At 54.8% G+C, this 42,619-nt stretch carries 38 protein-coding genes, 1 rRNA gene and 1 pseudogene; 36 read left to right on the forward strand and 4 right to left on the reverse strand.

The features are described from left to right. Window positions 1–34: 34 nt before the first annotated feature. Window positions 35–150, forward strand: a 5S ribosomal RNA gene (rrf, locus tag G462_RS0116685). 505 nt (window positions 151–655) lie between these two features. Here rrf and G462_RS25145 read toward each other — a convergent pair. Next, window positions 656–1,111 (reverse strand): GNAT family N-acetyltransferase, encoded by a 456-nt coding sequence (locus G462_RS25145; protein WP_051326812.1) that lies wholly within the window; start codon window positions 1,109–1,111, stop codon window positions 656–658. 201 nt (window positions 1,112–1,312) lie between these two features. On the opposite strand from G462_RS25145, the gene G462_RS0116695 reads away from it, so the two are divergent. After that, entirely contained in the window at window positions 1,313–2,068 is a 756-nt protein-coding gene (locus G462_RS0116695) for a PilZ domain-containing protein (RefSeq protein ID WP_026960006.1), read from the forward strand. Window positions 2,069–2,070: 2 nt separating this feature from the next. Here the strand turns inward: G462_RS0116695 and G462_RS0116700 are convergent, their stop codons facing one another. After that, entirely contained in the window at window positions 2,071–2,919 is an 849-nt protein-coding gene (locus G462_RS0116700; RefSeq protein WP_169720181.1) for an AEC family transporter, read from the reverse strand. A gap of 309 nt (window positions 2,920–3,228) precedes the next feature. Between G462_RS0116700 and G462_RS0116705 the strand changes: the two genes are divergently transcribed. Next, on the forward strand, window positions 3,229–4,614 hold the full coding sequence (locus G462_RS0116705) for a PhoH family protein (RefSeq protein ID WP_026960008.1): 1,386 nt from the start codon (window positions 3,229–3,231) through the stop codon (window positions 4,612–4,614). A gap of 20 nt (window positions 4,615–4,634) precedes the next feature. Beyond that, entirely contained in the window at window positions 4,635–4,904 is a 270-nt protein-coding gene (locus G462_RS0116710; RefSeq protein ID WP_026960009.1) for a PilZ domain-containing protein, read from the forward strand. Here G462_RS0116710 and G462_RS0116715 read toward each other — a convergent pair. After that, the gene (locus G462_RS0116715) at window positions 4,901–5,872 is read right to left on the reverse strand and encodes a hypothetical protein (protein ID WP_026960010.1); all 972 of its coding nucleotides are present in this window, start codon (window positions 5,870–5,872) and stop codon (window positions 4,901–4,903) included. The genes G462_RS0116710 and G462_RS0116715 overlap by 4 nt on opposite strands. Continuing rightward, window positions 5,873–7,447, reverse strand: a complete 1,575-nt coding sequence (leuA, locus tag G462_RS0116720) for a 2-isopropylmalate synthase (RefSeq protein ID WP_026960011.1) — start codon at window positions 7,445–7,447, stop codon at window positions 5,873–5,875. It lies immediately after the preceding gene. A gap of 226 nt (window positions 7,448–7,673) precedes the next feature. Between leuA and G462_RS0116725 the strand changes: the two genes are divergently transcribed. From G462_RS0116725 to G462_RS0116880, 32 genes and pseudogenes are all read left to right on the forward strand, one after another. After that, window positions 7,674–8,162 (forward strand): phosphatase PAP2 family protein, encoded by a 489-nt coding sequence (locus G462_RS0116725; RefSeq protein WP_035478108.1) that lies wholly within the window; start codon window positions 7,674–7,676, stop codon window positions 8,160–8,162. Between the two features lie 17 nt (window positions 8,163–8,179). Further along, complete coding sequence (locus tag G462_RS0116730; protein WP_026960013.1) at window positions 8,180–9,286, forward strand: MJ1255/VC2487 family glycosyltransferase; 1,107 nt, start codon at window positions 8,180–8,182, stop codon at window positions 9,284–9,286. 24 nt (window positions 9,287–9,310) lie between these two features. Beyond that, complete coding sequence (locus G462_RS24690; protein ID WP_169720182.1) at window positions 9,311–9,457, forward strand: hypothetical protein; 147 nt, start codon at window positions 9,311–9,313, stop codon at window positions 9,455–9,457. A 241-nt stretch (window positions 9,458–9,698) separates the two neighbouring features. Further along, window positions 9,699–11,414: an acetolactate synthase 3 large subunit gene (locus G462_RS0116740; RefSeq protein WP_026960014.1), complete on the forward strand. Its 1,716-nt coding sequence runs from the start codon at window positions 9,699–9,701 to the stop codon at window positions 11,412–11,414. Next, window positions 11,414–11,908 (forward strand): acetolactate synthase small subunit, encoded by a 495-nt coding sequence (gene ilvN / locus G462_RS0116745; protein WP_026960015.1) that lies wholly within the window; start codon window positions 11,414–11,416, stop codon window positions 11,906–11,908. The genes G462_RS0116740 and ilvN overlap by 1 nt, the downstream gene beginning before the upstream one ends. A gap of 121 nt (window positions 11,909–12,029) precedes the next feature. After that, window positions 12,030–13,922: an EAL domain-containing protein gene (locus G462_RS0116750; RefSeq protein WP_026960016.1), complete on the forward strand. Its 1,893-nt coding sequence runs from the start codon at window positions 12,030–12,032 to the stop codon at window positions 13,920–13,922. Window positions 13,923–14,024: 102 nt separating this feature from the next. Beyond that, a complete protein-coding gene (locus tag G462_RS23140; protein ID WP_051326814.1) occupies window positions 14,025–14,912 on the forward strand; it encodes a hypothetical protein in 888 nt (295 codons plus the stop codon). After that, window positions 14,909–15,505 (forward strand): hypothetical protein, encoded by a 597-nt coding sequence (locus tag G462_RS0116760; RefSeq protein WP_026960017.1) that lies wholly within the window; start codon window positions 14,909–14,911, stop codon window positions 15,503–15,505. Before G462_RS23140 ends, G462_RS0116760 begins: the two co-directional genes overlap by 4 nt. After that, on the forward strand, window positions 15,502–16,146 hold the full coding sequence (gspM, locus tag G462_RS0116765; protein ID WP_026960018.1) for a type II secretion system protein GspM: 645 nt from the start codon (window positions 15,502–15,504) through the stop codon (window positions 16,144–16,146). The genes G462_RS0116760 and gspM overlap by 4 nt, the downstream gene beginning before the upstream one ends. Next, window positions 16,139–16,474, forward strand: coding sequence for a hypothetical protein (locus tag G462_RS23145; protein WP_157378656.1), 336 nt, complete (start codon window positions 16,139–16,141; stop codon window positions 16,472–16,474). The genes gspM and G462_RS23145 overlap by 8 nt, the downstream gene beginning before the upstream one ends. Next, window positions 16,471–18,150, forward strand: a complete 1,680-nt coding sequence (gene mshL / locus G462_RS0116775) for a pilus (MSHA type) biogenesis protein MshL (RefSeq protein WP_035478114.1) — start codon at window positions 16,471–16,473, stop codon at window positions 18,148–18,150. The genes G462_RS23145 and mshL overlap by 4 nt, the downstream gene beginning before the upstream one ends. Window positions 18,151–18,156: 6 nt before the next feature. After that, window positions 18,157–19,056 (forward strand): ExeA family protein, encoded by a 900-nt coding sequence (locus G462_RS0116780; protein ID WP_026960020.1) that lies wholly within the window; start codon window positions 18,157–18,159, stop codon window positions 19,054–19,056. Continuing rightward, window positions 19,053–20,294 carry a tetratricopeptide repeat protein gene (locus G462_RS0116785; protein ID WP_026960021.1) on the forward strand — a complete coding sequence of 414 codons (1,242 nt, stop codon included), beginning with the start codon at window positions 19,053–19,055 and terminating at the stop codon, window positions 20,292–20,294. The genes G462_RS0116780 and G462_RS0116785 overlap by 4 nt, the downstream gene beginning before the upstream one ends. Window positions 20,295–20,296: 2 nt before the next feature. Then, on the forward strand, window positions 20,297–22,042 hold the full coding sequence (locus G462_RS0116790; RefSeq protein WP_026960022.1) for a GspE/PulE family protein: 1,746 nt from the start codon (window positions 20,297–20,299) through the stop codon (window positions 22,040–22,042). After that, window positions 22,042–23,271: a type II secretion system F family protein gene (locus G462_RS0116795; RefSeq protein WP_026960023.1), complete on the forward strand. Its 1,230-nt coding sequence runs from the start codon at window positions 22,042–22,044 to the stop codon at window positions 23,269–23,271. Before G462_RS0116790 ends, G462_RS0116795 begins: the two co-directional genes overlap by 1 nt. Window positions 23,272–23,273: 2 nt before the next feature. Next, on the forward strand, window positions 23,274–23,753 hold the full coding sequence (locus G462_RS0116800) for a hypothetical protein (RefSeq protein WP_026960024.1): 480 nt from the start codon (window positions 23,274–23,276) through the stop codon (window positions 23,751–23,753). Between the two features lie 9 nt (window positions 23,754–23,762). Beyond that, window positions 23,763–24,365, forward strand: coding sequence for a type II secretion system protein (locus G462_RS0116805; protein ID WP_026960025.1), 603 nt, complete (start codon window positions 23,763–23,765; stop codon window positions 24,363–24,365). Window positions 24,366–24,394: 29 nt separating this feature from the next. Next, on the forward strand, window positions 24,395–24,874 hold the full coding sequence (locus tag G462_RS25080) for a type II secretion system protein (RefSeq protein WP_026960026.1): 480 nt from the start codon (window positions 24,395–24,397) through the stop codon (window positions 24,872–24,874). 30 nt (window positions 24,875–24,904) lie between these two features. Further along, window positions 24,905–25,366, forward strand: a complete 462-nt coding sequence (locus tag G462_RS24045) for a pilus assembly FimT family protein (RefSeq protein WP_084405101.1) — start codon at window positions 24,905–24,907, stop codon at window positions 25,364–25,366. Beyond that, window positions 25,353–25,868 carry a type IV pilus modification PilV family protein gene (locus G462_RS0116820; protein ID WP_026960028.1) on the forward strand — a complete coding sequence of 172 codons (516 nt, stop codon included), beginning with the start codon at window positions 25,353–25,355 and terminating at the stop codon, window positions 25,866–25,868. The genes G462_RS24045 and G462_RS0116820 overlap by 14 nt, the downstream gene beginning before the upstream one ends. Beyond that, the gene (locus G462_RS0116825) at window positions 25,856–26,695 is read left to right on the forward strand and encodes a PulJ/GspJ family protein (RefSeq protein ID WP_157378657.1); all 840 of its coding nucleotides are present in this window, start codon (window positions 25,856–25,858) and stop codon (window positions 26,693–26,695) included. Before G462_RS0116820 ends, G462_RS0116825 begins: the two co-directional genes overlap by 13 nt. After that, window positions 26,667–27,104, forward strand: a complete 438-nt coding sequence (locus tag G462_RS23155) for a pilus assembly PilX family protein (RefSeq protein WP_035478118.1) — start codon at window positions 26,667–26,669, stop codon at window positions 27,102–27,104. The genes G462_RS0116825 and G462_RS23155 overlap by 29 nt, the downstream gene beginning before the upstream one ends. A gap of 18 nt (window positions 27,105–27,122) precedes the next feature. Then, a complete protein-coding gene (locus G462_RS0116835; protein WP_026960030.1) occupies window positions 27,123–31,073 on the forward strand; it encodes a DUF6701 domain-containing protein in 3,951 nt (1,316 codons plus the stop codon). Between the two features lie 269 nt (window positions 31,074–31,342). Continuing rightward, window positions 31,343–32,386, forward strand: a complete 1,044-nt coding sequence (locus G462_RS0116840; protein WP_026960031.1) for a rod shape-determining protein — start codon at window positions 31,343–31,345, stop codon at window positions 32,384–32,386. A 51-nt stretch (window positions 32,387–32,437) separates the two neighbouring features. Then, complete coding sequence (mreC, locus tag G462_RS23160) at window positions 32,438–33,268, forward strand: rod shape-determining protein MreC (protein WP_084405102.1); 831 nt, start codon at window positions 32,438–32,440, stop codon at window positions 33,266–33,268. Further along, window positions 33,265–33,747 carry a rod shape-determining protein MreD gene (mreD, locus tag G462_RS0116850; protein WP_026960032.1) on the forward strand — a complete coding sequence of 161 codons (483 nt, stop codon included), beginning with the start codon at window positions 33,265–33,267 and terminating at the stop codon, window positions 33,745–33,747. Before mreC ends, mreD begins: the two co-directional genes overlap by 4 nt. After that, on the forward strand, window positions 33,744–34,325 hold the full coding sequence (locus G462_RS0116855; RefSeq protein WP_026960033.1) for a Maf family protein: 582 nt from the start codon (window positions 33,744–33,746) through the stop codon (window positions 34,323–34,325). Before mreD ends, G462_RS0116855 begins: the two co-directional genes overlap by 4 nt. A 7-nt stretch (window positions 34,326–34,332) precedes the next feature. Continuing rightward, window positions 34,333–35,802, forward strand: coding sequence for a ribonuclease G (gene rng, locus G462_RS0116860; protein ID WP_026960034.1), 1,470 nt, complete (start codon window positions 34,333–34,335; stop codon window positions 35,800–35,802). Window positions 35,803–35,805: 3 nt separating this feature from the next. Next, complete coding sequence (locus G462_RS0116865; RefSeq protein ID WP_026960035.1) at window positions 35,806–39,663, forward strand: YhdP family protein; 3,858 nt, start codon at window positions 35,806–35,808, stop codon at window positions 39,661–39,663. Further along, on the forward strand, window positions 39,663–40,484 hold the full coding sequence (locus G462_RS0116870; protein WP_026960036.1) for a carbon-nitrogen hydrolase family protein: 822 nt from the start codon (window positions 39,663–39,665) through the stop codon (window positions 40,482–40,484). The genes G462_RS0116865 and G462_RS0116870 overlap by 1 nt, the downstream gene beginning before the upstream one ends. Before the next feature lie 5 nt (window positions 40,485–40,489). After that, window positions 40,490–41,935 carry a metalloprotease TldD gene (tldD, locus tag G462_RS0116875; RefSeq protein ID WP_026960037.1) on the forward strand — a complete coding sequence of 482 codons (1,446 nt, stop codon included), beginning with the start codon at window positions 40,490–40,492 and terminating at the stop codon, window positions 41,933–41,935. Window positions 41,936–42,384: 449 nt separating this feature from the next. Continuing rightward, window positions 42,385–42,619, forward strand: a pseudogene (locus G462_RS0116880) (IS4 family transposase); the annotation flags it as partial.

The following is a 42,619-nucleotide window of genomic DNA, read 5'->3' on the forward strand; positions in this document are numbered from 1 at the left end:
ACTTATCCGAATTGCTTAAAGACACCGTTTTTTGCCTGGTGGCAATAGCGTTGTGGAACCACCTGACTCCATGCCGAACTCAGAAGTGAAACGCAACTGCGCCGATGATAGTGTGGGGCTTCCCCATGTGAAAGTAGGTCACTGCCAGGCACCCAATAAGAAGGCCCTGCTCTAACGAGCGGGGCCTTTTTGCATTCCTCGCACACTAAACTGACCGGCTTTGGCATGGGGAAGCAGGTAGAAAGCGCGCCTTTGGCGCAACAAACCCCATGTGTAAGTAGGTGAGGCGCAGCGCGCCGAACGCCAGGCTTCGATGCCGCCTCTGGTGTTGGCTCCTACTCACCACGCGCACTGATTTATCCTTAAACACAATTCTTAGTGACTGACCTCCTCACCAGCCCACTGGGTGGGGGTGAACATGACGTTTTTGGCAAACCAGCGGTTTGTGTCATGTGAACGCGGAGAGTTTACTCGTAGCTGATTGTCCAGCGAGCAGCACAGCTGCCCGCGCTCCGCAGGCTCGAAGCGTTGCTTCTCGAAACCCCTGCTCCACCCCCATGTGAAAGGCTTCGCGGCGACTAAAAATACTGATTCTTGAAGCGACAGTTACTAAATCCGTAAAACAGCTAAGAGCAGAACCCCCTAAGACTTCGTCTCAGTAAGCTTTCAATTTACAGCGAAACTCCAGCGCTACCAAATCACGCTTACTACGTCTGTATGCATTAAATCTGGATAGTACCGGGTTGGGGAGTTCATCTCGGATCTCACACCCAAGCTCAATGTACAGCGCTGCGAGCTGAGGGTGACAAAAGCAGTAACAAGCTCCTTCCTCAACATGTTGTAGCACGTGAGATATCAGCAGACTTGCAACTCCTTGTTGACGGAATGCTGGCGCTACCACTACCCCACTCAATAGCCAGTATTTGCCATCGATAGCTCTAAGCTTAGCGGCGGCGATGATGGCTCTATGATCGTTACGTGCAATGAACACGCGCTCATCGCGTCTAGGGACGGCGGATTTGTAGAATTGTTGGTAGAGCGGCTTTACCAAGGCGAGCTGCTCACGGCTGAGCTCTTCAAGGGCTGCACTCGGTGTTGGTAGTCGCGACATCAGTAACAGAAGAATTATCTAGGTCTTACAATTTTATAGCGGAGGGTTAGCAAAGGAAATGGAGTGCGATCTTTTGCTTGAACTGCTCACTAAGGGGAACCAGAGTTGGCTTTGCTGATAATGATGTTATTTTCATCTTCAACAGATACCAGTTGCAATACATCACCTGCTTAGATTAAATAATCAAAAAAATATCTAAGAATGGAAATCGTGTCCTCTCAATATCAGAAACGACAACAGCTTTTAAAAGAGCGTACCGAAACAAAAACTGGGTTAGCGGCTATCGAACATCTACACCATGGTATGGAAGTCACCATTGAGCTAGTCACTGCGATTGGCCAGCGGATGAAAACCACCACCGTGTTTATTGGCTCCAACGATCAACTCAATCAACTTTATTTCTCACTTCCTGAGGTGACCAAGAAAGACCTCGAAGAGTTCTTCTTACAGCAAGTCTGGGTGGTTGTTACCGCGACCTGCGGCCAAGGTGAAGGGATGATGGTGCGCTTCAAGAGCCGTATCAGCCATGTGCTTACCCAGCCTCTGGGTCTGTTTGTTTTGCCAATGCCACAGCAAGCACAGGTCTGCAGTTTACGCGATGAAGTGCGTTATAACTTTGAAGCCTTGGGTTACATAAAAGTGGCGGATCGCCAGGTGGAGGTGAGGGTTCAGGATCTCTCGGCTAACGGCTGTCGTATTAGCTATGGCGGTATTGCACCGGTACTAGCGATAGATGAGAACATCTCGCTGATGGTGAGCCACGCCTATACCCAGGTTCAGTACAAGCTAAGCGGTCTTATTAAGAACCAGCAGCGAGTACGTGGCCAACAACAATATGGCATTCAGCTGGACAGTGAAGGCGCGGCGCAAGCGAAACAACTGTTAGCCCAGTTGACCTTTAAAGGCACCAAGCTGAGCTTTATTCGCCGCGCTCAATCAGAAGCCGAGTCCGGCTAGCTCTAAAGCCCGAGTACATTTAAAGAGGCCAACACATACAGGCCGATGCTGGTTGTTATCGCACTAGCCAAGGTGGTCATCGCGACAATCTCACCAGCCATCGCCCCTTGGTCGGTCATTTGATCGGCCATTACATAGCTGGCTGCCGCGCTAGGTGAAGCCATCATCATGAACAATATCCCGATGTCTTGGCCTTCAAAATGCATCAGCAGGCCGATAATGACAGCGGAGGCCGGCAGAAGCACCAATTTGTAGGCGCTGGCCCAGGCGACTGGGACTAGATTGCTTTGGAAGCTACGCCATTGCAGGCCCGCACCAATACAGATTAGCGCTAGGGGTAGCGTGATATCACTTAGGTAGCTAAGGGTGGTGTGCATCACCTCTGGGACGGGTAGAGACAGCATCGACCAAATGCTGCCAGCAAAGATGGCTTTCACCAGTGGATTCTTAGCAAGGCTAACAACGAGCCCTCGACCTTGCCCCCCGCCGAGCACTACAATCGCGGCGACATTATACAGCAGGGTAAGCACGGCAAAGAACACTCCAACTTTTGGCAGCACGCTTTCGCCGTAGGCGTTAACCACCATCGCCACACCAATAATCCCAAGGTTTCCACGAAAAGCGCCTTGTACAAATACGCGCAGGCGGCCTTTACGCAACCAACGTCTCCCTACAAAGCTCAGCAGCGCGATAGAGCCCAAGGTTAGCGCAATACCAAAACCGATCAGCTGACGGTCAAAACTCTCGCTCAAGTGAGTGGATGCAGTGCTAAGAAACAGCATCGACGGCAAGCAGATGCGAAACACCAGATCATTACCCGACTTGATAAAGCTTTGATCGAGTCTGCCCAATTGCCGTAGCGCGATACCCAAAGACAGCATAAGAACAATAGGAGCGGTGATCGAAAGTGCGAATAACAGGTTTTGCACGGCGGTAGTAAGCAGGTAAGTGATAGAGGAATAGTACTGTTTTTTTGTGAGCTTACGCAAAGTTTCGCGGTTGTTTGCGAAGGAATAACCCAGTAAACGCTCATCGGGTAAAAAAGCAGCGCTTAGCTGTGGCTGTGAGCTGGCACCATTGTAAAGCCCTTGGTGATGAATTAGCCTGAAGTTGAAGGTTTACAAAAATGCTTGCACGGATTCCCGCTTTGGAGGGCCAATATGGAAGAAAAATCTGCCAGTAAACTGTTCATCCTCGATACCAACGTTCTGCTGCACGAACCCCTCGCCATCTACTCATTTCAAGAACACGACGTTGTTATCCCCATGACAGTGTTGGAAGAACTTGATCGGATCAAGGATCGGCAAAAGGATGTCAGTCGAGATGCACGCATCGCCATCAGGGCCCTCGAAGATGTATTTGCCACCGCATCACCGGAAGAGATTGTCAGTGGGGTTGAGCTGAAGAACGAAGCCGATAATCAGGCCAGCGGTAAGGTCTCGATCTTTCAAGACCATTCGCTCGACAAAAATGTTCAAAGTTTTACCGATGATGAGCCAGATAACCGCATCATCAATGCCGCGTTGTTCTTGCAAGATAGCAAGCAGCCCCGTGAAGTGGTGCTGGTTACCAAAGACATCAATATGCGCCTTAAAGCCAAAGGTGCCGGTTTAAACAAGGTTGAAGATTACCGAACCGATCAGTTGATTGACGATATCCGACTGCTAGCCAAAGGTTTTAACGAACTAGAAGGCAGCTTCTGGGGGCGAGTCAAAGACTGTGACAGTACCACCTCTGGGCGCGATACCTATCATAGCGTTGACGCCGACATCATTGGGCCAAGCTATGTAAATCAATACGTTATCGATGATACCGAAAGCTTTGCAGCGCGGGTGTCTAAGATTGAGAAAGATAAGGTTGAGTTACTCGATTTAGGCTACGAGCGACTGATGGCCAAGCATGCTTGGGGTGTGCACCCGAAGAACATCTATCAGGGAATGGCCTTTGATGCCTTGCTCGATCCCAACATCGATTTGGTGATCCTAACAGGCCCAGCAGGCTCCGGTAAAACCTTGCTGGCGATGGCCTGTGCGCTGGAACTAGTGGTTGAGAAGGGGATCTACGATAAAATCTTGGTAACGCGTAACACGCCAGATATTGCAGAGTCCATCGGCTTCCTACCCGGCACTGAAGAAGAGAAAATGGCGCCATGGTTGGCGGCGATCACCGACACCTTAGAGGTGCTGCACAAACACGACGAGTCGATGGCTGGCTCAATGAACTACATTATGGACAAAGCCAACATACAGTTTAAGTCGGTCAACTTTATGCGTGGACGCAGCATCCAGAACGCCTTTGTTTTTCTGGACGAGTGTCAAAATTTGACGGCTTCCCAGCTGAAAACAATCATTACCAGATGTGGTGAGGGAACCAAGCTGGTATGTTGTGGAAACTTGGCCCAGATCGACAGCAACTACCTGACCGCTGTGACCTCCGGGCTGACCTATATCGTTGAGCGATTCAAGGATTTTGAGGGTAGTGCGAACATCTACCTCAATGGTGTGGTTCGAAGCCGTTTGGCTTCGTTTGCTGAAGAACGACTATAGAAGGTAAATAGAAGGGCGATATGATTCGAGACATTGACAAGCGTACCTTCCAGCGGATGATGATCGATGCTGAGGTGCAAGTAACGAAGGGCAGCGAGCAGGCCTATGGCCTGTGTCGTGACTTAAGTGCGACGGGAATGGCGATTGCCTTGTCGACGCTCAAACTCGCCGAAGGCGATAAGGTTTCAGTGGCTTTGCGTGGTGAAGGCGTTCCTCCGCTGCGCGCCGATGCTACTGTGGTCCGAGTCGATGGCAATGAGTACGCTTTATCTTTTGAATCGGTGAGCTAAGGTTCGTCCTGCCTGATTACCGGCCAGTCCAGCAATACGGTTGTGTACTGGCCGGAACCTATCTTCTGCCTCGTGCCGCTTCCCACTCTGCCTATTGGAAGTTGGGCGGGCCCGGTTGGCTCGATGAGCACCATCGGCCTGCCGGACACATCGATAGTTTCATCGCCCGCCTTTGGGCCGATATCTACTGCTAGTAGCGCATGGTCGTTGAGATACACCATGGCCACCGCGATCCGTGGGTAAGCCTGGCGGATCACTGCTGCCAGCAGGGTGCTCTTGCTGTCACAATCCCCCTGATTGTTGCGAATCACCTGAATCGGGGTCTGGTATCCCTTTCCGCGCTTACCGTCGGCCGATTGCAACTGGTTGTAGGGGATGGCTTGAACGAAGCTCAACATCAAAGCGATATGCTGGCGCATCTCTAGTGCGTTTTCTCCTTCCCCCAAGGTGGCATCCGCCAGCGCTTGGAGGTGGGGCGAACTGAGTTCGGCGAGCTGCTGATGAGATGGGGTGATTCCGCTAATGCCGCCATGCAGCTGTAGCCATTGATAATGATACTGCTGGAAATAGGCTTGGCGTATGCTCGCTTGCTGCAGGCGTAGTTCGGCGAGCAACGCTTGCTTTGCCTCTGCATCCATAGCTGGCCCGCGCAGACTATAGCTTACCGACACATCACTGAGAGTAAACTGAAGCAGCTGCTCGGGTGCTTGCTGTGCCAGCCAGGCGCGCAGCGCATCCATTAGATACTGCTGCCAATGCTCATGCCGGTAGGCCTGATAGCGGGTGAGCTCCCTTGGGTAGTCTCCCAAACTAAAGCTCAAGCTTTGCAGGCTGCGCTGTCCATCGCGCCATTGGTAGCTGTACTGCTGCCCCTTACGTTCAAAACGTAGCTGCTCAGCATGGGGTGTTGATAGCAGCGAGGCCGCTATCAACAGTAAGCCTGTTTTTAACCGAGAGGTGCTAGCCATTTAGCCCTCGTTTTGCTGTTTTTGCTTGGCGACTTGCTCTGCCCGGTAGATATGGTTGAGCACATGTACAAAAGCTAAGGCCGAGGCCTGCACGATGTCGGTGGCCAGACCCATGCCGTGGTAGCGGCGTCCTTGATAGTTGGCCACGATATTGGCCTTGCCCAGCGCATCTTTAATATCGGCTTTTTTCGCCGCGTTGCTGCCGCCACCTGCTGCCTCGATGGTGTAATCATCGATCTTGATGTCGTAGCCGGTTAGTTTACGCAAGCAGCGGTATGCCGCATCGATAGGGCCGTTGCCGGTGCCAGCTTCCAGCATCACCTCCTCGCCCGCGCGCAGTTGTACGGTAGCGGTAGATACTACGTCTGAGCCGCTTTGCGCCGATAGATACTCGAGGGTGAAATGGTCGGGCTCGCTCTGCAGGTTGTTGAAGAACACCAGCGCCTCAAGGTCGTAATCAAATACCTGCCCTTTGCGATCCGCGAGCTTGAGAAACTCAGCGTACAGCTCATCGAGATCGTAGTCTTTGTCGTTATAGCCCAGCTCTTCCATGCGGTGCTTGATCACGTGGCGGCCCGAGCGAGAGGTCAGATTTAGCGTGTTTTTGTTAAGGCCAATACTCTCTGGCGTCATGATCTCGTAGGTGTTTTGGTTTTTCAGCATGCCATCTTGGTGGATCCCCGAGGAGTGGGAGAAGGCATTGCTACCGACAATCGCTTTGTTGGCTTGGATCGGCATGTTACACAGCTGACTGACCAACTGGCTGGTGCGAGAGATCTCTTTGGCGTTGATGTTGGTGCTGAGTTTGTTGAGATACTGGCTGCGGGTGTTGAGGATCATCGCCACCTCTTCCAGCGAACAGTTACCGGCGCGCTCGCCGATGCCGTTCACGGTACATTCGATCTGGCGCGCTCCTTGTTCAACCGCGGCAATCGAGTTGGCTACCGACAGTCCGAGGTCGTCGTGGCAGTGCACCGAGATCACTGCTTGGTCGATATTCGGTACTTGCTCAAACAAGGTACCGATGATCCCACCAAACTCGCTCGGCACCGTATAGCCCACGGTATCGGGAATATTAATGGTACTTGCACCTGCGCGAATCGCCGCTTCTACCATGCGACAGAGGTTGTCGATGGGGGTGCGGCCGGCATCTTCACAGGAAAACTCTACGTCATCGGTGTAGTTGCGCGCGTGCTTAACTGCGCCGACCGCCATCTCCAGTACGTCGTCGAAGGAGCGGCGTAGCTTGCTCTCCACATGTACCGTGGAGGTGGAGATAAAGGTATGAATACGAAACGCTTCGGCTACTTTAAGCGCCTCTGCGGCCACATCGATATCTTTCTTCAGGGCGCGCGACAGGGCACACACCCGCGAGTTTTTAATCTGCCGCGCAATGGCTTGCACCGACTCAAAGTCGCCTGGGGAGGAGATGGGAAAGCCCACTTCCATGATGTCGACACCGAGGCGCTCCAGCGCCAATGCGATTTGCAGTTTCTCTTTCACGGTTAGGCTGGCAGCCAGCGCTTGCTCACCATCGCGTAGGGTTGTGTCGAATATAAATACACGCTCAGACATATTAGATCCTTGTCCATTGAACCGCGCGGCTAGGTCGCGGGCAGCATTCAATGCTGAAATCGAAGTAGCTCATGCTACCTGCTTAGCGCCATTCAGCTCAAGTTCAGTCGATTGAACTGTTTCGCAGAACGTCTACTTTGTCATCAATTTGTCGCACTACTGTCATCTGCGGGCAACGCCCTTAAGTGAAATTTAGTCTGAAGAACAAAGATAAAGGAACGTGTCTATGTTGCAGTTGTTAACTCGCTGGGACTATGCCATTTCAACACATTGCTTGAGCCACCGCTTTAACCATCAGGTGGCAAAGGTCGCGCGGGTGGTGTCGCACTCGGGCGATGGCTACCTGTACGTGGTGCTGGCCGTATTGATTGGCTTTACCGAGCAAGCCCAAGCGTTCCTGTCGTTAGCGCTTCCTGCCTATGCCATTGAGCTGGCCAGCTACGTGTTGCTCAAGCAGGTGTTTCGCCGTAACCGCCCACAATCGCTGCCGGTGTTTATCCGTCCCAGCGATAAGTTCAGCTTCCCCTCCGGCCACAGTGCAGGCGCCTTTGTGATGGCGAGCTGCATTGCCCATGTCTTCCCGGCATGGAGCGCGTTGGCCTTTACTTGGGCGATCTTGATCGCCTGTTCTCGAGTGCTGCTCGGGGTCCACTTTATTAGCGATGTTGTGGCGGGCGCCAGCCTTGGCCTGATGGTCGTTTACTGTTTGCTTTAATCAAGGAATACCAAGGAATGCGAGTACTCTACGGTGTACAAGGAACCGGGAATGGGCACATCACCCGGGCGCGCCTAATGTGTAAGGCGTTGCGTAACGCTGGCATCAAGGTTGATGTGATCATGTCCGGACGGGTGGGCGAGCGCCCCGATGTACCGGAGTTTGGCGATTACAAACAGTACAAAGGGATCACCTTCTACCACAGCAACGGCAAGATTGACCGCCTGAAGACGGCTCGAGAGCTGTCACTAGGACAAGCTTGGCGCGATATGGGTAAGCTCAACCTCGACCGTTATGAAATGCTGATCAACGACTTTGAGCCACTCACCGCTTGGGCCGCTAAACGCCACGGCCTGCCGAGTGTCTCGGTGTCGCATCAAGCGGCGTTTACCCAAAATATTCCTACTCGTGACATGGGGACTTTCAACCGACTATTGGCCCATCACTATGCGCCTTGCCAACATGCCTTGGGAGTACATTGGTATCACTTCCAGCAAGAGATCTTGCCGCCGATCATCGAGCCGATGGAACAGGTGACCAGCGATGGTTCGATTCTGGTTTACCTGCCCTTTGAAGAGCTACAAGAAGTGATCTTCTTGTTGCAGCGTTTCAGTCGCTACCAGTTTAAGTGCTTCCACCCCGCTATTAAGAATAAGGAACAGTCAGACAACGTGATGCTGCACCCGATAGACCGCCGCGGGTTCTTGAAGGCGCTGGCTGGCTGCAGTGGGGTGTTCTGTAATGCCGGCTTCGAGCTGCCCTCGGAAGCGATGGCCGCCGGTAAGAAGCTATTGGTCAAGCCACTGCATGGCCAGTTTGAACAGGTGACCAATGCCTACACTTTGCAAAGCTTGGGCTTGGCCTCGGTACTGCAAAGCTTGGAGCCTTTCACGGTTGACGCCTGGCTGCAGCAAGACCAAGCAGAACCGGTGATCTTCCCGGATGTGTCGGCGTTCTTGGCCAATCGGATTAAAGATGGCACCTGGCAAGACACCGAGTTGCTGAGCCAGCAGCTATGGCAACAGGTCAGCTATCCATCGGCTACCCAGCTAGTGATTAACGATATTGAGAGCGGTGTTGAGGCAGAATCCACGGCATTGTCTAAAATTAGGCTGACTAGCTAAAACCACCTTGCATGGAGGATGCAAATGCGTTTTTACAATGAAGATGGCGAAGCCATGGATATCGCAGATAACCTGACATTGAAAGAACTCAATGACATGGGAATCAGCGTGTCGCTCAGCGAAGATGACGACCCAGAGCAGCAGATTTGGCTGTCTGACGAAGACGAATAAACGCTAACAGCCCAAAATCGACCCATTACTAACCGAGAGCAGCCACTGCTCTCGGTTTTTTATGTTCTAGGCTGGCTGTTTTTTAGACATGCTCAGCATAAAGCCCTGACCAAAGATAAAAGCATAGACGTTTGGGTAGTATAAAAGTTAAGCTGGGCGCAAGGGTCACAACCCTCAGGCCAAGCCCCCCTTGGTCTACAACACAACATGCAATAAATAATAAAGCCTGGAGGCTGAACACATGGAGAAGTTATCCGGCGCCGAAATGGTTGTCCGCAGCTTACAGGACCAGGGAGTAAAACATATCTTTGGTTACCCTGGCGGTTCTGTATTAGATATCTACGACGCGCTGTTCGACAGTAGCGATATTGAACACATCTTGGTCCGTCACGAGCAAGCTGCCGTCCACATGGCGGATGGTTATGCTCGCGCCACTGGTGAAGTCGGTACGGTCTTGGTCACCTCGGGACCAGGCGCTACCAACACCATTACTGGTATTGCCACCGCTTACATGGACTCGATCCCCCTCGTTGTCCTATCTGGCCAGGTCCCAACCTCGTTGATTGGCCAGGACGCGTTTCAGGAGACCGATATGATCGGTGTCTCTCGTCCGGTGGTTAAACACAGTTTCTTGGTCAAGAAGGCAGAAGACATTCCTGAGGCGATTAAGAAGGCCTATCACATAGCCGCGACCGGTCGTCCCGGCCCGGTGGTCATCGACCTGCCTAAAGATGTGCAAAACCCGCTGCTGAAATTTCCCTATGAATACCCGAAATCCGTCAGCATGCGCTCTTACAACCCTCGTCTGACTGGCCACAAAGGTCAGATCAAGCGTGCAGTGAAAGCGCTGGCTGAAGCGAAACGCCCGGTATTGTACATCGGTGGTGGTGCCATCATCGCCGACGCCGGCGAGCAGATCATGCAGCTGGCCAATCGCTTTAACCTGCCAGTGACCTCAACCCTGATGGGCTTGGGCGCGTATCCGTCTACCGATAAAAACTTCCTCGGTATGCTCGGGATGCACGGCACCTACGAAGCCAATATGAGTATGCATAACAGCGACCTTATCTTCGCTGTTGGTGCGCGCTTCGACGACCGGGTAACGAACAACGTTGCCAAGTTCTGTCCGAATGCCACCATCATGCATATCGATATCGACCCTACCTCTATCTCGAAGACGGTGGTTGCTGATATCCCCATCGTGGGCTCGGTAGAACTGGTTCTAAACCAAATGCATGAGTGCATTGAAGAGATTGGCGCGGGTAACGATGCCGACGCCATCGACGCCTGGTGGCAGAGCATCGCAGAGTGGCGTGGCCGCAACTGTTTGAGCTATCAAACCGGCGAGCAGATTAAGCCACAGCAGGTGATTGAGAGCCTGTACAAAGCGACTGATGGCGATGCCTATGTGGCATCGGATGTTGGCCAACACCAGATGTTCGCTGCGCTTTACTACCCCTTCGATAAACCGCGTCGCTGGATTAACTCCGGTGGTCTCGGCACCATGGGCTTTGGCTTCCCAGCGGCGATGGGCGTGAAACTGGCGCACCCTGATGCAACGGTCGTCTGCGTAACCGGTGATGGCTCTATTCAGATGAATATTCAAGAGCTGTCCACCTGTTTGCAATACGGTATCCCGGTGGTGATTGTGTCACTGAACAACCGCTCATTGGGCATGGTGAAGCAGTGGCAGAAGATGTTCTACGGTGGCCGACAGTCACACTCCTACATGGAGTCGGTGCCAGACTTTGTGAAGCTGGCAGAGGCCTATGGCCATGTTGGCATCAAGGTGGATCACCCGAGCGAGCTTGAAGAAGCGATGCAGCGGGCCATCAGCATCAAAGACAGAGTGGTGTTCATGGACATCATGGTGGATCCGGAAGAGCATGTGTACCCCATGCAGATTAAGACCGAATCGATGAAGGACATGTGGTTAAGCAAAACGGAGAGAACCTAATGAGGCGCATTATTTCAGTACTGTTAGAGAACGAAGCTGGCGCCTTGTCTCGGGTTACCGGCCTGTTTTCCCAACGCGGGTTTAACATCGAGTCGTTGACGGTAGCGACCACCGAGGATCCAACGCTGTCGCGGATGACCATCACCAGCTTTGGCGATGAGCGAATCACCGAGCAGATCACCAAGCAACTGAATAAGTTGGTGGACGTGCTCAAGGTGCAAGAGCTGACCGAGGCGGATTTCGTGGAACGCGAGATCATGCTGGTTAAGGTCCGCGCCAGCGGTAGTGCCCGTGAGGAAGTGATCCGCACCTGCGATATCTTCCGTGGCCAGATCGTTGATGTCACCCCAAGCCTTTACGTGATGCAGCTCAGCGGCGACAGCGCTAAGCTGGATGCCTGCATTAGCACGTTGTCACAATCCACCGAGATCGTGGAAGTGGTGCGCAGTGGTGTGTGTGGCATGGGGCGGGGTGAGCGCGCACTTCGTCAGTAGCGCAATTCATCATTAGATTGTGGTAAACTAAGCTAAAGGCCGGAGATTCCGGCCTTTTTCATTTATAGCGCTTTTGCTATCGTGGAAATAATAACCAGCAGCTACAACACAGGGAGCCCGCTTGACCTTCTCGAGACAGATCGTTTTGTTTACGGTTGCCTGTGTATTGGTTGCCTTGCTACTGACCATTAGTGGCGGGGTCATCACCTTTCGTCAGCTGGCGATTAACCAGCAAAAGCATCAGTTTGAATCCGTTGTCAGCCTGATCGATAACCAACTGGGGGTGCAGCCGGAAACCCCGGAGTTCGCCCAGTGGCTGCCAAGCTGGCTGCGCGCTCACAATATTCAGGTACTCGATGTCTCCAACCGTGGCGGCAGTATCTATACCTTTCGCGAGCTAAAGTTCACCGGTAACACCGAACAGCTTACCCACTACCAGTACCCTCTGCTGCAGCATCCGGAGTTTATGGTGCAGGTATGGGTGGAAAGCCCACTGAAGCGGCTCAGCTACGAGCCAAGCGCCATTATTGCGATGCTGGGCGGCTTAGTGGTGATCATTGGTGGCTTGCTGGGGGTGTTCTATTGGTCCAAGCGTCTATTGCGCGGGGCCGAACTGCTCGAGGCGCGTGGTAATCGGATTCTGCTAGGGCGCTTGGAACGCGGTCGCTCCAAAGAGTGGCCCGGCGCTGCCAGCAAGGCGCTCGATCAGATGATTAGCGATCTCAAAGAGGCCCGTCAGGAGCGCAGCCGCTTTGACCGGATGATCCGCCAAAATGCCTTTATCGATGAGCTGACCAAACTGAGTAATCGCACCCACTTCCTCAATCAGTTGGAAGCGGAGATTGGCGATGCCGATGCCCACACCGGTGCGGTACTGGTTGTGTATCTCAAGGGCATGGACGACATCAACTACCAATATGCCCGCAGTGAAGGCGATGCCTTGCTTAAACAGTGCGCTGAGCTGCTGCAAAAAGCTACCGCGCGCAATGGCGAGATCAGCTTGTCGCGCTACAGCGGCGATGAGTTTGCTTTGTTGCTGCCACTGTCGACTCAAAATGACGCCGAAGACTTGGCTCACGTTATCTTGCGTGACTTTGAGCGGATCACCTTGCCACCGCTGTGTGAAGCGGAGGACTTCTTCTACATCGGCATCGCAGGCTATCAATACGGTGATAATGCCCAGCTGGTGGTTGAGCAGGCCGAGGATGCGGTGCGGGTTGCCCAGATGCAGGGCAGCAATGGCTGGTATGTGGAAGAGCGGGAGCTTAACTCCGAGCTTACCGGCAAAGGCTCGGTGCGTTGGCGTACCACCTTGCAATACGCACTGGAGCATAAACAGCTGCACTATCAGGCGCAGCCTGTGTTCGATCAAGATGGCCAGATCCACCACCGCGAGCTACTGATCCGCATCCGCAATATGCAGGGGGCAGAGATCAACGCCGGGGTGTTTATGCCTTGGGCTAAGCGCAGTGGTCTGGTTGAGGCCTTCGATATAGAGACGCTCAAGTTTGCCCTTACAGCGGCGGCCAAGCACAAGCAGATACTGGCAATCAACCTAGGGGTTGAGCTGGTGCTGCAAACCCCGGTGATGAAGATGCTGGTTCAGTGGCTGTTTTCCGCGCCGGCCAAGCAGGTCGCGCGATTGGTGATCGAGTTCCGCGAAAACGAGTTGGCAGCTTTAGATGATGCGCAAATGCTGCGACTCAAGGCGCTCAATCGCAAAGGTTTACAGCTGGCGGTGGATAAAGCTGGCCAGCAGGTGCTGAGCACCCAGTACCTGAGTGAGCTATCGCTGGTCTACCTTAAACTCCATCCCAGCTTGGTCCGCGATATTCATCTGCGCCATGTCAATCGCCTGGCAGTCGGCTCGCTGATGGCCAGCTGCGCCGAGCGCACCGAAGTCATCGCTACCGGGGTTGAGCGCAACGAGGAGTGGCGGGTGCTGCAGCGCTTAGGTATCAAATCTGCGCAGGGCCATTGGTTCGGTCGGCCGGAAGCCTTTACTGAGGCGTGAGCTTGTTCTAAGAATACAATGATAATATCTAGCATTTCAGTGATTTATTGCCCGCAACCCGTTATAACTAAAGGTAATTGCGCATGGAGTTAGCGAACTAGAATGAAATTACCTTTCGGGAAGAGGAAAACCGGTACAACTCGTGCGAGTGTCTATATCCGTCCTCAGCTGGTACAGATCATTACCAGTCATAAACCTGATCGCCTGTTTGAGCAAGCCGTTAACTCCCAAGATGAGTGGGCTAGCGCCATCGAAGCGTTGGCCAAAGAGGTGCGTTTGGAGCGGCAATCAGAGATAGTCGTTATCCTCAGTAGCCAGCTCTATCAGCAACTACAGGTAGAAAAGCCGAGTGTGCCTGATGAGGAGCTAGCCAGCGCCGTGCCTTGGGCGATTAAGGACATGGTGGCTGAATCGGTGACTGACTTGGTAGTGGACTACTACGATGCGCCTACTCCGCCGATGGGTGGTGCCAAGCTGAACGTGGTCTGTGTGCGTCGACCATTAATTCAGCGTTTGGTGGATTGCTTCCAGCATAACGGTTGGGCACTAACCGGCATTACCACTGAATCGCTAGCAGTGGCCAGCGCCGAGGCCCCTTCTGAGCATTGTCTGATGCTGGTGTGGCAAGTGACAGGCTCTGAGCTTGAGCTGCTGGTACTGAAAGACGGACAGATCTTTTTCAGTCGTCACCTGCGGGCCTTCTCTCGCATTGCACAACTGCAGGAAATAGAGTTCAGCCAAGACTACTTTGACAGCTTAAGCCTTGAGCTGCAGCGCTCCATCGATTTTATTACCGCCTCGCTGAAACAGCCGGATGTTAGCCAGATCCACCTATCGCTGCCCACCCGTTTTGGCGATCACATTGTGGAGCTGTTGCAAGCCAACCTCAGTGCCAAGGTGTCGCTACTAGAGCACGCCCATATCAGCGAACCCGAGCAGTTCGATCATCTGCCGCTACTGGGCGCCTTGCAAAGCGAGGTGCTGCCATGAAGCTAAGAGTCAATCTCTATACGCCGGAGTTTCATCCTCAGCCGGAGCGTCTATCGCTCAAGCAGGTGCTAGCGATTTGGTTGCTATTGCTGGTGGCTATGGTTGGCTGGGGTTATCTGGAGATGCAAGAAGGCCGTCAGCTGGCGGCTGAAAGAGATGTGCAGCAGCAGCGGGTCGACTCTTCCCAGCAAAACATTAATCAGCTCAATCAGGCGATAAACAGTCGTACCCTGGACCCGCGCCTGCAACAGCTGGTAGAAGCCGGCCAAGAAGAGCTGCGGGTCAAGCGCCTACTCAGCCAGCGGCTGCAGGGGAACAACTACGCCAGTGGTGGCTTCTCCGAGGCGTTTCAAGCCTTGGCGACCATCTCCCAGCAACAGCTATGGCTCAGTCAAATCACTATCAACGATGGCCGCATGTCCTTACTGGGCTTTGCCCAAGACAGCGAGCTGGTGCCACGTTGGGTGAATCAGTTTGCTGACTATCCTGCACTGTCTCAGCAAGGTTTTGCCGCGATGCAGCTGTATCGCGAAGAGCCTTATCTGCGCTTTGAGTTGCACGGTACTTTGCCAACACCGCAGGGGGCGCAATGATCGAGCAGTTACAAGAGCGCTACTCCAGCCTCAGCATTCGCGAAAAGGTGCTGATTGCCATCGTCGGCTTGGTGCTGATTGCCTTGCCGATGTACACCTTCTGGATTGAAGTGGTGCAAAAGGACAACCAAGCGATTGAGCGGCAACTGGCTCAACTGCAGCAGCAGTACCAAACTAATGAGCAGGCGATGAGTGCCCTGCAACTGCGTTTGCGCGAGGACCCAAACCAGAAGCTCTCAGAGCAATTGATGGCCTTGCAAAGCGATATCAAGCTTATCGATGAGCAGTTGGCCGAGAAGCAATCAGGTCTGATCCCCGTGTCCAAGATGGCTGCAGTGCTGGAGCAGCTGTTAAAACAAAGCCCCGGGGTGAGCCTGCTCAGTATGCAGTCTTTGGCTCCTACGCCGCTGCTAAATGAGCTGGAGGCTAAACCGGGCGAGCCGAACTTTTATCGCCATGGGATACGCATTGAGCTGGAAAGCGACTACTTCTCCTTGCTGGGCTACCTGCGCAAGGTAGAAGACTTACAGCAAGGTTTTTTATGGATGCTGATCGACTATCAAGTAGAGCAGCATCCACAGGCGAAGGTGATGATTGAGATTTACACCTTAAGCACAGCGAGGAACTTCATTGGTGCGTAATTGCTGGTTATTTATCAGCTTGCTGATAACAGGGATGGTGAACGCCAATCCGCTAAACGATCCCACCCGGCCGCCAGGGGCCAGAACGGTGGCGGCTGCGAGTTCTGAGCAGCAAAGCCTGCCTAGCTTGCAGGCGGTGTTCGTCGGCGAGCAAGCGGGGGCGATCCTCAATCAGCAGTACCTCGCACTGGGCGAGACGCGCAATGGTTATCGACTCCAGCGGGTGGAAGCAGACGCCGTGGTGGTGCTGTTCAACAGCCAACAATACAGACTTCGATTGGATAGGGTGTCAGTTATCGAGACGGCGCCAAAGGGTAATGAGCAATGATAAGAAATTGGATGCTGCTAGTGATCTGCTGCACGGTGATGGCCGGATGTCAGTCGACCTCCCGGCCCGATCCGGTGTCGGCTAAGCAGGCGTTGGACGAAGCGCAGCAACAATCGACCGCCTCGATTGCACCGCCTCCGTTAAGCGCTGAGATTCAGGCGGAGCTGATGCCAGAGCTGGCGGTCGGCCAGGCTGACCTGCTGCAGGTGGAGCGACGCTTCGATGTGAATGCCCGCAATGTGGAAGCGAAGAGCTTTTTCACTGCGTTGGTGAAAGGCTCCAGCTTGAATATCGCGGTTCACCCCGGGGTAGAAGGGCGTATTACCCTAAAGCTTAAAGAAGTCACCCTAGAAGAAGCGCTAGACGTGGTGCGCGACATCTATGGCTACGATGTACAGCGCCGTGGCCGTATTTTGCATATCTATCCGGCTGGAATGCGCATCGAGACTATTCCGCTGAATTACCTGATGTTGGAGCGCAATGGCTTCACCCGCACCCGAGTAAACTCGGGTGGGATCACCGATAATACCAGCGACAGCAGTTACAGCAGCAGTTCTGATTCGTCTTCATCATCATCGTCATCCAGCACGAGCAGCAGTGATAGCTTTAATGGCTCAGAGATTGAGTCATCCACTAAGACGCATTACTGGGTCGAACTGGAAAATACACTACGGGGGATGATTGGGGCGAGTACCAGCCGTGACAGTAGCGCCTCTGCCCAGACCACAGAAGGGCGGATGGTTGTGGTCAGCCCGCAGGCAGGTTTGGTGACGGTGCGCGCTTACCCTGATGAAATCCGGATTATTCGTGATTTTCTGCAACGCTCAGAGCAGCAGTTGCAGCGTCAGGTCATCCTTGAAGCGAAGATCATTGAAGTGGTGCTAAGTGATGATTATCAACAAGGTGTGAGTTGGAGTGTTGGTGATTTAGTTAACTCTGAGAGTGGCAGGGGTGAGTCCGGCAGCGTACTTGGCACAACACCGGTTGTGGGCAATGAGATTTCCCAGATCGTTGGTGGGGGCGGAGCCCTTACCATTTCGCGGGGGGATTTCACCGCAGTTGTGAGCTTGCTGGAAACCCAAGGGGACGTGAATGTTCTGTCTAGCCCGCGAATTACTGCTTCCAACAACCAAAAAGCGGTCATTAAGGTGGGCACGGATGAGTACTTTGTGACTGATGTGTCAACCACCACCGTATCGGGTACCAGTACCACGACCACGCCAAGCGTGCAGCTGACTCCGTTCTTCTCTGGGATTGCGCTGGATGTTACCCCACAGATTGATGCCAACGATTCGGTGCTACTGCATGTTCATCCGTCGGTCACCGATGTTTCCGAGCAACGCAAGACCATCAGCTTTGGCACCGATGGCGATGATCTTGACCTGCCACTGGCACAGAGTGATATCCGCGAATCAGATACTGTTATTCGCGCCGACTCAGGTGACGTGGTGGTGATTGGCGGCTTAATGCGAAATAGCCAACAAGAGCTGATATCTCGGGTACCCTTTATCGGCTCTTTGCCGGTGATTGGCGAGCTGTTTACCAGTAAGGCCATTACCAGCGAGAAGACCGAACTGATTATTTTGCTCAAGCCTACCGTGGTCAAGCAAGACACTTGGCAGCAAGAGCTGGAACGCTCGCGTGACCTGCTAAACACTTGGTATCCGGAGCCGTAAGTGGCGATGTATCTCGACTATTTTGGCTTGCAGCACCCGCCCTTTGGTTTAACACCCAACACTGGGTTTTATCAGGGCTTGCAGCCGCATCAGGAAGCTAACGATGTGCTGCAGGTTGCCCTGTCAGAAGGTGAAGGCTTTATCAAGGTTAGTGGCGAGGTGGGCACTGGAAAAACCCTTCTCTGCCGCAAGTTGCTGGTGGATCTGGAACAGAGCTATCGCTTCGCTTACCTGCCTAATCCTACCCTCTCACCCTTGCAGCTTTATCACGCGATTGCCATGGAGCTGGGGCTAGAGTTGGCCGCCGAAGACAACCCTCATACCTTGCTCGACCAACTGCATCGGCGTCTGATCGCGCTAGTCAGTGAAGGCCGCCCGGTGGTGTTGCTGATTGATGAGGCCCAAGCCTTAAGCGATGAGAGCCTCGAGGCAATTCGCCTGCTGGGCAATCTGGAAACCGAGCAACGTAAGCTTATCCAAATCGTATTATTCGGTCAGCCGGAGCTTGACCAGCGGCTGGCCAAAGAGCAGCTGCGCCAACTGCGCCAGCGGATCACCTTTTCCTACAGCCTGCGCCCGCTTAATCGTGACGAGGTGGTTAGCTACTTGCAGCACCGCCTGCATGTGGCGGGGTATCGCGGCGGGGCGATCTTTACCGCCCGATCTTTAGCGGTGCTGACCAAAGCCAGCCGTGGGATCCCGCGCTTGATCAATGTGTTGGCGCATAAGGCATTGATGCTTTGCTTTGGCGAAGGGCAGAAGGTTATCTCGGTAAAAATGATTAAGCAGGCGATCTCTGACACCGAAGACGCCACGCTGCCGCCGCGCAGCGTACTGCTCCCGCTAAGCTTACTTTGCGGCGCTGCCGCAGTGGCATCGGCGCTGGCCATGGGAGTGCTGCGATGAGCGTGATCAACAAAATGCTCAACGATTTAGAGCAGCGCCAGCAAAGCGAGAATCAAGCCATGTCACCGCTAGTGCAAACCGCCAAGCGGCCGCCATGGGTCATGGGCTTGGTGGTGTTGGTTATGCTGATATCGTTGGTGGCAGCTGGTTGGCTGCTTTGGCCAGTGTTCAAGCAGGTGGATATGCCATATAGCGCTGTGGATGTGACTGAGCCAGCACCCGTCACTAACCAGGCACAACCCCTTCAGGCTGACGCTGCTAAAACCGAGGTGCCTGCACAGGCCAGCAACTCGGCCGAGTCCGAGATAGAGCCCGAAACTACGCCCCAGCTCGTTGAAACAGAGGCTACGCCAGCGGATGAAGCCGCGCTGCCTGAGCCTTCCGCTGAAGTGAAAACCACCGCGCTACCAGAGGCTGAGCCGCTATCCGAGCCCTCGCCAGAACCAGCCCCAGAGCCGCAATTTGAGCCGCAAGCAGAGCAAGCGATTGTCGAGCAGCAAGTCGAGCAGCAAGTCGAGCCAGCCATCAAGAGCGTCCCCGAGGCCGAGCCAGAACCAAGCGCTGAGCTTGCCGAATCTGGCCAAGACCCCGCGGAACCAAAGGCTACTGCGCTTGAAGCCCACACCGGCGAGTCGCATATGGAGGTTATCCCTCTAGAGCTGAGCCGTGAGCAGCGGGTCGAGCTGCACCTTAAGCGGGCCTTTAAGGCGATGGAGAAAAACGATACCGAGCAAGCCCGCGAGGAGTTCTCCACGGTATTGCGCCTCGACCCGTCCCAGCACAGCGCCCGTGAGCAGCTGGCAGCGCTGGAGTATGGTCGCCGCCGTGAAGCGCAAGCGATTAGCCTGTTAGAGCAGGGCCTCGAGTTGGATTCCCAACATGTGCCGTTCCGCCTGTTGTTGGCGCGGATTTTTATTCAGCAGCAAAACACCCAGCAGGCGTGGTTCTACCTCAACGGCCATGAGCCAATGGTGCCCGGCAATGTCGACTTCTTTGCCACCAAAGCAGCGCTGGCCCAGCAGCTGGGCTACCAGCAAGATGCGCTGAGCAGTTATCGTCAGCTGGTGCAGTATGAGCCAGATCGCGCGCGCTGGTGGTTTGGTTATGCGCTGGCCAACGACCATCTCGGTCAGTACCTCGAAGCCCACCGAGCCTATCAGCAAGCCAGCTTGCTAGGGCAACTGTCGGAGAACTCGCGACAGTTTGTAGAACAACGAATTCGACAGTTGGAGCAATAGCCATGGTGCAACCCAAACTTCGCATGCGCCTGGGGGACCTGCTGGTTAGCGAGGGCGTGATATCGGAAGAGCAGCTGATGAGTGCGCTCTCCCGCCAGAAGCAAACCGGCCGTAAGCTCGGTGCCACCTTGATTGATACCGGTGTGATCACCGAAGTGCAACTACTCGAGTTTTTGGCGCGCCAGCTAAACATCGCCTTTGTCGACCTCAATCAGTTAAATATCGACGCCAATGTCGCCACCAAGCTTAACGAGGTGCATGCTCGCCGCCTGCGCGCCTTGGTGATTCACCAAGATGGCGATGTGTATACCGTGGCGGTCTCCGACCCGGCCGACCTTACTGGCTTGGATACCCTGTCGGGGCTTCTGTCGCCGTTTGAGATCAAATACGTGGTGGCGCGTGAGTCGCAGTTGGTGGAAGCCTTCGACCGCTACTACCGGCGTACCCGAGAGATTGAGGGCTTCGCCCAAGAGCTAGAAGAAGAGTACGGCGGGGAAGACGATTTTAGTATCGGCCTGGCCGCCGGCGACGATCAAAGCAGCGAAACCACGGTGGTTAAACTGCTGCAATCGCTGTTTGAAGATGCGGTACAGGTCGGTGCGTCGGATATCCATATCGAGCCCGACGAGAAAGTACTGCGCATCCGCCAGCGGGTGGATGGGGTGCTGCAAGAGAGCGTGCTCAACGAGGTGTCGATTGCCGCGGCCATGGTACTGCGTCTAAAGCTGATGTCGGGGTTGGATATCTCAGAGAAACGCCTGCCCCAAGACGGCCGCTTTAACATGAAAGTGCGTGGCCATTCGGTGGATGTGCGTCTCTCCACCATGCCAATCCAAAACGGCGAGTCGGTGGTGATGCGTCTGCTCGACCAAAGCGCTGGGGTGTTGGCGCTGGAGCAAACCGGTATGCCCAGCGATATTATGGAGCGCTTCCGCCGCCAGCTTAAACGCCCCCATGGCATGATCGTGGTGACTGGCCCCACCGGTAGCGGTAAGACCACCACCTTGTATGGCTCGCTCACCGAGCTTAACCAGCCGGGTAATAAGATCATTACCGTGGAAGATCCGGTGGAATACCGGCTGCCACGGATTAATCAGGTGCAAGTGAACAGCAAGATCGGCCTGGATTTCTCCACGGTGCTGCGTACCACCTTGCGTCAAGACCCGGACATCTTGCTGGTGGGGGAGATGCGTGACCAAGAAACCGTTGAGATCGGCCTGCGTGGCGCCTTAACCGGTCACTTGGTGCTGACCACTTTGCACACCAATGATGCCATCACCAGTGCCCTGCGTCTGATTGATATGGGTGCTGCCGGTTATTTGGTTGCCAGCTCGCTACGTGCGGTGCTGGCCCAGCGTCTGGTACGCAAAGTCTGTGACAACTGTAAAACCCCGCGTGCCCTGCAAGCCGATGAAAAGGTATGGCTAGAACACTTGAGCGAGCAAAATCTGTCTCAGGAGAGCTTCGTTCATGGCAAGGGCTGTCAGAGCTGTAACTTCACCGGTTATCGTGGCCGAATCGGCGTATTCGAGCTTCTGGAGCTGGATGAGCCCATGATGGAGGCGCTGCGCAAAGGCGACCCCGATGCCTTCTCTAAGGCCTCCCACGGCTCACCCGGTTACCGACCACTGGCGATGGCCGCTCTGGATTATGCCAAGCAAGGGGTTACCTCGGTCAGTGAGGTACTGCGATTGGTGGAAGAGGTCGATATCTACAGCAAGCTGAACGACGCCGGGGTTGAGCACTAATGCCGGTGTTCGCCTATCAAAGTCGCGACCGCAGCGGTAAAGCGGTCAATGGCACACTGGATGCGGCCAACTCCGCGGCGGTGGCCGATAACCTGCTGCGCCGGGGTCTCACCCCCATCAAGATCGAAGAGTCCAAAGGTGGCGGAGCGGGCTTTGATTTTAGCCGCTTAGCAAGCCTGCTCGAGCGGCAGATTAAGTTAGAAGAGCTGGTAGTGTTTACCCGCCAGATGTATTCGCTCACCAAGGCCGGTATCCCGATTATGCGGGCGATTAATGGCCTGGCGGACACTGCCCACAGTAAGCAGCTTAAGCATGCGCTGGCCGGCGTCGCTGAAGGGCTTGGCAGTGGCCGGGCGCTGTCTACCGCCATGGCAGAGTACCCCAAGGTGTTCTCCCAGTTGTATGTGAGCATTGTGCATGTGGGTGAGAACACCGGTCGCCTCGAAGAAGCCTTCTTGCAGCTGGCGCAATATCTGGAGCTGGAGATGGATACCCGCAAGCGGATTAAGACCGCGATGCGTTATCCGACCTTTGTGATTATCGCCATCACCATTGCGATGGTGGTGTTGAATATTATGGTGATCCCGAAGTTCGCGGAGATCTTCGGCCGCTTTAATGTCGAGCTACCGCTGATGACGCGGATCCTGATCGGCACCTCCAACTTCTTCGTGAACTACTGGCCGCTATTGCTGATTGGCGTGGTGCTGGCGATAGCAGGTTTTCGTTGGTATGTCGGCACCGAAGATGGAGGTTACCGCTGGGATCGCTTTAGGATCAAGATGCCGATTGTCGGCTCGGTGGTTGAGCGTTCATTACTGTCGCGTTTTTCTCGCAGTTTCTCGATGATGTTAAGCGCCGGTGTGGCGCTTAACCAAGCCTTGAGTCTGGTTGCCTCAGCGGTGGACAATGCCTATATGGCCAGCCGGATCCGTGAGATGCGCGCCGGGATTGAGCGCGGTGAGAGCCTGCTGCGAACCGCCAATGCCAGTGAGTTATTTACTCCCTTGGTGCTGCAGATGATCAGTGTGGGGGAGGAAACCGGCCAGGTGGACGAGCTGCTCAAAGAGGCGGCGGAGTTCTATGAGCGCGAGGTGGATTACGATCTTAAAACCCTCACTGCGCGGATTGAGCCGATCTTGATTGGCTTTGTCGCTTTGATGGTACTGGTACTGGCTTTGGGCATCTTTACCCCAATGTGGGACATGATGAACGCGGTGCGCGGAGGCTAGCGGTGTCGGTTAGCGAGTGGTATGAGCAGATCTTGCGGCGCCGTTTTTCTTGGCTGATAGCCTCGGTGGTCGCGTTGGTGCTGGTCACCCGCCTGCTCGGTGGGCTGTTACACGCTGGCCGCGAGACCGAGCTGCAGGCACTGCAGGAGTACCAGCGAGCATGGATGAGCCAGATGAGCTTGCTAAGGGTGCAAGCATTGGCAGCAGAGCCGGGTAGCGAGTTATTGCTCGCTCAACTGGCGGTCAGTGAAGAGGGCGAGCTAAGTAAAAGTGGGCAACATTTGGTTCGCCTTAATCAGCTTGCCTGGCCCAAGGTGGAAAATGTCAGTGACTGCTATCGGCTCTGGCAGTTGTTTTTTGGGCAAGAGCTTGAAAAAAAAGTGGAATTTGACGCAGAAACCTGTGCCTATCAGGTTTTTCGTAGTGGCGCTTTGCACTATGATTCCACTAATGGCCAGTTTCGCATTAATCGATATGAGTAAGGAGCTGCAGTGAGCACGTTTCGACAAAACAATGTACAAGGTGGATTCTCGTTAATCGAGCTGGTGATTGTGATTGTGATCCTGGGGATTTTGGCTGCGACTGCGTTGCCACGTTTCCTCGATGTCACCGATGAGGCCAAGGTTGCCAGTATGGAAGGCGTTGCGGGTGGCTTTGCAACCGGCGTCTCTCTGGTACGGGCCCAATGGGAGTCGGAAGCGCGCCCGCAAGATGCGGTGGGCAATGTGGTGATCTACGACACCGTTCAGCTCTATCTGACTACCGGCGATACTGCCAATGGCATCGCGGCAGGCTACCCCTTAGCCACCTCGGCTAACGTTGGGCTGCCGATTGATGCCACCCGCTGTCTGGAGGTGTGGGAGGCGATCTTCCAAAACCCCAGCCCGGCCAGCACCAATATAGGTGGCGTTCAGGATAACGGCTACTACGTGGCTACGGCGGCTGATCCCAATGGGATACAAGCCTGCGCCTACTATCAGGTCAACTCATTGGTGAAAAGTGGCGGCGGCTATACCGCACCAAGCGGCACCGATGTGGGCAATAATTTTACCTACCAGCCCCAAACTGGGCAGGTACTCACTAACGTTAACTAGCTAATCTAGGCTGTAATAAGGAAAGTAAAATGAAAAAACAACAGGGTTTTACCCTTATCGAATTGGTCATTGTGATCGTGATTCTGGGTATTCTGGCGGTTACCGCTGCGCCTAGATTTTTGAATTTGAGTGGCGATGCGCGTGCTTCTACTCTTGCTGGGCTGCGGGCCTCCATCGAAGGTGGTGCTAACCTCGTTTACAGCAAAGCCGCAATTCAGGGCTTGGAAGGGCTTGCAGGGCAGTCTGTGGATGTTGATGGTACCAATACCGTTACTTCTCAGTATGGCTACCCGTCGGTAAGCGCATTTTCTACAGGTGGTGCTGGTGAGCTTCAATACTGGCTCGATATTGATCAAGCTGCCTGGACTATCACTCCAGGAACCAGTGGTTCTAGCGACACAACGATACAACCTGCTACTGGAGGAAGTGCAACTTGCCAGCTGACCTATAAAGAAGCGACTGGTACTAACACGAGCCCGGATGTATCCATTGACGACTCGGGTTGTTAATTTTTCAGAAGTTGTTTTTGGGAGCGCCCTCTGAAACCGCGACGACTTAAGTCATCTGGTTTTACCCTGGTTGAGTTGGTTATCACCATTATCATTATCGGGGTGCTCTCGCTTACCGCCTTGCCACGCTTTTTCCGCAGTGGCTTTGGCGAGGCAAGTCTACGCGATCAGTTAATTGCCGCGATGCAATTGGTGCAGAATCAGAATATGCACCACCGCTCGCGGCATTTTTGTTTGCAGCTGCAAAGCGATAACTACTTCAAAGGCGAATGGTTTAGCGACAGTGTTACTTGTGTGCGAAGCGGCGAGTCGTTTGATTATCCCAATGGCACGCGCGTATCAACTACAGGCGCGATTCTGTTCACTCGCTTAGGCGAGGTACATAGCGACAGCACTTTCTGCTTGCCAGCAGGCTGTGAGATCACTGTGTCGGGCAGCGGCAGTGCTGCGCTTGCCATCAGCTCGGTAGGGCTTGTCTATGCGGTCGATTAAGTCCCAAGGTTTTACCCTGATCGAGCTGGTGATTGGTATTGTGGTACTGGCGATCGCTATGACCGTTAGTATCTCGTTTCTCTCACCACTGGCGAAGCGCTCCTTCGACCCGATTTATCAGATCCGCGCTGCTGAGTTGGGCTCCAGCCTGATGAACGAGATCCTCACCAAGTCCTTTGATCAAAACTCCGATCACACCGGCGGCGGCCAGTGGCGCTGTAGTGAACCCAATTCCTTAGGTGTCGCTACCACCTGTTCGGCAACGCTCGGGCCGGACGCGGGTGAGGCTCGCGATACCTTCAATGATGTGGATGACTATATCACCGGACAAACAGCTATCAGCGATAGCCAGGGCAGCGATTTAAGTGGCCTATATCGCGGCTACAGTTATCGAGTGGATGTGTCGGTAGTCACTGCCAACCTTACCAAGCGCATCGACCTTGTCGTGATCGCGCCCAATGGCAGCGAGTATGCCTTTTCGGCTGAGAGGTGGAACTACTGATGGGCGGGCGGCTAAGGCAAGCGGGTTTTACTCTGGTCGAACTGGTTATTACCATCGTTCTGTTGGCGATACTGGCTATCGCGACCAGTGATTTTATCCGCTCCGGCGCGCTGATTTTCAGCCAAGGTGCCGATCGGCAAGCACTGTTGGGGGAAGCCCGCTTTGCCATTCAACGCATCAATCAAGAGTTGCGTAACGCGCTCCCCAATAGCGCCAGTGTAACCCAAGGCGGGGCTTGTCTGAGCTTTGTGCCTATCGCCTCCAGCGGCACCTTTGTTGACTTGCCTAGCTTTCCTGCAAGCGGTAATCAAGTGACCTTGGTGCCGACGCTCGATCAGAGCGCATTGGCCGGCGTGTACCCCATCGCCAGCTACATCCTTAGCGCAGCTGAAATCCTCAATGGCAATGCCCTAATCAATGCTAACTGCAGCACTCAAACGCTAAAGCAGCATTGCGTGAACATCCCCACAGTTGCTGCAGGGGCGACGACCTACACCGCCAGCTTGGTTGACAACGCCGGCGCCGCCCAAGCGGTGAGCTTTGCCGCCACCTCACCAAGTCAGCGCTATTACTTGCTTAACCAACCGGTGGCATTTTGCATCAAAGACAATGAGCTACATCGCTTTTCGCCGCCTCCAACTAATTTGAGCCAAGAGAATGGCGGCTTGCTGGCGCGGCACTTAAGCACCGCCGCTGGCGATAATGGCTTTACCACCGTGCCCCCAAGTCTAAGCCGTAATGGTTTGATTAACCTGCGCTTTCGCTTTGTAGACGGGCAAGAATATCTGGATTTTAATTATGATATTACCGTTCCCAATCAGCCCTAAGCACCAGCAGGGCAGCGCGCTGACCATCGCCATCTTTGTGATTGTGGTGATGGCGCTATTAGCGGTGGGCTTGCTGCAGATGATTGATGATGGCTCGCGCAATGCCTCTTGGGAGGTGCTCGGCACCCGTGCCGATTTAGCGGCCAACTCGGCACTGGAGCGCTCGCTGGCGGAGCTGTTCCCGTTAAATGTTGGGACTGATGATTGCGCTGCTGTCACCACTGATATCAGTTACGCTGGGGCTGGCCTCGAGGGGTGCTCGGCAATCGTTGAGTGCTCGCCACTGGGGGAAGGTGATGGCGAAGTGGCAGAGTTAGGGCAAAGGGTGTTTGATTTGCTCGCTACTGGAATTTGCGGCAGCGGCGAAGTGCAGGTTGAGCGGAAAATCGCTATCCAGGCCCGTGGTTAAATAAGTAAGGAGCTACTGATGAAGACGCGTTGTGCTGCCATACTGACAATAGCCCTGTTAAGCGTGTTTACAACGTTTGCTCAGGCGGTCGACTGTAGTGATGTGTTCCCAACTCCAGCCTCATCTTCCCACCCTAATGGGGTGCTTGATATCAATTGGTTAGCCAAGATCTACGGCTCAAGCGCGGGCCAGATGGCAGTTAACCGGATTAACCAGATTAATAACGATGGTGACAGTTGCCCTGATGCTGGCATGGAGTGTGTCAGCATCGGTCCTAGCCAGGCTGGCAACCGTGTCACCATTCAAACCGGCAACGGCGGCAATAACATCCAACCGGCCTATCAGGAGGTATTGGTGTTGGGCGATAGCTCAAGCAACCCTGCCTACAACACCAATACCTTTGCAGACATCAACGCCAGTAATACTCGCGTGAGTTTAACTTTTGCTGCCAATCCCGGCGGCAGTGCAGACACCGAGTACTTTATCCGCAGCATTAATCTTGGCTTTCAAGGGGTGCTGCGTATGGCACCGGGTACCTACTGGGTGGAAAACGATGTCATTTTGCAAAATGAAACCCAGCTGGTGGTGCAGGGCAGTGGCACGGTTCGGCTGTTTATCGGCGGGCAGTTGAGGGCTCAATACCGCGCTAATCTCAACCAAGACTCAACCTTTGGGGGCGGCGACCCTGAGCAATTGCTGGTGTATACCGCTGCCAACATCACCTTGGATAACGAGGTTGAGGCAAGTATGTTTGGCTATGCCAATGGGCAGGCGCAGCTGCAGTTTCTCGCCGAGGTAAGTGGTGCGCTGCACGCTGCCAATCGTAAGGTAATCATGGACAATGAGTCGGTGATCCGTGGCAGCGGTGACGCTTCGATGCTTGATTTTGCGCCCTTATGTGACGGTAGTGAGCCGGCTGATCTTAACTTGCAATATGGTCGTTCACGGGTTTCTTCACCGAGCAGCAATGGCGCCACGGTTAGCTTTGATCAAAGCTACGACTCCCCCCCGCTGGTATTTTTGATGACGCCCATCGACAGCAATGACCCCGATAACGACGGGCCGGTTGTGGCGATCCTCACCAGTGTGAACGCAAGCGGTTTTACCTGGGCACGGCAGGAGCCGCCGAATAACAGCACCCCTTCGCAGAATATCCAAAGCGTTGATTGGATTGCGATTAATCAGGGTGAATTTACCTTAAGCGATGGTCGGCGTTTACTCGCGGGAAGTGTACCGATAGATAACCCGCAAGGTATGGATGGCAGTGGCTATGAGCTGGTCAGCGGCGACACCAGCTATGATGTGTGGTTGACTCAAATGCAGACCCGCAACAACAACTGTTGGCTCACAAGCTTGGCTCGGGAGCGCAACGGTATTCGCGTTGCCCTGGATGTTAGCGGGGCCACCGATGGCACGCAGTGTTATCCCGGCGGGCTTACCCAAGGTCAGCTACAACAAGAAACCGTAGGCTATCTATTGGCAGAACAGGGTTTTGGTACCGCCACCATCAATGGGCAATCGGTTCAGTACCAGTTTGGCTTGGCAGCGAATACCGACAGGCGTGCGGGGCAAGACCCATCCAGACAATGCGCCTACATCAACAGCTATCAAAGCAGCTTATTTTCTTCCGAGCCGGTCATGGTGGGTGGCAAAGGCTCGCGTAAGGGTACCGAAGGTGGTTGGCTGCGCCGCTGCTTACATGATGCCCAGCAATTCACCTTTGTGGTGGACGAAGACCAGTATCAAACCGCCGACCGCAAGCACCAAAACGAAGACCTGAGCTATATGGCGTTTAGCTTTGGCGAGGATGTGGGTGTTCCGGGCTTGGAAATTAGTGCTGCAAGCCTCGGGCTGACCTGCGATATCCATGAGATCACCCTGCGCGCCACCCTAGATGGGCAAACCGACCAAAGCTTTGTGGGTAGCGTGGCACTTAGCACCAGTACCAACCGAGGCATCTGGAGCACTATCGATGGCAAGGCTGATGGCAGTCTGACCCCAGACCCGCAAACTGATAACGGCAGCGCCAGCTATCAGTTTGTGTCCAGCGACCAAGGTGAAGTGACCTTAGGGCTGTTCCATGCCTTGGAAGGTGATGTGGAGATCACCGTGGCGGATGGCGCGTTAAACGCGAGCACCACCGTTAGCCTGTCTGCCTATGGATTACGCGGGGAGCTAACCAGCACACGGGGTTGGGGGGCCAACCCGCATATCGCCAATGAGCCGTTTAGCCTCACCCTAACCGCGGTGGGCAAGGACGAGTCGGGCGCTGACTGTAGCCCTCTCACTGATTATGCCGGCAGTAAAAACATCGCGTTTTGGAGTGACTATGTGCAGCCGAGTAGCGGCACTCGCCAGCTTAGTGTGGAAGGTAATGCAGTGGGTGCCAGTGAAGCGGCGCGCACCACGCTGGCGGTGAGTTTTAGCGACGGAGAAAGCGACCCCATCGCCCTGAATTATAACGATGCCGGAAGGCTTGCCATCAACTATTGGGATGAGGCCGGCAGTATTGTTGATGATGCCACGGTTACTCTTCGCGGCAGCAATGGTGCCGATGTTTTGCCCGCCGCTTTGGTTTGGACAAACGTTGAAGATGGTTCCGGCGGGGCAAACCCTCAGGGCACAGCAACAGACGGTAGTGGGTTCGTTGCTGCTGGTGCAGAGTTTTCTGCTCGTTTACAGGCTCTGGTGGCTGATTGCACAGACGCCTCTAATATCAACTGCCAGGCACGCAATTTTGTTCCAGATAACTCTGCCGTTATCTCTCATAAGTTGGAGACCCCGGCTGAGTCTTTAGGGGGAGCTACAGGCAGCTTTGTGGGTAATGAGGAGCAGAGCTGGTCGCTAGGGGGCAATAATTTTGGCATGTTTTCGTGGAGTGAAGTTGGCTCCATCGTCCTAAGCGGAGAGGTTGAGCAATACCTCGGTTGGGATGTTAGCGCCGCCAACTCGGATAATCTGGGAGTGCGATTGTGGGCGGAGCAAAGCGTAGGGCGCTTCTATCCGGCTTACTACGAACTGTTGGCTCATGCTACTACCTCGCTGGCTCCGATAAACCCTGGCTGTGGTATTGGAGGTTTTACTTACACTGGTGCCACTGACGGCGATGCTCAACACCTTGCCTGGAAAATTGAAGCGCGCAATGCTTCGGGCGCTCTCGTTTCCAACTACGAGCGAAACTTGTATAACGTTGGCAGCGTGGGGCAGAGCTGGCGAGCTACCCCGACGAACGTTGATAATCGTTTGTGGGTAGCCACGCCCGAAGCTGCCGATGCGAGCGCTTGGGCTGATGGCGTGATTAACTATCCACCACAAGACAGCACTACCAATATCGGCTTAGCCAGTGGCATCACCAAATCGCTTACGGCAGAAGTCCCCACTGATGGTGCGACCATGCAGATCTACTATCAAGGACTGGATGGCAGCATCTTGCGCTCCCAAGCAAATGTAGATAACAGCTCTCAAGGTTTTGTTTGCGATGGTACCGGCTGGTGTGAGTTGGGCACTATGCCGCAACTACGCCATGGGCGGATATTCTCACCGAACTCCTTCGGCAGTGAGCTAGAGAGCATTCGGGTGCAGCCTCAGTTGCAGTACGTAGATGCGAACGGTCAGTTTGTGCTAAATAGCGACGACAATGGCTGCACCGTGCCACTGGCCAACTACTGGCAAAGTGATAACTGCACAGCAGGGCAGGCTGCGCCGTTTGCCATGACCCAAGAGTTTGGCGCCTCGCAAAATGGCTTGCTACAACAGCGCTTTGACCCCGGCAACCAGATGGAAACTGGCCAAGTTTGCTATTGGTACGATCACGATTTTGATCCCACCGTGCCCAGCTTGCTGTGGCTGCGCGATGACTGGAATGGCGATGGCGCTCATAGCGGCGACGATGACCGGGCAGGCCATGGCGAGGTCAGCTTTGGCTGGTTCCGGCAAAACGATAGGGTGATTTTCCGCCGTTCGCTCTAATGGGCGAAACAGTTGGGTAAGTAAGTGGCTACTGCCAGTAAAAGCGCCGCACTGCTAAGGATATTGCGCAATGCACGCTAAGTGCGCTAACCAAAACATAAAATAAACATTTTGGCATATCAGGAAACATTCCGACCCGGCATGGGGATTAGCTCACGCTATTCAGTGCTTGAGGCCAGTTGTGGCTTGCTCTGGCCGTGTCCGGTTGGTAAAGTGAGGCCAAATTTTATCGTTTCTCAAAAGCATACTTTTCAGGATAACGCCCAGCTATGTTAAAAAAGCTAAGAGGCCTGTTTTCTAACGATTTATCTATCGACCTAGGGACAGCTAACACCCTCATCTACGTGAAAGATCAAGGCATCGTACTTAATGAACCCTCTGTAGTCGCCATCCGTCAGGAGCGCTCAGGCAGCCCGAAAAGCGTTGCCGCGGTGGGTCATGCAGCAAAGCAGATGCTTGGCCGTACCCCAGGTAATATCCTGGCGATCCGCCCGATGAAAGACGGTGTTATCGCCGACTTCTACGTCACCGAAAAGATGCTGCAGCACTTTATCAAGCAAGTGCATGACAACAACTTCCTTCGCCCAAGCCCACGTGTGTTGGTCTGTGTACCTTGTGGTTCTACCCAAGTTGAGCGCCGTGCTATCCGTGAATCTGCCTTGGGTGCTGGCGCCCGTGAGGTGTACCTGATCGACGAGCCAATGGCTGCTGCCATCGGTGCTGGCCTGCCTGTATCCGAAGCGACCGGTTCGATGGTGGTCGATATCGGTGGTGGTACTACCGAGGTTGCAATCATCTCGCTGAACGGCGTGGTGTACTCGTCTTCAGTACGTATTGGTGGTGACAAGTTCGATGAAGCGATCATCAACTACGTGCGCCGCAACTACGGCAGCTTGATCGGTGAAGCGACCGCCGAGCGTATCAAGCACGTGATCGGCTCTGCCTACCCCGGCGATGAAGTGAAAGAGATCGAAGTACGCGGCCGTAACCTGGCAGAAGGTGTACCAAGAAGCTTCACCCTGAACAGCAACGAGATCCTTGAAGCGCTGCAAGAGCCGCTATCTGGCATCGTTAGCGCAGTTATGGTTGCCCTTGAGCAAAGCCCACCAGAGCTGGCCTCAGATATCTCTGAGCGCGGCATGGTGCTAACCGGTGGTGGCGGCTTGCTTAAAGACCTGGATCGCCTGTTGATGGAAGAGACCGGTATTCCGGTTGTGGTGGCCGACGACCCACTTACCTGTGTGGCCCGTGGCGGCGGTAAAGCCATCGAAATGATCGATATGCACGGCGGCGACCTGTTCCAAGAAGAATAATCCGCTGTTAACAGCGACAAAGGGCCGCAAGGCCCTTTATAGTATTAAGCAATGAAACCGATATTTGGTCCCGGCCCATCGCTGCAACTGCGTTTGTTGTTGGCTGTGGTGGTCTCAATCTGTCTTATCTTAACCGATGCGAACGTTGGCGCCTTTGCCAAGGTACGCTTGTATCTCCATTCCGCGGTAAGCCCCCTGCAGTACCTGGCCAACATGCCCCGTCAGATGATGGACAGCATGTCTGATCAGGTGATGACCCGCGCGCAACTGCAGCAGCAAGTGGCTGCGCTGCGCCAGCGAGAGCTGCTAAGTCGCGCTGAGCAGCTCACCATGGAGAGCCTGACCAAAGAGAATGAACGGCTACGTGCCTTGCTCGGCTCGCCGTTGCGTCGCGACAACCGCAAGATGGTTGCCGAGATCATGGCGGTCGATTCAGACCCCTTTAGCCATCAAGTGGTTATCGATAAGGGTTCGCTGGATGGGGTGTATGAAGGCCAGCCGGTGATTAATGACCTCGGTGTGGTCGGTCAGGTGCATTCGGTGGGCAGTACCACCAGTCGCGTGCTGCTGATCAGTGATGCCAGCCATGGCGTGCCAGTTCGCGTGTTGAGAAACGATATTCGCGCGATCGCCCATGGCAGCGGTGAACTGAACCGCCTCGACATTCCTCATCTGCCGCGCAGCACCGATATTCAAGAGGGCGACTTACTGGTCACCTCTGGCCTAGGCGGGCGCTTCCCGGAAGGGTATCCGGTGGCGACCATCACCTTCTATGAATACCAAGAAGGTAAGCCCTACGCCGATGTACAGGCTCAGCCGGTAGTGGCGCTGGAGCGCTTGCGCTACCTGCTGCTGGTTTGGCCGGAGAGTTCCCGACAATGAAGATAGCCAACTCGCGTAGCGTTGTCTCGGCATCGCTGTTTATCGCGCTACTGTTGACCATTATCCCCCTGCCATTGGGGGTGGATGCCTATCGCCCTGATTGGCTGCTGCTGTGTCTGGTCTATTGGACCATTGCGCTGCCGCACCGGGTCAACGTGGGTGTTGCTTTCACGGTAGGCCTTATTCTTGATTTGCTGCTCGGCTCCACGCTTGGCGTGCGCGCCTTGGCGATGTCGATCGTGGTCTATCTGGCGGCGTCTAACTTTACCCGTTTACGTAACTTCTCGGTGTGGCAACAAGCTATGGTTATCGGGTTGCTGGCCGCGGTATCCAAGCTGGTAGTGTTCTGGGCCGAGTATCTGGTGAATGTGGTGCATATGCCGGAGAACTACTTCCACTCGATCATCACCTCGGTGGTGGTGTGGCCTTGGGTATTCTTGTTGCTGCGCAAACTGCGGCGCCAATGGAAGGTCACATGAGCGACTGCACGGCTCCACAATTGGTACTGGCATCGGCTTCACCTCGCAGGGTGGAGCTTTTGCGTCAATTGGGCTGGGAATTTGTCCAGCAAAGCGCCGATATCGACGAATCCATGCTACCCGGTGAAGCGCCTGCGGCGCTGGTGGAGCGCTTAGCTCGCGAAAAAGCCGCGGCGGTTGCCCACGACTGGCCCATTGATACCGGGGTGTTGGGCTCCGATACCATTGTCGAGATAGATGGAAAGGTGTTAGGTAAGCCACAGCATCAACAGCAGGCAGTTGCTATGCTGGAGCTGCTCTCTGGCCGTATTCATCGCGTAATGACCGCGATTGCTCTTTGTTACCGCGGCCACTGTTATGCAAAGGTGGTCACCACCGAGGTGCAGTTCACTACACTGACACCGACCATGATTGCTGATTACTGGCACAGTGGTGAGCCCCAAGACAAGGCCGGCAGCTACGGCATTCAAGGGCTCGGTGGTAACTTTGTGGAACGTATCGTGGGTAGTTACAGTGCTGTCGTTGGCTTGCCCCTGGTAGAAACCCAGCAGTTACTAAGCTCCACGCTTAAGTCTTAAGGTTGCTATGTCTACAGAACTGTTAATCAATATGACGCCGGCTGAAACCCGGGTCGCTCTCATCGAAAATGGCATTCTTCAGGAAGTTCACGTAGAACGCGACGCCCGCCGTGGCATCGTGGGCAATATTTACAAAGGTCGCGTCAGCCGGGTATTGCCGGGGATGCAGGCGGCATTTGTGGATATCGGCTTGGAAAAAGCCGCCTTTCTGCATGCCTCCGACATCGTGCCGCACACCGAGTGTGTTGATGTCACCGAACAAGAACACTTCCAGGCCGGCAATATCGCCGAGCTGGTGCGCCAAGGCCAAGACATTATGGTGCAGGTTGTGAAAGACCCTCTTGGCACTAAAGGTGCGCGCCTCACCACCGACATCACCCTGCCGTCCCGGTATCTGGTGTTTATGCCGGGCAGCGCCCATGTTGGGGTCAGCCAGCGCATCGATAGCGAAGAAGAACGCGAGCGTCTAAAGGGCATCAGCGGTGACTATGTCGACGAGCTAGGCGGCTTTATTATTCGCACCGCTGCCGAAGGGGTGGGTGACCAAGAGCTATCGCAGGATGCGGCGTTTTTGAAGCGGGTGTGGCGCAAGGTGCTGCAACGCAAAGAGACCCAGCCGAGCCGTACTTGTTTGTACTCGGAGCTTAGCCTGTCGCTGCGGGTGATCCGCGATTTTGTGGGCACCCGTTTGGACCGTATTCGTGTCGATTCGCGAATTACCTACGAAGAGCTGGTGAACTTTTCGTCAGAATTTGTGCCAGAGTTTACTGAGATCCTCGATTATTACTCTGGAGAGCAACCCATCTTTGACCTGTTTGACGTGGAGAACGAGATCCAACGTGCGCTCAGTCGGCGGGTGGAGCTCAAATCAGGCGGCTATCTGATCATCGACCAGACCGAAGCGATGACCACCATCGATATCAACACCGGTGCCTTTGTTGGCCACCGTAATCTGGAAGAGACCATCTTCAACACCAATATTGAGGCGACCCAGGCGATCGCCCGCCAACTGCGTCTGCGCAACCTTGGCGGCATTATCATCATCGACTTTATCGATATGAACGATCAAGAGCACCAACGCCGGGTACTGCACAGCCTTGAGGCTGCACTGGAAAAAGATCGCGCCAAGACCAACGTCAGCGGCTTCTCCCAGCTTGGGCTGGTGGAGATGACCCGCAAGCGTACCCGCGAGAGCATCGAGCACATCTTGTGTGGTGAGTGCCCAAGCTGTAAGGGCCGTGGCACTGTTAAAACCGTGGAAACCGTCTGCTTTGAGGTGCTGCGTGAAGTGCTCAGAGTCAACCGTGCCTACGACGCCGATAAGTTTATCGTCTACGCCTCAACCCACGTGGCGGAGATGCTGAACGACGATGAATCGCATAGCCTTGCCGAGCTGGAAGTGTTTATGGGCAAGCAGGTACAGGTGCAGGCTGAGCCCATGTACAGCCAGGAAAAATTCGATGTGGTGCTGATGTAGTTTATGGGAAGGCACTTCGCAATTTGGGGCCGCCGCTGCTGGCTGCTGATCGTCGCCATGCTGGTGGTGGTCGCGTTGCTGCTCAGCGGCGTACGTGGGGCGTTCTACCTCGCCAGCAATTATAAGCAAGGCTTGGTTGACTGGCTCACCAAAGATATCAACGTTCAGCTGAATGTTGGCCAGCTTAATGGTCGTATTAGCCAGTTCCGGCCGACGCTGGTGCTGGAGAATGTGTCGATTGAGTTGGGCGAGCAGCAAGATTACCGCTTTGATGTGGCAGAGGTTCTGCTGCAGATCGACCTGTTCGAGACCATTGAACACCGTGAGCTGGTCCTTAGCCAAGTAATCCTCAACGGCAGCGACGTGCGCCTGCCGATAGGCCGGTTCTCTGGTAGTGGCGGGGGTGCTCCGGCCAATACCCAGCGCCTGTTTTCAGATATCTTCCTCAACCGCATGGCGCACTTTAAGCTGACCAACAGTATCGTCAATTTGCAGCTGCCCAATGATCAGCATACCCTCTACGTTGACTACCTGAGCTGGCGCAACGATGACGACCTGCATCAAGGCGATGGTCGTTTATTGGTGCCCGGGGATGAGCAAAACGGCGACCTTGGCTTTCGTATCGACCTAAATGGTAACCACCGCGACTGGTCTTCGATGCAAGGGCAAATCTATCTGGATGCCGATGAGCTGAACCTTAATTTCTTTCAACAATGGTTGCCGCAACTTGCGAAGAAGCGCCTAAGCAGCGACCTCAGTTTTGAAGCTTGGGCTAGCTTTGGACCAGAGCAGGTGCCGCAGGTGACCTGGCAGTGGCGACCTAGCGCCATTCGCTGGGAAGACCCTGAGCAACAAGGCTTGGAGATCGAACAGGGCCTGCTAGTGGCGCGCTATCAACAGGGTTACTGGCAACTTGATAAGCTGCCGTGGACCGTGCGCGCGCAGGGCCGGGCGATCAACGACTTTAACCTAAATGCCACCATGAGCGGCCGCCATGGTGAGATCTCGGCCAGCTTGAGTGATTTGTCCCTGCCCGATTGGGCGCCGCTCGCCGGGCTCTTTAGCTCCTATATGCCGCCGCTTGCCTGGCAAAACATTGTCACGGCCGGTACCTTGTCGCAACTCGAGGTTGACTGGCGGGCGCACAGCGGTGAGCTCAGCTACCAGCTGGTTGCCGATGGAGTTCGCACCCAAGGCATCGGCGCCATCCCCACCGTTCAGGGATTAGATGCCCAGTTACACGGCGATCAGTATCGGGCCAAGTTGGCCTTGCATCAGCAAGGCGGTGAGATCCATGTTCCGATTCAGTTCCAAGATGCTTGGCCAGTGGAGCAGCTCGATGCCCTCATCGATCTCGATTTCTCCCATGGTCCGCTCAAAGTCAGTAGCCGCGACACCTTGCTGCACACCCAAGATGCACAGGTGAAAGCCAAGTGGCTGTTGGATTGGCAAGGCCAGCAAAGCTTGCCGTTACTATCGCTGTCGGCGGAAGTCGACGTGTTGGATGCGGGCAGAGCCCATCACTACTACCCGGATGTGATGCCCGATGGGGTGTATAGCTATCTTGCGCGCGCCCTGCAGGCGGGCCAAGCCGATAAAGCCCAGGTACTGTGGTTCGGTAAGCTGCAAGCCTTCCCCTATGATGCCAACGACGGCATGTTCCAAGCCTTCGTTCCACTTACTAAAGCGCGTTTTGAGTTTGGGGAAGATTGGCCTGCGCTGGAAGACTTACAGCTCGATCTGTTGTTCCAAAACGATGGCCTGTTTATGGAGAGCCGTCAGACTCAGCTTGGCGATGTGAGTGCCAAGCGTTTGGTGGCCAGCATTCCGCGCTTTCAAGACCAGATGCTGCAGATCAACAGCCAGCTGGAGGGGCGCGCCGATGCGGTGACCGCCTATCTGCTGACCACCCCGGTTAAGGCGCTTCGCGAGAGCATGCAGCAGCTACCGGTGACGGGTAATAAGGTGAGTGGCGCGCTGAGCTTAAGTATTCCGCTGAACGGCGATCCGGTCACCGCAGCCGGGCACGTCGATTTTGTTAACAACCGCCTTGAAGTTAAGCCGGTGGGGATGCAGGTCGAAGGGCTATCAGGGCGGCTCTATTTTAATAACGACCAACTCTCCAGCAGTGGGCTTAGAATGCGCTGGCGCCAATTGCCGCTAGCCCTGGAGCTGAACTCGGGCATTGATGAGGAAGGCGTGTACCAACTAGAGCTAGGGCTAAATGGTCGCTGGCCGCTATCGCTCACCGAACGAGCTTTCAACCTGCCGTTGGCGCCCGTTACCCAAGGTCAGCTAGGCTGGCGTGGCGACCTACAGCTAAGCCTTCTCGAGGAAGGGTTTAGTTACCAAGCCAATCTCAGCAGCGACCTGCGCGGGGTGAGTTTGGCGATGCCGGAACCCTTGAGCAAAGCGGGCGAGCAAGCATGGCCTACGGTGATTTCGCTCAGTGGCGATCAGGACGGCGGAGCGCTGGATTTAGAGATCTCCGAGCGACTCACCGGACGTAGCCGCTTCAGTAGTGCCGACCAAGACTTAGTGCTTGAGCAAATCGTGCTGCATGCCGGTGCTGGCAGTGCCCGCAACTGGCAGGGCGAGGGCTTGGGGCTTAGTTTTGCCTATCCAGAGCTGGATCTATCGTCGTGGATCAGTTGGTTGAAGCAACGGCCGCAGCCTAAACCCACAGAGCCTGCCCAGTATCAGAATGTGCAGCTGGGGATACCTAAGCTGCAGTTTGTCCACGGTGAGGTGGACCGAGCCCAGCTCTATGGGCAGCAACTCACCCAGCTTAACTTTGGTTATTTGCCGCGCAGTTTGACCCAGTGGCGGGTAGAGGCCGATGAGTTAGTGGCCAGCATCGCCATCCCTGAAGCTGACGCGTACGACCAGCGGGTGCGGGTATTGATCGAAGAGGCGAATCTACCAGACTTGAGCTTTAGCCCACTGACCGGACAGGGAAGCACCGAGCCGGCAGAGCAAGTGGTTAAGAGCAAGCGCGACGACTGGCGCCTGCCACCCTTGTCGCTCACCTGCAACAAGTGTCAGGTGAGCCACTTTTATCTAGGGGATATGAGCCTCGATCTGCCGATTGAGGGCGATCGCTTAGATAACGGCAAGCTACGTATCAACTGGGGGCATACCCAACTGTCTGCCGACGTAAACTGGTTTGCTGAGAACGGCGCTCAGCGCAGCGAATTAGTCGGTATCGTCAACTCCGGCTCCAGCGAGCAGATGCTACGCGACTTAGGCTATGCCAGCCCGATTATGGATACGCCTTCGCGCACTGGCTTTACCCTTAACTGGCAGGGGCCGCTGTATAGCCCTGATGTGGCTAGCCTTAATGGCCAAGTTGAGTATGTGGGCGGCGAAGGGGTGCTCACTGAGGTCAGCGATAAGGGCGCACGTTTGTTCTCGCTGGCCAGCCTCGATACGGTGCAGCGTCGCCTTAAGCTCGACTTCCGCGATGTCTTCGATAAGGGCATGCACTACGATTCGATAAGCGCCACCATGCAGTTCGACGATGGCCTGATGAGCAACGATGACTTCTTCCTCGACGGTGTAGCCGGGGCCATGCGTGGTCGCGGCACGGTTGACCTGCCCTCAGGCTCGCTCGACTACCGAATTAGCTTTGCGCCTAAGTTTACTTCCAGCCTTCCGGTGCTCACCGCCTTCTTGGTGACACCGGCGACCGGCGTGGCGGTACTGGCTCTGCAGAAGCTGTTTGAGCCGATGGTGGAAGTGGTGACCCAGATTGACTTTGCACTTACCGGCAATATCAGCGAACCTGAACTAATCGAACTAGAGCGGGTACAGCGGGAGATTGAAGTGCCAACCGAGTTTCGCCAAGGGCCGGAGCAATAATGCGCTTACACGCGATCCAGATGGTATCAACGGATGATGTCGCAGCAAACTTGGCGCAAGCTAGTGCGCTGGTTGCCGAGGCCGCGCCTCAAGCGGGCGATCTGGTGCTACTACCGGAAAACTTCGCCCTGATGGCCAAGCAATCGGCCTATTGGCAGTTGGCTGAAACCTTAGGCGATGGCCCGGTGCAAGACTGGCTCGCAGCGCTGGCCCTCCAGCATGGCATCTACCTTGTTGCAGGCAGTTTTCCGATCCGCTGCGATGGCGAGCAGCGCTGCTATACCAGCTGCTTGGCCTACTCACCCAGCGGTGAACAACTGGCCCACTACCACAAGCTGCACCTGTTCGATGTGGATATTGCCGATAACCAACGCAGCTACCGCGAGTCAGACAGTTTTATCCCCGGCGAGCGGATTGTTAGCTTTCAAGCAGGCGAGCATCGGGTTGGGCTGAGTATCTGTTTCGATCTGCGCTTCCCCCGCCTTTATCAGCTGCTCGCCGAGCAGGGCTGTGATATGGTTGTTGTTCCGGCTGCGTTTACCGCACACACCGGCGCTGCGCATTGGCACAGCCTGCTCAGCGCCCGGGCCATCGAGAATCAGTGTTATCTGCTGGCTGCCAATCAAGGCGGCGTTCATATCGGTGGCCGCCAAACCTGGGGACATTCCATGATTATCGACCCATGGGGTCGAAGCCTAGCGATTCAGGAGCAAGGCCCGGGTGTCGCCAGCAGCGAATTTAATCCTGAACTAATTACAGACGTTCGTCAGAGTATGCCGCTTAAACAGCACGCTCTGCTCAAACCGCTACGGAGAGATTAAGTACTATGTCATTCGATCGCGTCAGTCAGTCGCTATTGGCTCCTGGAGATATTGGAGAGGCTGAGCTGGCCAAGGCTCTGGGAGAGGTGGCAAAGCACCATGTGGACTATGCAGACCTGTTTTTCCAGCATAGCCGCCACGAATCCTGGGTGCTTGAGGATGGCATTGTCAAAGAAGGCAGCTACAACATCGAGCAAGGTGTTGGGGTGCGCGCCATCAGCGGTGAGCAAACCGGCTTTGCCTACTCCGACGACATTAATCAACAAGCCTTGCTGCAAACCTGCCGCGCCGCGCGTGGCATCGCTATGCCCGGTGTTGGCGCTACCCCACAAGCGCTAAAGCGCCAGGCAATCAACAACTGCTACCGCGCCGATGACCCGCTGGTCAGCCTCGAAAACCAACAAAAGATCGCCCTACTGGAGCGTGCCGACGCCTACGCGCGCAGCCTCGACCCAGCAATTACTCAAGTGATTGTGAGCATCAGCGGAGTGTACGAAGAAGTGCTGGTCGCCGCCAGCGATGGCACCCTGAACGCCGATATCCGCCCCTTGGTGCGCTTCAACTGTAGTGTGCTCGCCGAGCGTAATGGCCGCCGTGAACGCGGTTCAGCCGGTGGTGGTGGGCGTACCGATTACAGCTACTTCTTCGAAGAGATCGACGGCCAAGAACGCGCCATGAACTTTGTGAAAGAAGCGGTGCGTCAGGCCTTAGTCAACCTCGAAGCCATCGACGCACCAGCTGGCCTAATGCCAGTGGTTCTCGGTGCTGGTTGGCCGGGCGTATTGCTGCACGAAGCGGTGGGCCATGGCCTGGAAGGCGACTTTAACCGCAAGGGCTCGTCGGCCTTTAGCGGCAAGATGGGCCAACAAGTGGCCTCGCCACTGTGCACCATTGTCGATGACGGCACCTTAGCTAATCGCCGTGGCTCGGTGAGCATGGATGATGAGGGCACCCCCGGTCAGTACAATGTGCTAATCGAAAATGGTGTGCTCAAAGGCTATATGCAAGATAAGCACAATGCCCGCCTGATGGGCACTCAATCCACCGGTAATGGTCGCCGCGAATCATACGCCCACCTGCCGTTGCCGCGTATGACCAACACCTATATGTTGGCTGGTGAGAGCGAGCCAGAAGAGCTGATCGCCTCGGTGAAACGCGGTATCTACGCGCCGAACTTTGGCGGCGGTCAGGTGGATATCACCTCCGGTAAGTTTGTGTTCTCAGCCTCCGAGGCCTACCTGATTGAAGACGGTAAGCTGGGCGCTCCTTTGAAAGGAGCTACCTTGATCGGCAACGGGCCAGAGGCCATGCAACAGGTGTCGATGGTGGGTAACGACCTGCGCCTAGACCACGGTGTTGGGGTATGTGGTAAGGATGGGCAAAGCGTACCTGTAGGGGTGGGGCAGCCTAGTCTTAAGCTTGAGGAGATTACAGTGGGGGGGACGGCTTAGTTCGTTTTCTTTTGACTGTTTAAAAACGGCCTATATGGGCCGTTTTTTGTGCCTGTTGCTTAGGGTAGCTTATTTATTTGGCTGTATTTTTTGCTGCTCGGGTGTGTTTCGCCCTGACGGCGACTTACTTTCTCTTTGCTTTGCCAAAGAGAAAGTAAGCAAAGAGAAAGGCAACCTCGGGGCTGCTTGCTCACTGCGTTGCTCGGTGCCTGCGGGCGCGAAATAACTCGCTTCGCTCAAACAAGATTTCGCACTGATCCGCATTCACCTTGCGCTACTCGTCGCAGCCCAGAGGGACCGGGTGATCGTTGTTGGCTTCTAACTCAGTTTTGCCCTGACGAATCCCCACATAATTAGCCGATAAATCAGAGTGTTGCGCTTGGAGTGCAACCCGCGAAGTGATCTAATGGTATGTGCAACCAAACCAGCAGATACAAGGACTTCACGGGATGCACGAGTTGCGAATTGTATATCAAGCGCTTTATCAGAACTGCCCTGAGCTGCACAAAAAGCGCCTCGATACCCTTATAACCGCTGTCAAGGCGCTGCAAAGCAGCGACACGCTGACGCTCACCTCGCTGGGCAGGCACATCGGTAACAACACCAAAGTAAAACACAGCATCAAGCGTATGAACCGCTTCTTGGGCAACCCGCATATGCACGCCGAAAGAGGCAGTGTATATC

Source organism: Aliagarivorans taiwanensis DSM 22990, assembly GCF_000429505.1.
GTDB classification, from domain to species: Bacteria; Pseudomonadota; Gammaproteobacteria; order Enterobacterales; family Celerinatantimonadaceae; genus Aliagarivorans; species Aliagarivorans taiwanensis.

Bases quoted from the DNA above. Each gene is read 5' to 3' on its own strand.
- G462_RS25145 (WP_051326812.1), bottom strand. From the start codon at position 1,111: ATGTCGCGACTACCAACACCGAGTGCAGCCCTTGAAGAGCTCAGCCGT.
- G462_RS0116695 (WP_026960006.1), top strand. From the start codon at position 1,313: ATGGAAATCGTGTCCTCTCAATATCAGAAACGACAACAGCTTTTAAAA.
- G462_RS0116705 (WP_026960008.1), top strand. From the start codon at position 3,229: ATGGAAGAAAAATCTGCCAGTAAACTGTTCATCCTCGATACCAACGTT.
- G462_RS0116710 (WP_026960009.1), top strand. From the start codon at position 4,635: ATGATTCGAGACATTGACAAGCGTACCTTCCAGCGGATGATGATCGAT.
- G462_RS0116715 (WP_026960010.1), bottom strand. From the start codon at position 5,872: ATGGCTAGCACCTCTCGGTTAAAAACAGGCTTACTGTTGATAGCGGCC.
- leuA (WP_026960011.1), bottom strand. From the start codon at position 7,447: ATGTCTGAGCGTGTATTTATATTCGACACAACCCTACGCGATGGTGAG.
- G462_RS0116725 (WP_035478108.1), top strand. From the start codon at position 7,674: ATGTTGCAGTTGTTAACTCGCTGGGACTATGCCATTTCAACACATTGC.
- G462_RS0116730 (WP_026960013.1), top strand. From the start codon at position 8,180: ATGCGAGTACTCTACGGTGTACAAGGAACCGGGAATGGGCACATCACC.
- G462_RS24690 (WP_169720182.1), top strand. From the start codon at position 9,311: ATGCGTTTTTACAATGAAGATGGCGAAGCCATGGATATCGCAGATAAC.
- G462_RS0116740 (WP_026960014.1), top strand. From the start codon at position 9,699: ATGGAGAAGTTATCCGGCGCCGAAATGGTTGTCCGCAGCTTACAGGAC.
- ilvN (WP_026960015.1), top strand. From the start codon at position 11,414: ATGAGGCGCATTATTTCAGTACTGTTAGAGAACGAAGCTGGCGCCTTG.
- G462_RS23140 (WP_051326814.1), top strand. From the start codon at position 14,025: ATGAAATTACCTTTCGGGAAGAGGAAAACCGGTACAACTCGTGCGAGT.
- G462_RS0116760 (WP_026960017.1), top strand. From the start codon at position 14,909: ATGAAGCTAAGAGTCAATCTCTATACGCCGGAGTTTCATCCTCAGCCG.
- gspM (WP_026960018.1), top strand. From the start codon at position 15,502: ATGATCGAGCAGTTACAAGAGCGCTACTCCAGCCTCAGCATTCGCGAA.
- mshL (WP_035478114.1), top strand. From the start codon at position 16,471: ATGATAAGAAATTGGATGCTGCTAGTGATCTGCTGCACGGTGATGGCC.
- G462_RS0116780 (WP_026960020.1), top strand. From the start codon at position 18,157: ATGTATCTCGACTATTTTGGCTTGCAGCACCCGCCCTTTGGTTTAACA.
- G462_RS0116785 (WP_026960021.1), top strand. From the start codon at position 19,053: ATGAGCGTGATCAACAAAATGCTCAACGATTTAGAGCAGCGCCAGCAA.
- G462_RS0116790 (WP_026960022.1), top strand. From the start codon at position 20,297: ATGGTGCAACCCAAACTTCGCATGCGCCTGGGGGACCTGCTGGTTAGC.
- G462_RS0116795 (WP_026960023.1), top strand. From the start codon at position 22,042: ATGCCGGTGTTCGCCTATCAAAGTCGCGACCGCAGCGGTAAAGCGGTC.
- G462_RS25080 (WP_026960026.1), top strand. From the start codon at position 24,395: ATGAAAAAACAACAGGGTTTTACCCTTATCGAATTGGTCATTGTGATC.
- G462_RS0116820 (WP_026960028.1), top strand. From the start codon at position 25,353: ATGCGGTCGATTAAGTCCCAAGGTTTTACCCTGATCGAGCTGGTGATT.
- G462_RS23155 (WP_035478118.1), top strand. From the start codon at position 26,667: ATGATATTACCGTTCCCAATCAGCCCTAAGCACCAGCAGGGCAGCGCG.
- G462_RS0116835 (WP_026960030.1), top strand. From the start codon at position 27,123: ATGAAGACGCGTTGTGCTGCCATACTGACAATAGCCCTGTTAAGCGTG.
- G462_RS0116840 (WP_026960031.1), top strand. From the start codon at position 31,343: ATGTTAAAAAAGCTAAGAGGCCTGTTTTCTAACGATTTATCTATCGAC.
- mreC (WP_084405102.1), top strand. From the start codon at position 32,438: ATGAAACCGATATTTGGTCCCGGCCCATCGCTGCAACTGCGTTTGTTG.
- mreD (WP_026960032.1), top strand. From the start codon at position 33,265: ATGAAGATAGCCAACTCGCGTAGCGTTGTCTCGGCATCGCTGTTTATC.
- G462_RS0116855 (WP_026960033.1), top strand. From the start codon at position 33,744: ATGAGCGACTGCACGGCTCCACAATTGGTACTGGCATCGGCTTCACCT.
- rng (WP_026960034.1), top strand. From the start codon at position 34,333: ATGTCTACAGAACTGTTAATCAATATGACGCCGGCTGAAACCCGGGTC.
- G462_RS0116865 (WP_026960035.1), top strand. From the start codon at position 35,806: ATGGGAAGGCACTTCGCAATTTGGGGCCGCCGCTGCTGGCTGCTGATC.
- G462_RS0116870 (WP_026960036.1), top strand. From the start codon at position 39,663: ATGCGCTTACACGCGATCCAGATGGTATCAACGGATGATGTCGCAGCA.
- tldD (WP_026960037.1), top strand. From the start codon at position 40,490: ATGTCATTCGATCGCGTCAGTCAGTCGCTATTGGCTCCTGGAGATATT.